This window comes from Isoptericola sp. NPDC056573 (assembly GCF_042793335.1).
In the GTDB taxonomy this organism is placed as follows: Bacteria; Actinomycetota; Actinomycetes; order Actinomycetales; family Cellulomonadaceae; genus Isoptericola.
Map to the genome: position 1 here is coordinate 370103 of NZ_JBHTUY010000005.1, position 57671 is coordinate 427773.

A 57671-nucleotide genomic window follows, 5' to 3' on the forward strand; every position below is an offset into this window, starting at 1 on the left:
GGGTGGGGGGGGCGCTCGTTTGTGGTCCGGGTGGTGTTGTTCCGCCCCCGGGGCTTGCGGTCGGGGGGGGCGGGGGGGGCGGGGGGGGGGGGGGGGGGGGGGGGGGGGGGGGGGGCCCCCCCCCGGGGGGGCCCCCCCCGCGGTGGGTGGGAGGTCAGGCGGGCGACGGCCCGAGCGAGCGGACCAGGCGACCCATCTCGCTGTACGCCTTGTTGCGGTGGGCGACCAGCGCCTTGACCTGCTCGGGCGTGTAGTCCTTGAGGAGGCCCTTGCCGTTCTTCACGCCCCGGCGGTCGCCGGCGACGGCGTCCTGGATGAGCGCGGGCGTGCTGAGCCGCTCGCCGAACGCCTCCTCGAACGTCCGGAAGCCGCCGGCGTACACGTCGAGGCCTGCCTGGTCGGCGATGGCGAACGGGCCGAAGAAGCCCAGGCGGAAGCCGAACGTCGTGCGGACGACGGTGTCGATGTCCTCGGGCGACGCGATGCCCTCCTCGGCGATCGACATCGCCTCCTTGAGCAGCACGTACTGCAGCCGGTTGAGGACGAAGCCGGGCACGTCGGCGACGATCGCGGCCTCCCGGCCGGCCTTCCCGAGCAGCTCCTTGACCACGGGCACGACGGCCTCGTCGGTCCGCTCCCCCAGCACGAGCTCGACGCCCGGGATGAAGGGGGCCGGGTTCGAGAAGTGCACGGTGAGGAACCGCTCCGGGTTCTTCACGGCGGTCGCGAGCACCCGGGCGGGGATCGTCGACGTGTTCGACCCGATGATCGCGTCCTCGCGGGCCGCCGCGGAGATCCGGCCGAGCACGTCGTGCTTGACCTCGACGGACTCGAACACGACCTCCTCGACGAAGTCGACGTCGGCGACGGCGTCCTCGATCGACGGGGCGGTGCTCAGGTTCGCGCGGATCGTCTCCGTCGCCCCGGCGTCGTACAGCCCGGCGTCCTCGAACTCCTGCGCCTCCGCGAGCAGGCGCGCGAACGCCGCCTGGGTCGCCTCGGCGGAGACGTCGGCGATCGTGACGGGCAGGCCCGCGAGCGCGAGCGACTGCGCGATGCCGCCTCCCATGTAGCCGGCACCGATCACGGCGACGCTGCTGATGCTGGTGACCATCGTTGCTTCCTCTCTCGTGGTCCAGTCTGTGGCGGTCACGGCCGAGCGGCCGAATCCGCAGGTCGCGCGGCCGCGGCCTCGTCGAGCACGTCGCGCAGGGCGGCGACGTCGTGGGCGAAACGCCCCAGGAACACGCCGTCGACGGCGCCCGCGAGCGCGGTGAGCGTGCCCGGTCCGGCCGCCCCGCCGTAGACCACGCGGCCCTCGACGCCGAGCGCGTCGAGCCGCTCGCGCAGCGCGTGCGCGACCGTCACGACGTGCTCGGCGGGTGCCGGCCGCGGGGCGCCGATCGCCCAGACGGGCTCGTACCCGACGACGACGTCCCGCGTCGCCGAGCCGCGCAGCGCGCTCTCGAGCTGGTCGGCGGCGACGGCCGCCGCGTCCTGCGGGGCGACCTGGTGCTCCTCGCCCACGCAGAGCAGCGGGGTGAGTCCCGCCTCGGCGAGGCGGGCGACCTTGGCCCGCACGACGTCGTCGTCCTCGTGGAACGCGGCGCGCCGCTCGGCGTGCCCGACGACGGCGAACCGGCAGCCGAGCTCGGCGAGCAGGGCGGCGGTGACCTCGCCGGTCTGGGCGCCCTGCACCCCGGGCGCGACGTCCTGGGCGCCCCAGGCCACCCGCGTGCCCGCCAGCAGGCGGGCGGCCGCGGGCAGCAGCGGGAACGACGGCAGGACGGCGAGCTCGACGTTTCCCGCCGCGGCGGCGTCCGCCACCTCGGCGACCTCGGTCAGCCAGCGCTCCGTGTCGGCGGCCCCGAGATAGGCCTTGAGCGAGACGGCGACGAGCGGGCGGCGCGTCATCCGCAGGACCCGGCGGGCTCCGGGACGGCCCCGGTTCCCGCGCCGGACTCGACCTCGCCGATCGCCGCGACCTTGGGCGCGGACGCCGACGTCGGGTCGAACCGGTAGCCCAGCCACTCGCGCAGCAGCCGGCGGGCGAGCTCGATGCCCACGACGCGCTGCCCGAAGCACAGCACCTGGGCGTCGTTGGACAGCACCGCGCGCTCGACCGAGAACGAGTCGTGGGCGGTGACGGCGCGGACGCCCGGCACCTTGTTGGCGGCGATCGCGACGCCGAGCCCCGTGCCGCACACGAGGAGCGCACGGTCGGCCTTCCCCTCGGCGACCAGGCGCGCGGCGGCCGCACCCACGTAGGGGTACGGGGTGTGCTCGTCGCCGCCGACACCGACGTCGGTCACGGAGACCACACGGTCGTCGGCCTCGAGGTCGGCCTTGAGCAGCTCCTTGTAGTCGAACCCGGCGTCGTCCGAGCCGACGACGACCCGCAGGGCCTGCGGCGTCTCCGGGCTCGTCTCCTGGGCCGTTCCCTGGGCCGTTCCCTGGGCCGTCGTCATCGTGCCGCCACCTCCACGTCGTCGAAGCTGACGCCGAGCGCGTCCCCGACCTCCGCGAGGAGGAGCGCGAGCGACGTCGCCCCCGGGTCGGCGACCCCGAGGCTCTTGTCCCCCAGCACGCGCGAGCGACCGCGGCGTGCCGTGATGTCCTTGGTGCTGGACGCGCCGTCCCGGGCGGCCCGCACGGCCGCCCGCCAGGCGTCGGGCGCCGCCGCACCGTTCCCGTGCGCCGCGGCCAGCGCCGCGACGGCGGGGTCGAGGGCGTCCACGAGCGTCTTGTCGCCCGGCCGGGCCCCGCCCACCGCGCAGACCTCGTCGCGTGCGGCGCGCACGCCGTCGACGACGTGGGCGCCCGTCAGCGTCCCGCCGGCGGGCAGCCGGTCGGCGAGGGCGAGCAGGCCGACGCCCCACAGGGCCCCCGACGTGCCGCCCGCGCGGTCGGCCCACCGGTCCGCGGCACGCCGCAGCACGGACGGGGCGTCCGCCCCGGCGGCCAGCGCCTCGTCGGCCGCCTCGACCGCCGCGTCGACGCCGCGGCACATGCCGCGGCCGTGGTCGCCGTCGCCGGCGACCGCGTCGAGCGCGCCGAGCTCGTCCTCCGCACCGTGCAGGACCTCCTGCGCGCGGTGCAGCGCACGGACCACGAGGCGCGCCGCCGCGGCGCCCTCGTCCGAGGTCGCGACCACGAGCGGCGGCTCCGGCTCGGTGGCGACGTCGGGCGCGGCCGTCACCGGCGCCGCGCGCCAGCCCCCGTGCCGGAAGGCGGGCGTCGTGGCCGGTGCGAGCCACAGCGGCTCGAGCTCGTCGTCGAGCCACGTGACGGTGAGCGAGCACCCCGCCATGTCGAGGCTCGTGACGTACTCGCCGACGAGCGGCGCCACCAGCGTCACGCCGCGCTCCGTGAGCAGGTCGTGCACCCGGTCCCAGAGCACGAAGAGCTCCTCGTACTTGACCGTGCCGAGCCCGTTGAGGACGACGGCGGCGCGGCCGTCCGCGTCGTCGGGCCGGTCCGCGAGCACGCGGTCGACCAGCTCGGCGGCCAGGTCCGCCGCCGGCGGCACCGACTCCTCGCCGATCCCGGGCTCGCCGTGGATCCCGAGCCCCCAGCCGACCGTCCCCTCCGGGAGGCTGAACAGGGGCGCGTCGGCGCCGGGCAGGGTGCAGCCGTCGAAGGCCACGCCGAAGGAGCGGGTGCGCCCGTTGGCCAGCCCCGCGAGGCGGTCGACCTCGGCCAGGTCCGCACCCGACTCCGCGGCGGCGCCCGCGACCTTGAAGACCACGAGGTCCCCGGCGACGCCGCGGCGCTCCTCGGCGCGGTCGGCGGGCGCGGAGGCGACGTCGTCGGTGACGAGGCGCACGGCCACGTCGACGCCCTGCGCGCGCAGCCGGCTCGCCGCGGCGCCGAAGTTGAGGACGTCCCCGGCGTAGTTGCCGAACGACAGCCAGATGCCGGCCCCGGCGTCGGCGGCCCGGCACACGTCGAGCACCTGGCGCGTGGACGGGGAGGCGAAGACCTCGCCGCACACGGCGGCGTCGGCCACGCCCTCGCCCACGAGCCCGGCGAAGGCCGGGTAGTGGCCGGAGCCTCCGCCGACGACGACGGCGACCTTGCCGGGGCGCGTGCCCTCGGCGCGCGCGACGCCGCCGGGCACGCGGCGCAGGGTGCCGGGGTGGGCCTTGACGAGGCCGCTCAGCGCCTCGCGGGCGAAGTCCTCGGGTCGGTTGTGGACGTACGTCATGGGGTCAGCACCTTTGCTCGTGCGGTGACGGGTGGGCGGCGCGGTGCGCCGGACTGGTCTGCTCAGCGCCCCGCGGAGCGCAGCACGCCGCGGATGTACTCGCGGTTGAGGGCCGCGACGCCGAGGCTGTCCGACCCGTAGTGCTCGCAGACGAACACGCCGTCGAAGCCGAGCTCGAGCGCCTGCCGGATCATCACGCGGTAGTTGACGACGCCCTGCACCAGCGGGGTCGGGTGGGTCGCGTAGGCGCCCGTCGCCAGGTCCACGTCGCGCGTGTAGTTCTTGATGTGCCAGAAGTTCGTGTGCGGCAGCACCTTCTCGAACATCGTCGGGATGTCCTCGATCTCCCGGTGCAGCCGCACGAGGTTGCCCAGGTCGGGGTTGAGCCCCACGTTGTCGCGGTCGACGTCCTCGAGGAACCGCACGGCCAGGTCCGGCGTGCCGATGTAGGTGTCCTCGTACATCTCGAGGCTGACCCGCACCCCCACCGCGGCCGCGTGGTCGGCGAGCTCGCGGATGCGCCGGACGGCCAGGTCGCGGTTCTCGACGTCGCCGAGGTCGTCGTGGTGGCCCTCGGCCAGCCAGAACCACAGCGCCTTCTCCTGGGCCGGCGTGAGCGCCTGCATGAACCCGAAGTTCACGACCTCGGCGCCGAGCGCCGGCGCGCGGTCGATGATCGTGTGGCCGAAGCGCAGGTAGTCCTCGCCACGGGCGGCGTCGACGACGCTGCGGCGCGTCGTGGACACGGACGGGACGGCGAGGCCGACCTCCTTGAGGACCACGAGCAGCTCGGCGAACCGGGCGTCGGTCATCTCCCCGATCGACAGCCACGCGTCGGTGGGGTCGACGTCCGCGAACCCGAGGTCGGCGACCTGCTGGAGCTGCCCGCGCCAGGACTCGGCGGGGGCGTCGACGTTGGGGGTGCCGTCGGCCGCGGTGGAGCCGAAGGACAGCATGTTGGCGGCGATGGGCCAGGTGTCCGCAGTGCGCAAGGAGATCTCCGTCGATCGTCGAATCGTGTTTCCTATAGGAAACACGGCGACGCGCCGAGGTGTCAACCGACTCGATCTCACCCGCCGCGCGCCGCGCACCCCGGGGCATCTGCTTGACGGCGGCGTCCGCAGCCCCTAACTTGGATGGAAAGCGCATTCCCGCACGCGTCGCCGCCACCGACGAGACGCACCGACGAAGGAGTCCCGAGTGAGCACCACACCCCCGCGCACGCTGCGCATCGCGATGAACGGCGTCACGGGCCGCATGGGCTACCGCCAGCACCTCGTGCGCTCGATCCTGCCGATCCGCGAGCAGGGCGGCGTCGAGCTGCCCGACGGCTCCCGCGTGCAGGTGGAGCCCGTGCTCGTGGGCCGCAACGAGTCCAAGCTGGCCGAGCTGGCTGCGCAGCACGGGGTCGAGGAGTACACGACCGACCTCGACGGGATCATCGCCGACCCGAGCACGGACATCGTGTTCGACGCCTCGATGACGTCGCTGCGCGCCAAGACGCTCACCAAGGCGATGCAGGCAGGCAAGCACGTCTACACCGAGAAGCCGACCGCCGAGACGCTGGCCGAGGCGGTCGAGCTCGCCCGCCTGCGCGAGGAGACCGGCGTCACCGCCGGCGTCGTGCACGACAAGCTGTACCTGCCGGGCCTGGTCAAGCTGCGCCGCCTCGTGGACGAGGGCTTCTTCGGCCGCATCCTGTCGCTGCGGGGCGAGTTCGGCTACTGGGTGTTCGAGGGCGAGCACCAGGCGGCCCAGCGCCCGTCGTGGAACTACCGCAAGGAGGACGGCGGCGGCATGACCACGGACATGTTCTGCCACTGGAACTACGTCCTCGAGGGCATCCTCGGCGCGGTCAAGACCGTCAACGCCCAGACCACCACGCACATCCCGACCCGCTGGGACGAGCAGGGCAAGGAGTACGCCGCCACCGCCGACGACGCCGCGTACGGCATCTTCGAGATCGAGACGCCGGGCGGCGACCCGGTCGTGGCGCAGATCAACTCCTCCTGGGCCGTGCGCGTCTACCGCGACGAGCTCGTCGAGTTCCAGGTGGACGGCACCCACGGCTCCGCCGTCGCGGGGCTGCGCAAGTGCGTCGCGCAGCAGCGCGCCCACACCCCCAAGCCCGTGTGGAACCCGGACCTGCCCGTCACCGAGCCGTTCCGCGACCAGTGGCTCGAGGTGCCCGCCAACGCCGACCTCGACAACGGCTTCAAGCTGCAGTGGGAGGAGTTCCTGCGCGACGTCGTCGCCGGGCGCCCGCACCGCTTCGACCTGCTGTCCGCCGCGCGCGGCGTGCAGCTCGCCGAGCTGGGCCTGCGGTCGTCGGCCGAGGGCCGCCGCCTCGACGTCCCGGAGATCTCCCTGTGACCGCCCCCACCCTCAACCCCGCGCTCGCCCCGGAGCTGGCGCCCAGCGGCGTCACGGTGCGCCTGCCCCGGTTCGATGCCGCGGGTCGCGCCACCGGTACGGAGGTGCGCGAGCTCAACGCGCCGGGCCCCTGGCACGCCCCGGCCGCGCCGATCACGTCGCGCGTGGCCTTCGCCGCGGCGCACGTGGTGCCGCAGGTCGGCGCCGAGAACGTGCCGGGCGCGCCGGCCGTCGTCGACTGGGACGCGACGCTCGCCTACCGGCACGAGATCTGGCGCTTCGGGCTCGGCGTCGCCGACGCCATGGACACCGCCCAGCGCGGGATGGGCCTGGACTGGGCCGCGACGCAGGAGCTCGTGCGCCGGTCGTCGGCCGAGGCCGCGTCCGTCGGCGCGCGCATCGCGTGCGGCGCGGGCACCGACCAGCTCGACCCCGCGTCGGTCGAGCCCGGCGAGGCGGGCCTCGCCGCCGTGACCGACGCCTACCGCGAGCAGGTGCACGTGGTGCAGGACGCCGGCGCGCAGGTCATCGTCATGGCGTCGCGCGCGCTGGCGAAGGTGGCCCGCTCCCCCGAGGACTACGCCCGCGTCTACGACGCCGTGCTGGCCGAGGCCGACAAGCCCGTCGTCCTGCACTGGCTGGGCACGATGTTCGACCCGGCCCTCGCGGGCTACTGGGGCTCCGACGACGTCGCCTCCGCGACCGCCACGTTCCTCGACCTCATCCGGGCCCACCAGGACAAGGTCGACGGCGTCAAGGTGTCGCTGCTCGACGCGCAGCACGAGATCGGGCTGCGCCGGTCGCTGGCCGGCCTCGACGGCTCGCCCGTGCGCCTGTACACCGGCGACGACTTCAACTACCCGGAGCTGATCACGGGTGACGAGCAGGGCCGCTCCGACGCCCTGCTCGGGATCTTCGCGGCGATCTACCCGGCCGCGTCCACCGCGCTGCAGGCGTTCGACGCCGCGGAGGCCGGCGACCCGGACGGCGCGGCACGCGGGCACGCGATCCTGGCCTCGACCGAGAAGCTGGGCCGGCACATCTTCGCGGCGCCGACCTACTACTACAAGACGGGCGTGGCGTTCCTGTCCTGGCTGAACGGCTTCCAGGCCGGGTTCCAGCTCGTGGGCGGTCTGCAGTCGGGCCGCTCGCTGGCGCACCTGGTGGAGCTGGCCCGCCTCGCCGACGGCTGCGGCATGCTGCTCGACCCGGCGCTGGCCGCCCGCCGCCTGGACGCCCTGCTGGTGACGAACGGGGTCTCCGCATGAGCGCCGCGGGAGCCGACCTGAGCCGCTGCTCGCTCAACACCGCCACGGTCAAGCACGCCACGCTCGCCGAGGCGGTCGACGCCGCGGCCTCGGCCGGTCTCGGCGCCGTCGGCCTGTGGCGCCACCAGGTGCAGGAGCACGGCGCGGACAAGGCGGCACGCATCGTGTCGGACGCCGGCCTGCGCGTCTCGTCGCTGTGCCGCGGCGGGTTCCTCACGGCCGCGGACGAGGCGGGCATCGCCGCTGCCCTCGACGACAACAAGCGCGCCATCGAGGAGACGGCAGGCGTCGGCACCCGCGAGCTGGTGTTCGTCGTCGGCGGCCTGCCCGCCCTCAGCGAGCCCGGCCGCGGCCCGCGGCCCGACGCCGGTCCGGGCGACCGCGACGTCGTCGCCGCCCGCGCCCGCGTGGCGGACCGGATCGCCGAGCTCGCGCCGTTCGCGGCCGAGCACGACGTGCGGATCGTGCTCGAGGCGCTGCACCCGATGTTCGCCGCCGACCGCGCGGTGATCTCCACCCTCGGGCAGGCGCTCGACCTCGCGGCGCCGTTCGCGCCCGAGACCGTGGGCGTCGTCGTCGACACCTACCACGTGTGGTGGGACCCGCGGCTGCGCGAGTCGATCGCGCGGGCCGGGGCGGAGGGCCGGATCGCGGGGTACCAGGTCTGCGACTGGAACCTGCCGCTGGCCGCCGACCCGCTCAACTCCCGCGGCCACGTGGGCGACGGGTACGTCGACTTCCCGACGATCTCGCGCTGGGTCGCCGAGGCGGGCTACACCGGGGACGTCGAGACCGAGATCTTCAACGAGGAGGTCTGGGCCGAGGACCCTCGCGACACCGCCCGCACGGTCGGCGAGCGGTACGCGCGGCACGTGCTGCCGCACCTCTAGGCCCGCCCTCCAGCACACCGGGCCTTGACACCCCGGTGCGGGTCTGTCGCCGACGCCGGCCCGCCGCACGACGCCCCGTCGCCTCCCCGGGCGGCGGGGCGTCGTCGTGCGCGGCGCAGGATCCGCACCGGTCAGGAATGGAGAAGCGCCGCCGGGGAGCCGCTCCCTAGCCTGGGACCCGACGGTGCGGCACGGCGCCGCACCACCAGCCGGGAGGAACGACATGGCCACGTCCGAGGGACTGAGCGCCGACGAGCGCGCCGCCGTGAAGCAGCGCGCCAAGGAGCTGCGCGAGCAGGAGAAGGCCGGCAGGAACCGCGCCGCGGGCGAGAAGGCGGTGCGCGAGGCGATCGAGCCGCTCGAGGGCACCGACCGGGACATCGCCGAGGGGCTGTGCCGGGTCGTCGCCGCGGTCGCACCCGACCTCGTGCCGAAGACGTACTACGGCATGCCCGGCTTCGCGGACGCCGCCGGCAAGATGGTCGTGTTCGTGCAGCCCGCCGCGAAGTTCGGGACGCGCTACGCGACGGTCGGCTTCGACCCCGCGGCACACCTCGACGACGGCGACTTCTGGCCGACCGCCTTCGCGGTGCTGGCCTGGACCCCGGCCTTCGAGGAGCGGCTCACCGCGCTGGTGCGCACCGCGGCGGCCTGACCGGGGAGGCACGGTCGTCCGGGGCCCGACCACTATCTTGCGACGCAAGAGACTGCTATCTTGTGACGCATGGTACCGACCTCGGACGCCGTCCTCACCCAGCTCCGCAAGGGAGTCGTGGAGTACTGCGTCCTGGCCTGCCTGCGGTCGGGGCCGGCGTACGGCCTCGAGCTCGCCGAGCGCCTCGGCGCCACGAGCACCCTGCTGACCAGCGAGGGCACCCTGTACCCGCTGCTCTCCCGGCTGCGCCAGCAGGGCTGGGTCACGACGACGCAGGTCGCGTCCCCGATGGGCCCGCCGCGCCGGTACTACGAGCTCACGACCGAGGGGCAGGCGGCTCTCGAGACGTTCACCGCCACCTGGGCCCGGTTCACGGAAGACGTCCGCACGACCCTGGAGCCCCGATGACCACGACCCCCGCGTTCCCCCCTCTGGTCGAGGCGTACCTCACCGACCTCGAGCGCGCTCTCGCCGCGAGCGAGCCCCGCGAGCGTGCCGAGACGCTCGCCGCGGTGCGCGAGCACGCGGCCGAGTCCCTCGCGCTGCACGGCTCCGACGACGCCGGCGCGCGCCGCGTGCTCGACGAGCTGGGCCCGGTGGACGCCATCGCCGCCGTGTCGACCCCGGCCTCCCGCGCCGCCGCGGCACCCGGGGCGGCGACCACCACGCCCGCCGCCGATGTCTGGCTGGTCGTGCTCGCCGTCGCCTCGCTGGCGCTCTTCGTGGTCCCGCCCGTGGCCGCCGCGGCGGTGGTCTGGGCGCTGTTCCGGCTTCGTTCCGGCGCCGGGAACCGTGGCCTGCAGAGGCTCGCGCTCGTCGTGGGCGCCGTCTCCTTCGTCGGGGCCGTGGCACTCTTCGTGTCGCACGCGCTGGCCGGCTGAGGCCCCCGCCGGACCGCTCCGTCACGTCCAGGCGTTCCCTCCGGCGGAAACCGGTTGCTAGGCTGGGCACAGCACGGCGGGAACCGGTTTCTCACGGTTTCTCGCCGACTGTCCCAGCGACGTGACGGAAGGCGACCATGACCCACTACAGCAACCCGGTCCTCGACGCGGACTGGCCGGACCCCGACGCGGTGCGCGTCGGGGACGACTACTGGCTGATCGCGTCCAGCTTCAACCGTGCCCCCGGGCTGCCCGTGCTGCACTCGCGCGACCTCGTGTCCTGGCGGCACGTGGCGAACGCGCTGCCCGCCCTGCCGCCCGCCGGTCACTACACGCTCCCCCGGCACGGCTCCGGGGTGTGGGCGCCCAGCCTGCGTCACCACGACGGCCTGTTCTGGATCGTCTACCCCGACCCGGACCACGGGATCTTCGTGCTCACCGCGGCCGACCCGCGCGGCCCGTGGTCCGAGCCGTGGTGCCTGCTCCCGGGCCAGGGCCTCATCGACCCGTGCCCCCTGTGGGACGACGACGGCCGCGCCTACCTCGTGCACGGCTGGGCCAAGAGCCGCGCCGGGGTGAAGAACCGCCTGACGGTGGTCGAGGTGGACCCCGGCCTGCGCCGCGCCGTCGGGCCCGCGCGCACCGTGGTCGACGGCGACGAGCTGCCGGGCTTCCGCACGCTGGAGGGCCCCAAGCTGTACCAGCGCGACGGCTGGTACTGGATCTTCGCGCCGGCCGGCGGCGTCGCGACCGGCTACCAGGTCGCCTTCCGCGCGCGGTCGGTGTGGGGCCCGTACGAGCACCGCGTGGTGCTGGCCCAGGGCGACACCCCGGTCAACGGCCCGCACCAGGGCGCATGGGTGGACACCCCGGACAGCGACGACTGGTTCCTGCACTTCCAGGACCGCGACGTCTTCGGCCGCGTGGTGCACCTGCAGCCGATGCGGTGGGACGACGACGGCTGGCCGATGCTGGGCGACGCGGGCTCCCCGGTACTCACGCACCCGACGCCCGTGCCGGGCGCCGAGCCGGGCGAGCCGGTGCGCAGCGACGACTTCGCGTCCCCGGGCCTCGCGCCCCGCTGGCACTGGCAGGCGAACCCCGTCGAGGGTTGGGCCGTGGCCGACGGCGGCGGCACGCTGCACCTGCCCGCCCAGCCCACGCCCCGGGGCAACCTGCGCGACCAGGGCGCCGTCCTGAGCCAGCAGCTGCCGGGGCAGCCGAGCACGTGGGAGACCCGCGTCGGCCTCGCGGGCGAGGCCCCCGGCACCCGGGCCGGCGTCGTCGTCCTGGGCCGCGAGTACGCCTGGGCGGGACTGGTGCGCACGCCGGGCGGGATCGAGGTGACCGTGCGGCGCGGCGGCACCTACGGCGACGAGGAGGTCCTCGCGCAGGAGCCCGTGCCCGCGGGCGCGACGGGCGTCGTGCTGCGCACCGCCGTCGACGCCGAGGGCCGCGTCACCTGGGCCTGGCGGGACGACGCCCTGCCGGGGCACGACGACGCGGAGTGGCACGAGCCCGCGCCGCCGTGGCAGTCGGTCGTCGGCCACTGGATCGGCGCCGAGGTCGGCCTGTTCGCGAGCGCCCCGCTCGGGGCCGACCTGCGGCCGGGCGACGGCGGCACCTTCGGCCCGATGCACGTCACCGTGGCCGGGAAGGACGCCTGATGGCCCGCTCGGGCGGCCCCACCATCGACGAGGTGGCGGCCGCAGCCGGGGTGTCGCGGGCCACGGTCTCGCGGGTGATGAACGGCCGGGCCAGCGTCGCGCGGGACATCGCCGAGCGCGTGCGCGTCGCCGCGAAGGACCTGCGCTACCAGCCCAGCCGGGTGGCGCGCAGCCTGTCGCTGGGCCGCACCAACTCCGTCGCGCTGGTCGTGCCCGACCTGGCGAACCCGATGTTCCAGCAGATCCTGCGCGGCACGATGGCGGCGGCCGCGCCGCACGACTACCGCGTCCTGGTGGCCGACACGGCCGAGAACACCGCCGACGAGGCCGAGGTGGCGCTCGAGGCGCGACAGCGGTGCGACGCGCTGGTGCTCGCCGCCCCGCGCACGTCCGAGGACGCGCTGCTGGAGCTCCTGCCGCGGCTCGAGCCGGTGGTCGTGGTCAACCGGCACGTGCCCGGCCTCACCGTGCCGAGCGTGCGCGTCGACTACGCGGCAGGCGTGCGGAGCATGGTGGACCACCTGGTGGCGCTCGGGCACCGCGAGCTCGCGTACGTCGCCGGCCCCCGATCGAGCGCGTCGAACGGGCTGCGGGCCCGCGCCCTCGACGACGCGCGCGAGCGGCACCCGGGTCTGCGCGTCACGACCGTGCCGTGCGGCCCCACCGTGGACGCCGGGTACCGCGCGGCGGACGCCGTGCTCGCCACCGGCGCGACGGGCGTCGTCGCGTTCAACGACCTGGTCGCGTTCGGCCTCCTCGCGCGGCTCAACGAAGCCGGCGTGGCGGTGCCGGGGGACATCTCGATCGGCGGCTTCGACGACATCGAGCTCGCCCGCTACGCGACGCCGTCGCTGACCACGGCCGCGGTGCCGCAGGCCGATCTCGGCCGCCGTGCCTGGGAGCTGCTGCACGCCCGCGTGCTCGGCACGGAGCGCACCCGACTCGGTGCCGAGGGCATCGCCGTGCACGTGACACCGGGGCTGGTGGTGCGGGGCAGCACGGGGCCCGTGCCGCCCGCGCGCCGGCTCGGCGTGACGTCGGCGGACCTCGCGGGGCGCGCGCACGCCCGTGACGACTCGGTCCGGGCCCGGTGGCGGCCCGTCGACGACGACTGGGTGCTCGGCGTCGGCGACGACCGGCCCCTGGGGCGGTACTCGCGCGGTGACGGGATGCCCGGCGTGCACAGCCCACGGCCCTTCCTGCACCCGGTGCACTCGGCGCAGGGCGTGGCGATGACGACGAAGAGCCCGCTGGACCACCGCCACCACTACGGCGTCTCGATGGCGGTGGCCGACGTGGACGGCACCAGCCACTGGGGCGGGCGCACCTACGTGCGCGACCTGGGGCCGACGCTGCTCGCGAACCACGGCCGCCAGGAGGCCGGGCGCACGGAGGTGACCGACGACGGCGCCACCCTGACCCAGCGGCTGCGCTGGCTGGACGAGCGCGGCGGTGTGCAGCTGACGGAGGAGCGGCGCCTCACCGCCGTCGTGCTGCCGGAAGTCGACGCGTGGGCGCTCGGCTGGCACGGCAGCCTGCGCGCGGGCGACGCCGACGTCGAGATCGGCAGCCCGGCGACCAACGGCCGGCCCGGCGCCGGGTACGGCGGCTGGTTCTGGCGCCTCCCGTCGGGCGACGAGGCGTTCGCGCTGAGCCCCGACCGCGGCGGCGACGTGCACGGCTCGCGCAGCCCGTGGGTGGCCGTCGTGCGGCGCACCGGGCCGGCCTGGACCACCCTCGTGCTGGCCCAGGCGTCCGGGGAGCCCGACCCGTGGTTCGCCCGCGTGGGCGACTACGTGGGGCTGGGTCCGGCGCTCGCCTGGGACGCGGTGCGCACGGTGCCTGCGGGGTCGTCGCTCGAGGTCGACGTCGTGGCGGCCGTCGTCGACCGACGCCTCGACATCACCGGGGCAGGCGACGTCGCGGCCCTCGCGGTCGGGCGCGTGGGGGCCGTCACTGCCTGAGCCGGTCGTCGTATCCGGCCGACACCTCGGTCGGGGCGAGCGGGGCGAGTGTTTCTCCGCGGCGACGCGTTCACGGGCGCCAGGGCGCCCTCCACTTCGGGAGGGATACGTCGCCGCGGAGAAACCCTCGCCCCGCTCTTCGTCGAGCCCCTGGCCACGCGGGTCGACGCCGGACCGGCACGACCTCTGATTGGTTCCGGCCGCTGAACTATTGACGCGGGCGCCCTGCTCGGATAGGTTTGTGAGAAACCGGTTTCTGAGGCGTTTCCGGTCGCAGAGCGCGACGGGCACGGGAAGACCGACACCGACGTCGGCCGCACCACGAGCAGCACGACCAGCACGATCCGCACCGCAGGCACCCCCGGGTACCCCGCCGTCGATGACGGGCCCCCGGCCGCCGCCCCCGCTCGTCCCGACCCGAGGGCCACCCGGCCCGAGTCTCACGAGAGGCGCGACGATGCCCTTGACCGCGGACCATCGACCCACCCCGCACCGCACCCCCACCCCTCGCTCCCACCGCCCGGGGCCGCGAGCCCGCCGGGCCGTGGCGGCACTCGCCGCCCCGGTCCTCGGCCTGACGCTGCTCGCCCCGGTCGCGCACGCGTCGTCCGGCACGGACCCCGAGGCCACCGGCCGAGCGCTGCTGCACCGCATCGGCGCCCCACCCGTGACGTCCGCGGACGGCCCCGTCTGGTCCCCCACCGCGACGGGCTTCGCGTCCGTCCCGACGGACGAGCTCCCGGACGGCACCACCGGCGGCGCGGGCGGGCGGACCGTCACCGCGCGCGACGCCGCGGGCCTCGCGGCGTACGCGGCAGCCGACGAACCGCTGACGATCCTCGTGCAGGGCACCCTCGAGGTGGAGCCGTTCGGCTCGATGATCGACGTCGCGAGCGACAAGACGATCGTCGGCGCGGCGTCGGGCGGCGAGGTCGTCGGCGGCGGGCTGCGGCTGCTCGAGGTCGAGAACGTCATCATCCGCAACCTGACGTTCCGCGACTCCTACGTCGCGGCCGACTGGGACGGCAAGAGCGCGGACAACGACAACGACGGCATCCGCATCGACACGTCGGACCACGTGTGGGTGGACCACAACGAGTTCGCGCGGCTCGGCGACGGCCAGCTCGACATCCGCAAGGACTCCACCGCGGTGACGGCGTCGTGGAACTCCTTCCACGACCACAACAAGACGCTCGGCGTCGGGTGGACGGACAACGTCGTGACCACGCTGACCCTGCACCACAACCGGTTCTCGAACGTGCACCAGCGCAACGGCAGCATCGACAACGTGGCGCTCGGCCACCTGTACAACAACTGGCTGTCCGGGGCGAGCTCGTACGGCACCACGTCGCGCGGCGGCTCCACGCTGCTGGTCGAGTCGAGCGTCTACGAGAACGCCCGCAACCCGCTCATCCTCAGCGGCGACGCGGCCCGTCTGCACCAGCGCGGCAACCTGTTCCGCGGGAACTGGGGCGAGGAGCCGGCCGAGACCGGGCCCACGTTCGAGGCGTCCGACCACTACGCCTACACGGCCGACGACGCCGAGGACGTCGTGCCGCTGCTGAGCCGGTACGCCGGCACCCGGTCCACGCGCGACGACCGGCTCGGCCGGCGGGTCACGGTGGCGCAGGACGGCACCGGCGACTACCTGTCGGTCCAGGCGGCCGTCGGCGCGGCGTCGCGGTCGCCCCGACCGGTCGAGATCGTCGTCGAGCCGGGCACGTACCGCGAGGTGCTCACCGTCTGGCCGGGCGCCGAGGGGCTCACGATCCGCGGCGCGACGGGCGACCCCGCCGACGTCGTCGTGACGTACGACAAGCCCGCGAGCGACTGGGCCACCGCGACCGTCCTCGCCGACGGCGTGACCCTGCGCGACCTCACGCTCGAGAACGCCTACGACGCCGAGGTGAACGGGCCGAGGGAGACCCTCGCCCTGCGGGACGCCGGCGACGGCACCGTGCTCGACGACGTCCCGCTGGTCGGCGGCGGCCGATCCACCGACGACCCACGCCAGTCCTGACACCCTTCGAGGAGCATCCATGAGACTCACGACGACCCGCACCGCCGCGCTGCTCGGCGCCCCGGTGCTGGCCCTGACCCTGCTCGCCCCGGCCGCGCAGGCGGCGCCCGGTCCCGGTCACGACGGCGGCCCGGTCGCCGCCGGGGCCGCCGTCCTGGAGCGCATCGGCGCGCCCACCACGACGACGGCCGACGGCCCCGTCTGGTCGCCCGTCGCGACGGGCTTCGCCTCCACGCCCACCGACGACCTCCCCCACGGCACGACCGGCGGCGCGGGCGGCGACGCCGTCACCGTGCGCGACGCGGCCGCGCTCGCCGAGGCGGCGGCGTCCGACGAACCCCTGACGATCTACGTCAAGGGCACGATCGAGCCGGCCGAGTTCGGCTCGATGATCGACGTGGCGAGCGACAAGACGATCGTCGGGTTCGCGTCGGGCGCGGAGCTGGTCGGCGTCGGGCTGCGGCTCGACCACGTGGAGAACGTCATCGTGCGCAACCTGCGCTTCCGCGACTCCTACGTGCCGGGCGACTGGGACGGCAAGAGCGCGGACAACGACAACGACGGCATCCGCGTCGACACCTCCAGCCACGTGTGGATCGACCACAACGAGCTCACGCGCCTGGGCGACGGCCTGATCGACGTCCGCAAGGACTCCACGGCGGTCACGCTGTCGTGGAACTACCTGCACGACCACAACAAGACGGTGGGCGTGGGCTGGACCGACAACGTGGTCACCGAGATCACGATGCACCACAACCGGTTCTCGAACACCTACCAGCGCAACGCGAGCATCGACAACGTGGCCGCCGGCCACCTGTACAACAACTGGTTCGACGGGCAGGCGCAGTACGGCACCATGTCGCGCGGTGCGTCGCAGCTCGTCGTCGAGTCGAGCGTGTACTCGAACGGCGAGGACGCGATCGTCGCCAAGGACCCGGCGTCGAAGGTCGACTCGCGCGACAACCGGTTCACGACGATCCGCGGTCGCAAGGACGACACCGGTCCGACGTTCGACCCGGCCGCCCGGTACCCGTACACGCCCGACGACGTCGCCGACGTCACCCGCGTCGTCACGCGCGGCGCGGGCACCCTCGGCGCGCAGGAGAAGGTCCGCCGCACGGTCACCGTGGCGCTCGACGGCACCGGCGACTACGCGTCGATCGGCGCCGCGGTGGGCGCGGCGTCGCGGTCGCCGCACCCGGTGGACGTCGTCGTCGAGCCGGGCGTCTACCGCGAGGTGGTGCGGGTCTGGCCCGGCGCCGACGGGACCACCATCCGCGGCGCCACCGGCGACCCGGAGGACGTGGTGCTCACCTACGACCTCGCCGCCGGCCAGGCCAAGTTCTACGGCGGCACGTTCGGGCACACCGGCTCGCCGGTGCTGTCCGTGCTGGCCGACGACGTCACGCTGCGCGACCTCACCGTCGAGAACGCCTACGACGAGGCCGCGAACGGCGGCAGCCAGGCGCTCGCGCTGCGGACGTCGGGCGACCGCACCGTGCTCGACGGCGTCCGGCTGCTCGGCAACCAGGACACGTACCTGGCCGACCCGGGCTCCGGCGCCGCGGCGGCGCGCACGTACGTCACGGACTCGTACATCGAGGGCGACGTCGACTTCGTCTACGGCGGCGGCACCCTCGTCGTCGAGGACTCGGAGATCCGCTCGCTCGACCGCGGGTCCGCGACGAACAACGGGTACGTGGCGGCTCCGGCGACCGTGCCCGGCGGCAAGGGCTTCCTGTTCACCGGCACCCGGTTCACGTCGGACGCCGCGGCGGGCACCGTCTTCCTCGGCCGCCCGTGGCACCCGAGCAGCAACCCGCTCGTCGACCCGTCCGTCGTCGTGCGCGACTCCTGGCTGGGCGCGCACGTCGGGACGCCCGCCTGGTCGGACATGAGCGGCTGGTCGTGGCGCGACGACTTCATGCGGGAGTACCGCAACGCCGGTCCCGGCGCCGCGCCCGCCGGCGCCGTCGTCGACGGCCGTCCGCAGCTGACCGCCGACGAGGCCGCCGCGCACACCCGCGAGGCGTACCTCTCCGGCGACGACGGGTGGACGCCCTGGCGCTGATCCACCCCCGGTGAGCGCGGTCCGCGGCGCGCGGGCGAGGTCGTCCCGCGCCGTGGGTCGCGCTCACCCACGACGTTCGTCACAGCGCGCGCGGGGGCGGCCCCGGGGCAGTAGGGTCGACGACGGTCCAGGCCGCCACCCGCGGCCTTCGGAAGGCCCCCATCCCCCGTGGCCACAGGAGGCTGCATGGTTCCGGACGTGCGCCGGTGACGCCGGTCGAGGCCGTCCCCGTCGGGCGGCTCGACGTCGTCGGGACGTGGACCGTGCGCACCGTCGACGACCTCGCGGACGTGCGCTCCGCGCTCGAGTCGCGCCTCCCGTGCGACTGCCGGGCGGCGCAGCGGGGGCCCGCGCCCGACGTCGGCGGGCTGTCCGGGCGTCAGCGCATGGTGCTGGTCGCGAGCGAGCTGGTGGCGAACGCGCTCGAGCACGCCAGACCACCGGTGGTCGCACGGCTGCTGTGCGACGGCGACGTCGCCGTGGTAGACGTCGTGGACCGCAGCCCGGACGCGCCGCCCGTCGTCCCGCACGACCGCGAGCCGGGCGAGGGCGGCCACGGCCTGCGCCTCGCGAAGACGATCGCCGACGAGGTCGGCTGGTACCGCACGGACCATGGCGAGAAGCACGTGTGGGCGCGGTTCACGACCGCGGACGTGCCCGTCGCCGCCCCGCGGGGCCCGGTGCCGCAGCACCTGGCAGCCCACGGCGCGGCGGCGCGCACGTCGTCCGTCGGGGCCTACCGCGGGGCGTAGCGCTCGGGCGTGAACGCCGCGGCGACGAGCGCACGCAGGTCCTCCAGGTCGCCGCCCACGAGACCGCGGGCGCGGGCCTGCACCAGCAGGTTGCCGATGGCGGTGGCCTCGACGGGCCCGGCCACCACGGGCAGCCCGGCGCGGTCCGCCGTCGCCTGGCACAGCAGGGTGTTCTGCGCGCCGCCGCCCACCACGTGGATGGTCGACACGGTGCGCCCGGCGAGCTTCGCCGCCGTCGTGACGGCGTCCGCGAACGCCTGCGCCAGGCTCTCGACGATGCTGCGCACGTACTCCCCCCGCGTCGCCGGCACGGGCTGGCCGTGCTCGCGGCACCAGTCGGCGATGCGCCCCGGGACGTCGCCCGGCGGCAGGAAGCGCGGGTCGTCGACGTCGAACACCGCGACGGGGGCGGTGACGTGCGCCGCCTCGGCGAGCAGCTCCTGCAGGGTGCTGGAGCGCTGCGCCGCCGTGGACTCCCGCTCCCAGGTGCGGATCGACTCGCTGAGCAGCCACAGCCCCATGACGTTGTGCAGGAACCGCGTGCGGCCGTCGACGCCGCCCTCGTTGGTGAAGCCGGCGAGCCGGGCGTCCTCGGTCAGCACCGGCGCGTCGAGCTCGAGGCCGACCAGCCCCCACGTGCCGCACGAGACGTACGCGACGTCCCGGTCGGTCGCGGGGACGGCGACGACGGCGGAGGCCGTGTCGTGCGAGCCCACGGCCGTCACCTCGAGCGCCCGGCCCACCAGCTGCGCGACGTCGGGCGAAAGCACGCCCAGCGACGCCCCCGGGTCGACCAGGGGCGGCAGGATCCCGGCCGGGACCCCGACCAGCTCGGCGAGGCCCGTGTCCCACTCCCCCGTGCGCGCGTCGAGCAGCCCGGTGGTGGAGGCGTTGGTGCGCTCCGCGACCTCGGCGCCGGTGAGCCAGTGCGCGAGCAGGTCGGGCACCAGCAGCAGCCGGTCGGCCAGGTCGAGCAGCGGCCCCTCCGTGGCGAGCTGGAACACGGTGTTGAACGGGAGGTGCTGGAGCCCGTTGCGCGCGTACAGCGCCGCGGCGTCGACGCGGGCGTGCACGCGCTCCACGCCGGCCGCCGTCCGCGCGTCGCGGTAGTGGTACGGCACGCCGAGCAGGCGCCCGCCGCGCAGCAGCCCGTAGTCCACGGCCCACGAGTCGATCCCGACGCCGAGGATCTCGCCGGGCGCCTCGCGCTCGGCCGCGGCCAGGCCGTCGAGGACCTGGCGGTACAGCTCCAGCAGGTTCCAGTGCAGGCCGTCGGGCGTGCGGACCGGGTCGTTGGGGAACCGCGCCACGTGCTGCAGCCGCAGCCCCTCCCGCCCGCCGAAGCGGCCCAGGATGACGCGCCCGCTGGTGGCGCCCAGGTCGACGGCGGCGAGCGTGCCCGCCGCCGTCGACCCGGGCCCCGCCGGTGCCGCGGGTGTCGCCGTCATCGCAGGAACGCCTGCGCCACGCCGGCGTCGACGGGCACGTGCAGGCCGGTGGTGTGCGAGAAGTCGGACGTGCACAGCGCGTAGACGGCGTTCGCGACGTGCTCGGGCAGCACCTCGCGCTTGAGCAGCGTGCGCTGGGCGTAGAACTTGCCCAGGTCCTGCTCCTCGATGCCGTACGTCTTGGCACGGTTGGCGCCCCAGCCGGAGGCGAAGATCCCCGAGCCGCGCACGACGCCGTCCGGGTTGATGCCGTTGACCTTGATGCCGTGCTCGCCGAGCTCGGCGGCCAGCAGCCGCACCTGGTGCGCCTGGTCGGCCTTGGTGGCCGAGTAGGCGATGTTGTTCGGGCCCGCGAACACGGAGTTCTTCGACGAGATGTAGACGATGTCACCGCCGAGCTTCTGGTCCACGAGGATGCGCGCGGCGTTCTTGGCCACGAGGAACGAGCCCTTGGCCATGACGTCGTGCTGCAGGTCCCAGTCCGCCTCGGTGGTGTCGAACAGCGACTTGCTCAGCGACAGGCCGGCGTTGTTCACGACGATGTCCACGCCGCCGAAGGCGAGGACTGCCTCGGCCAGCGCGGCCTGGACCGCGGCCTCGTCGGCGACGTTCGCCGCCAGGCCGATCGCGACGTCGGTCGAGCCGAGCTCGGCGGCCGCGGCCTGCGCCTTGGCGAGGTCCAGGTCGGCGACGACGACGCACGCGCCCTCCGCGGCGAGGCGGGTCGCGATGGCCTTGCCGATGCCCGACGCGGCGCCGGTGACGAACGCGATGCGCGTCGCGAGCGGCTTGGGCTTCGGCTTGCGCTGGAGCTTCGCCTCCTCGAGCGCCCAGTACTCGATGCGGAACTTCTCCGACTCGTCGATCGGGGCGTAGGTCGAGAGGGCCTCCGCGCCGCGCATGACGTTGACGGCGTTGACGTAGAACTCCCCCGCGACGCGCGCGGTCTGCTTGTCGGCGCCGTAGGAGAACATGCCGACGCCGGGCACCAGCACGATCGCCGGGTCCGCGCCGCGCATCGCGGGCGGCTCCTCGCCGCGGGCTCGCGCCTCGGCGGCGCCACGCTCGTAGTACGCGGTGTAGTCGGCGCGGTACGCCTCGTGCAGCTCGGGCAGGCGCTCCACGATCTCCTCGACCGTGGCGGTGGCCGGCAGGTCCACGACCAGCGGCTTCACCTTGGTGCGCAGGAAGTGGTCGGGGCAGCTCGTGCCCAGCTCCGCCAGGCGCGCGTGCTCGGTGCTCGCCAGGAAGTCGAGCACGACGTCCGCGTCGGTGAAGTGTCCCACCTGCGGCCTGTCGTGCGACGCGACGGCGCGCAGGTGCGGGGCGAGCGCGGCGGCCTTGGCGCGCCGCGCGTCGTCGGGCAGGGCGCCGTAGCCGTCGAGCGCCGGGCCGAAGGGCTCCGGCGCGCCGTGCTCCGCGATGTACGCCGCCGCGGTCTCGATGATCCACAGCGAGTTCGCCTCGGACTCCTCGGCCGTGTCCCCCCAGGCCGTGATGCCGTGCCCGCCGAGCACCGTGCCGATCGCGTCGGGGTGCGCCGCCTTGATCTCGGCGATGTCGAGGCCGAGCTGGAAGCCGGGACGGCGCCACGGCACCCACACGACCTTGCCCCCGAAGATCTTCTGCGTCAGCTCGGGGCCGTCGGCCGCGGTCGCGATCGCGATGCCCGCGTCCGGGTGCAGGTGGTCCACGTGCGCGGCGTCGACCAGGCCGTGCATGGCCGTGTCGATGCTGGGGGCGGCGCCGCCCTTGCCGTGCAGGCAGTAGTCGAACGCGGCGACCATCTCGTCCTCGCGCTCCACGCCCGGGTACACCTCGGTGAGGGCGCGCAGGCGGTCGAGCCGCAGGACGGCGAGGCCCTTCGCGGTGAGGGTGCCGAGGTCGCCGCCGGAGCCCTTGACCCACAGCAGCTCGACGTCCTGCCCGGTGACCGGGTCCTTCTCGATCCCCTTGGCGGACGTGTTGCCGCCGGCGTAGTTCGTGTTGCGCGGGTCGGCGCCCAGGCGGTTCGACCGCGCGACGAGGGCCTCCACGGTCGGGTTGACGGTCTGCTTCGTCATCGGTGCTCCGGTGGTCGGTCCGTCGGCCGACGGACGGGGGGTGGGTGCGGTGAGGGGTACGGGGGTCAGCGCTCGTGCGCGGTGCCGACGAGGGCGTCCGTGGTGAGCCAGGCGGCGATCCGCGCGAGGCTGCCTGCGAAGCCGGGCTCGGCGGGCCGGTTGAGGTGGCCGTGGGTCGTGCCGTCCTCGCGGCTCACGAAGACGTCCACCCCGGCGGCCGCGAGCTCCGCGGCGTAGGCCTCGCCGCCCGAGCGCAGGGCGTCGAGGTCGGAGTTGACGATCAGCGTGGGCGGCAGGCCGCGCAGGTCCTGGCCGCCCGGGAAGGCGTACGGCGACGTCGCCGGGCCGTCGTGACCCAGGTAGTTGCCGTTCATCGCGCGCACGGCGGCGGGCGGGAAGTTCTTCTCCGGCGGCAGCGCCGCGATCTTGGCGGCCAGCTCGGCGCTGGGCGCGGGCAGGACCTGGTGCGTCACCGGGTAGGCGAGCACGACGCTGCGCGGCGTCGGGACCACGCCGTCGTGCCCGACCACGCCGCCGAGGGTGCTGAGCGGGACCGCGCCGTCGCGCAGCCGCAGGGACGCCCCCGCGGCGAGGTCGCCGCCGGCGCTCGCGCCGCCCAGCGACCACCGCCCGGCGGGGACGCCGAGGTCGGACGCCCCGCCCCCCGCGGCCCACGCGAACGCGGACGCGACCTCCTCGGACGGCACCGGGAACCGGACGCCGTCCGTGCCGGGCGTCGCGCCCGCGTCGCGGTAATCGATCGCCGACACCAGGCGGTACTCCACGCTCACGACGGCGATCCCCGCCGCGGCGAGCGCGCGCGCGACGCCGTCGGCCTCGGGCATGTCGAGGTCGCCGTGCGCGAACGCGCCGCCGTGCGCCCACACCAGGCCCGCGACGGGCGCGCCCGCCGGCCGGTAGACCCGCACGCGCAGGTCGCCGTGCGGCCCCGCGAGCACGCGGTCGTCGACCGCGGCGTCCTGGTCCGGCGGAGCGTCCGCCGTGATGCCCGCCGCCGTCGTCGTCATGCTCAGGCGCCCCAGCCGGCCTGCTGGCCGCCGACGCGCTCGGCCGCGATCTGCCCCAGGTAGCCGGACGCCGCGAACGCCTTCATGGGCTCGGGGTCGAGGCCCTGCTCGGCGCGCAGGTCGGCGAGGAGGCCGCGCACGTCGGTGTTGTAGGCGTCCATGAGCGTGCCGTTGGCGCCGAGCACGTCGCCGGAGCGCTGCGCGGCGTCGAGGGCCTCGGCGTCGACGAGCAGCGCCTTGGCCGTGGCCTCCTGCACGTTCATCACGGAGCGGATCTGGCCGGGGATCTTCTCCTCGATGTTGTGGCACTGGTCGAGCATGAAGTTCACCCCCGACTCCGGGCGCAGCGCGTCCGCCTGCACGATCTCGTGCATGATCCGGAAGAGCTGGAACGGGTCCGCGGCGCCGGCCATGAGGTCGTCGTCGGCGTAGAAGCGCGAGTTGAAGTCGAACGCCCCGAGCCGGCCCTGGCGCAGCAGCTGCGCCACGATGAACTCGATGTTGGTGCCGGGCGCGTGGTGGCCCGTGTCGAGCACGACGTTCGCCTTCTCGCCGAGCGCGAGGCAGTGCAGCAGGGACGTGCCCCAGTCCGGCACGTCCGTGTGGTAGAACGCCGGCTCGAAGAACTTGTACTCGAGCACCATGCGGTGGTCGTCGTCGAGCTCGGCGTAGATCTCGGCGAGCGACTCGGCGAGCCGGTCCTGGCGGGCGCGGATCGAGTCCTGGCCGGGGTAGTTGGTGCCGTCGGGCAGCCAGACCTTCAGCTCCTTGGACCCCGTGGCGCGCATGACGTCGATGCACTGCACGTGGTGGGCGATCGCCTTGGCGCGCACCGCCGGGTCGGAGTGCGTCAGGGAGCCGAGCTTGTAGTCGTCGTCCTGGAACAGGTTCGAGTTGATCATCCCGATGGTCACGCCGTGCTCCTTGGCGTGCCGGGCCAGGTCGGAGAAGTCGTCGACCAGGTCCCACGGGACGTGCAGCGACACGCGCGGCGCGATGCCCGTGTAGCGGTGCACCTGGGCGGCGTCCGCGATCTTCTCGTACGGGTCGCGGGGGGTCCCGGGCGTGCCGAAGACCTTGAACCGGGTACCCGAGTTGCCGAACGCCCACGAGGGCAGCTCGATGGTCTGCTCGCCGAGGGCCTTGCGCAGCCGTGCGTCGAGCACGGGCGTCGTCGCCGTCATGTCTCCTCCTCGTCCGCGCTCCCTCGCGCGGTGCTGGTGCGGCCGGCGGGGCGACCGCGCTTTGAATCGTTTCATAGCCTAGGGGCGTGACGGGGCGGCGTCAACCGTCCGTCCAGTGACTTGTCAGGCCCAGCGCGCGGTATCTCCCGCGCACGGCCTGACAACTCGGGGCGCCGGGGAGCTGTCAGGACCAGCGAGCGCCATACCCCGCGGAGGTCCCGACAGGTCGCGGACAGTCAGTCGGCGCGGCGGGCGGCATCGAGCTGCGACTCGAGGTGGAACACCTCCTCCAGCTGCACGAACCCCTCGTCGGGGCGCCCCTCGGCGGGCTCGAAGAAGTCCTTCATGGCGGCCTGCCAGCGCTCGTTCACCTCGCGGGCGGCCATGTCCCGCTGCGCGCGCTCGTAGTCGTCGGTGCGCAGGACGCCGACGAGCAGCCCGTCGGCCCCGAGGAACAGGCGGTAGTCGTGCCATCCGGTCTCGGCGAGGGCCTCGAGCATCTCGGGCCAGACGGCGGCGTGGGCGGCCTTGTACTCCTCGAGCCGGTCGCGCCGCACGCGGGACACGAAACAGACGTGCGTCGTTGCGCCGTCATCGATGAAACGGTTCATACCATGAACCTAGCAAGCCGAGACCACGCCGGGCCACGCGCCCAGGTACCTCTACGCTGGAGCCCAGGCGCGACGACGCGTCCCGATCCGAGGAGCAGCCCATGACGACGACCGCCCCCCGCCGCCGCGCGTCCATCAGCGACGTCGCGCGCCAGGCCAAGGTGTCGGTCGGCACGGTCTCGAACGTGCTCAACCGCCCGGACCGCGTCTCGCCGGCCACCCGCGAACGGGTGCTCGCCGCCATCGACGACCTCGCGTTCGTGCCCAACGGCTCCGCCCGCCAGCTCCGCGCCGGCACCATCACGACCGCGGGCGCCATCGTGCTCGACGTGTCCAACCCCTTCTTCACCGACGTGGCGCGCGGCATCGAGGACCGCCTCGAGGAGGCGGACTACACCCTCATGCTCGCCAGCTCCGACGAGAAGCCGGAGCGCGAGGCCCGCTACCTGCGCCTCTTCGAGGAGCACGGCGTGCAGGGCGTCATGGTCGTGCCGGCCACGCAGGACCTCGAGCACCTGGAGACCCTGCGCGCCCGGGGGCTGCGCGTGGTGCTGCTCGACCGCCCGTCCCCGGTCGACACGCTGTCGTCGGTGGCCGTCGACGACCGCGCGGGCGCCGCCGCCGCCGCGCGCCACCTCGTCGACCTCGGGCACGAGCGGATCGCCTTCCTCAACGGCCCGCACACCATCCGCCAGTGCGCCGACCGCAGCGCCGGCCTGCACGACGCGCTCGTGGAGCTGGGCCTCGACCCGGCCGAGGCGCTGGTCGAGATCCCGATCGCCACCCTCAACGCCGACGGCGGGCAGGCCGGCACCGAGCAGGTGCTCGCGCTCGCCGAGCGCCCGACGGCCACCATGTGCGTCAACGACCTCACCGCCCTCGGCGCCCTGCGCACGCTGCGCGCCGCCGACGTCCCCGTGCCGTCCGGCATGGCGGTGGTGGGGTACGACGACGTCACGTTCGCCGGCGAGCTGGCCACGCCGCTCACCTCGGTGCGCCAGCCGACCCACCAGCTCGGCCACCGCGCGGCGGACCTGCTGCTGGACCCGGACGACACGGTCGAGCAGGTGACGTTCCAGCCCGAGCTCGTCGTCCGCGAGTCCACGACCGGCGTCGGCTGACCCCACCGCCCGTCCGCCGACCGTGCACCCGCGCTCCGGGCGCGCCGGTCCACCGAGACCGGTAGGTGCCGGCCATCCGGACTTCGAACACCTCTAAACGGGCAAACATGTCCTATCCGTCATAATCCGGTTTATCGGCGCCGGATGAGTGCGAGTTGCTTCGATGCAAGAGCTCGCACCTCCGAGCGAAGCCCGCATCTGCGCAGGTCAGGGGGCCTGTCGTCCCGGCATAACACCACGGGGATCCCTGTTCTTGCCGCCTCGCCGCAAGTCAGCCTAGGTTTCATGCATCTGATACATGAGGCCTCGGTGTGCGACCAGTAGCTCAAGCAGTCCGTGGTCGTATAGCGGCTACGCCGCGACGGATGTGCGAGTCGAACCACGTAGCGGCGATGGCGGCAGCATCCTCATGATCGGCGTGGCCGAGCTCGGGCATAGCGGGCGCATTCGCCATAAAGGGTACGAGCCTGCTTGACGAAAGGTCTGAATGTGGGCACATTGGCCGGGTTTGTCGACCGCGAGTTGACGGACTTTTTCGTTGACCGCAATGTCGTGATCAGTGGCCTGCGCGCCTTGTGGCATGAATCCGAAATTCTTCCCCAGATAGGGCTCAGCGAGATGCGCGACGTGGGCTGCTTCTACCACGGCACCGAGCTCTGGGTGAGCCGTGGCGCAGCAGGAATCATGGTAGATGGGGACCTCAACCACGGCTTCGAGGCAGTGACCTGGTACCGGTCGCTCGTTCCCGACCATCTCGTCGTCACCGTCTCTGACCCCGCGTACACCTACTCGGCCGAGGTTCCGCCCGGGACCACCGCCGACGGCCTCCGCACCCTTGTCGCCAACAGTGGAGGCGCCACCGTTGACTTCTAGGGTGTGTTTCCCTCGTGGCGGTGATGCGCCCTAGTAGGAGGGCGTCAGAACAGACGGCGGTCTCAACCCACCGATTTTGGGCCGCGTCAGAATCGGGTTCTCGATGTTCCAAAACCCCAGTGGGCCAGTATTGGGCACGCCATCACGAGAGTTACCTGGCGGCGCGCGCGTTCCGAGGCTGCCGAGCCCGTCAGCCGGCATGGAGCCCGGGCGTGGCGAGAAGAGCGAAGGCGTCGTCAAAGAGGTCGGTCAGGTCGGCGTGACCGTCACTGTCGGTCCAATGTGACATGACAAGGTCGAAGATCCTGAGGGCGGCACCCGCGGTGAGGCGGAGCGCCATGTTGTCCTGGGCGACACCCTGCCGAGCCGCGAGCTCGGCAGACAGGGCCACCTCCAGGTCGTACTGGAGACGCAGGTGCCGGCCCTGCAGCGCCGGGCTGGCGGAGATGAGGCGTGCAAGTGCCGCGAATTTTCCGGGATCGACGATCACAAAGGGCACGGCTGCTTCGAGAGCGCCGCGCAGCGCCGTCAGAGGCGACTCGTTGGCGGGGCGGGCTCGCAGCGCGTCCAGGATGAGGTCACAGAGGTCGCTGAGAACCTCGATGACCACGTCTTCCTTGGAGTTGAAGTAACGGAAGAAGGTGCGGCGCGAGCAGCCCGCCGCGCGGGCAATCTGGTCGATCGTGGTGCCCTCGAACCCGTCGGCTGCCAGCAGCCGCAACGCGACCACACCCAGCTCCTCGCGGACGGCCAGGCGTTTGCGTTCGGCCATGCTAGGCGGCTTGCTTTCGCACATCACCCGAACCCTAGCAGGGTGCCAGGACTGCGCCTCCCGAGCGCTTTTGACACCCAGTGTCATCAGAGACATAGTGTGCTTCATGGAGAAGTGGACAGCAGCCGACATGCCCGATCAGACCGGTCGCACCGTCGTGGTCACCGGCGCCAACCGCGGCCTCGGCCTGGAGATGGTGCGCGTCCTGGCCGAGCGTGGAGCGCACGTGGTCATGACGGCGCGCGACCTCGAGAAGGGCCGCGCTGCCGCGGCGCGAGTGTCCGGCTCGGTCGAGGCGCGCGTCCTGGACCTCGCCGACCTTGACTCGATCGCTCGATTCGCCGCCGGGATCGAGCGGGCTGACGTGCTCATCAACAACGCGGCCGCGATCATGACGCCGCGCGACACCACCGAGCAGGGATTTGAGCTCCAGCTCGGCACCAACCACCTAGGCCCCTTCGCACTGACAGCCCAGCTGTACCCGGTCCTGCGCGAGGGCAAATCACCCCGGATCGTCACCGCCAGCTCGGCCATCTACAAGCAGGGCAAGATCGACTTTGACGACCTGGGATCCACGCGCTCGTACTCGCCGTCAAGCGCCTACGCCCGGTCCAAGCTCGCGAGCACCCTGTTCGCCCTGGAACTGGACCGTCGCCTGCAAGTGTCCGGAAGTCCGGTGCTGAGCGTGCTGTCCCACCCCGGCTACACCGCCTCGAACCCGGGCCAGGCCAAGAGCCTCCTGCTGCGGCTCGGCGATCGCCTGATGGCCCAGAACGTCACGATGGGCGCCCTGGGCGCGCTCTACGCCGCTACCAACCCTGGCGTCCAGGGCGGCGAGTTCTACGGCCCCGTCGGAATGGGCGGAACGCGCGGCTTTCCCATGCCGGTGAAGGTAAACGGTGCCGCCACAGACCCCGCTCTGGCCCGCCGCATGTGGGAGGTTTCCGAAAAGCTCACCGCCGTACCCTTCCCCGTCTGATGGCACAGGTCTGACCCCAGCGCAGAACCGACCGATTCTGAAGTGCACCAGAAACGGGTTCTGGAGGTTTCGAAACCACCCCTGCCGCTGGGCCGGATCACGCGCAGAGCGGGCACGACGAGGTGTCGTGCCCGCTCGGGTTCGCGGTTGTTGGGGCGTTCAGGAGGCGCGGCTCCCGATGCCGCCGTTGGGCGCGATGTCGGCGATGAGTGCGAGGTCGTCGTCGGTGAGCTGGAGGTCGGCGGCCGCGACGTTCTGTGCGACCCGGCCGGCGTTGCGGGAGCCGGGGATGGGGACGAGGTTGTCTCGCTGTGCCAGGAGCCAGGCGAGGGCGAGCTGGGAGAGGCTGGCGCCCTTGGTCTCGGCGAGCGCGGTCAGCCGGCGGACGATGTCGACGTTGGCGTCGAAGTTCTCCGGGGCCCACCAGCCGATGCGCTGGCGGAAGTCGTTCGGGCCGTACTCGCTGCGGGGCTTGACGGCGCCGGAGAGGAAGCCGCGGGCGAGGGGTGAGTAGGCGACGAACCCGATGCCGAGCTCGTCGAGCACGGGGAACAGGGGCTCGGTGTCGCGGGCGAAGATCGAGTACTCGTTCTGCAGGACTGAGATCGGGTGCACGGCGTGCGCGCGGCGGATCGTGTCCTCGTCCGCGTTCGACAGGCCGAGGTACTTCACCTTGCCGGCCTGGACGTACTCGGCCATGACGCCGACGACGTCCTCGATGGGCACGCTCGGGTCCGGGGTGTGCTGGTAGAGCACGTCGATCGCGTCGACGTTGAGGTTGCGCAGGCTGTTGTCCACCACGTTGCGGACGTGGTCGACCTCGGAGTTGGGCTGGAACGTCTGCGTGAAGCCGAACTTGGTCGCGATGACGACCTCGTCGCGGATCGGTGCGAGCGCGTGGCCGAGGAGCTTCTCGCCCTCGCCCCACCCGTACATCTCGGCGGTGTCGAAGAAGGTGACGCCGAGGTCGTGGGCGCGGCGGATCGCCGCGACGGACTCGGTGTCATCGGTCGGGCCGTAGCCGACCGCGGTGCCCATCGAGCCGTAGCCGAGCTCGGAGACGGTCAGGCCCTGGGTGCCGAGGGTGCGTGTCTGCATGGTGATGGTGTCCTTCCTAGACGACACTCGTCACTATACGCCTCATCTGTCAGCCTCTGACAGGTTCGGCGGCGGATGTAAACTGTGACGTATGACGAACAGTGCCAAGACGGGCCCGAGCCTGCGGGAGATCAGCCGTGAGGCCGTGCGTGGGCGCATCACGGAGGTGGCGCTCGACCTGTTCGCCGAGCACGGGTTCGAGCAGGTGACGGTCGAGCAGATCGCGGCGGCCGCGGGCATGTCCGCGCGCAGCTTCCACCGCTACTTCCCCGCCAAGGAGGACGTCGTCATCGGCGACCCCGCCCGCTGGGGCGAGTACGTCCGCGACACGCTGGCCGATCGCCCGGCCGACGAGCCCGTCTGGGACTCGCTGCACGCTTCCTTCGAGGCCCTCCTCGCACTCTCCCCCGATCGCGAGGACAGCGAGCGAGGCAAGCTGGCCATGCGCGTTCTCGGCAGCACCGCGTCACTGCGGGCCCGCAACCTCGAGAAGCACCTCCTCTGGGCGCAGATGCTCACGCCGATCATCGCCGGACGCCTCGACGGAGACGACGTCGCCCTCCGGGCCGAGATCATCGTGCAGGCAGCCCTCGCGGCATTCGACGTCGCCCTGACCACCTGGAGCACTCCCCAGGACTACGGCACGGCGGTCGACCTGCTCCACCGCGCGTTCGCCACGCTCACGCCTGTCAGGTAGCACCCCCCTGTCGGGTACCTACAAGGTCGTCGGCCGGTGCAAAACTGACCGATTTTGACGCGGCGGCGCTGCGCCCTCGCTGGGACGGCGACACGCCGCTCAAAAACCACCTTCAAAACCCCCGCCGGTTCATAACCTCCGGCGGGGGTTTTCGCTACGGTCGCGCCATGGCGATCACCTTCGGCTATGCGCGGGTCTCGACGTCGACGCAGAACCTCGACGCACAGCGCGACGCGCTCATCGCCGCCGGCGTCGACGCGCGACACCTACGGGTCGAGACCGCGTCCGGCCGGCGCGACGACCGCCCGGTCCTCGCCGCACTGCTGACCGAGGTCGACGCCGGCGACACCGTCGTCGTGGCCAAGCTCGACCGCCTCGGTCGAAGCGTGTCCCACCTGGTGCACGTGGTCGACGAGCTGGAGCGCCGCGACGTCGCCCTCCGGTCCCTGTCCGAGCAGATCGACACCAGCACGTCGGCGGGCCGGTTCATGGTGCACATGCTGGCCGCGCTGGCCCAGATGGAGGCCGACCTGATTCGCGAACGCACCCTCGACGGCCTGGCGGCCGCGCGTTCACGCGGACGGGTCGGCGGGCGCCCCACGGTCATGAGCCCGGATCGCATCGCGGCAGCCCAAATGTCGCTTGCCGGCGGGCAATCGATGGCTGCAGTGGCGAGGGCGCTGGGCGTGTCGGTCTCGACTGTGCGTCGACACATGGCGAACCTTCAGCGCGGGCCGATGGATGGCAAGGCTGTGGGTCAGTAGATCTCGCCGTTCGGCCGTCGTGTTTCGATTTTTGCGTTTAGACTAGTTGGCATGTCGAACCTGCTGGATCGGACCGTGATGCCCGCGGAGGACACATCCGCCCTGTCCGAGCTGACTGACGCTCTGGCTGTTCGTCACGCGCCAGCAACTCTGATCTCACCCGATGGCACGCGGGTTGACCTTCCCCCCGAGCTCTTTGACCTCCTGCGCGAAGCAGTCGCGGCGATGGCCGCCGGCAAGGCTGTAACGATTGCGCCACACGACACGGTGATGACGACCCAGGAGGCCGCCGACTACCTCGGGGTCTCGCGGCCCACGGTGGTGAAGCTTCTCGAGCAGGGCATGGTCCCCTTCACGAAGCCGAACCGGCACCGCCGGGTACGTCTGGCCGATCTCGTGGAGTATCAGGAGCGCACGGCAAGGCAGCGTCGCCAGCTACTCGACGACATGACGCGCGAGGCCACGGCGCAGGGCGTCGACGGCGAGGGCTTCGAGGTCACACGCTGACATGGCGTTCACCGTCGTTCTCGATGCCTGTGTCCTGGTCCCGCACCCGCTCTTCGACACGCTATTGAGGCTCGCCGGGGCGGGGATGTTCGAGGCTCGGTGGAGCGGACAGATCCTCGAAGAGGTCGAGCGCACGCTGATCAACAAGCGGGGACTCCCTGCCGAAAAGGCGCGGGCGCGACTCGTGCAGATGGAGCGAGCGTTCCCGCTCGCGTTGGTCGAGGGCCACGAACCGCTCGTCGACGCAATGACGAACGACCCCAAGGATCGCCACGTCCTCGCCGCGGCGGTTCGCTGCGGAGCGGGGACCATCGTGACCGCGAATCTGAAGGACTTCCCCGCGCCTGCCCTGAACGTCCATGGCGTCGAGGCAGTGCATCCGGATGAGTTCCTCCTGGACCAACTGGACCTGAACGCGCAGACGGTGGCGCGGTGCCTTCAGGAGCAGATCGCGTCCTATTCACACCCGCCCGCGACCCTCCGGACCCTCGCCGATGGGTTGCGCCACACCGTTCCGGGTTTCGCAACAGAGGTCGGGCGGCTGGCCGCCGAGGCAGACACTCCGCTTCCACTCGTGGCCGTCGATCGCACGGCCGTGCTCCAAACGATCGGAGGCTATGACCGGACTGGACCACTGAGCGCCGTCGCCTGGTGGTGGAAGCTCCTGGATGACCCCGTGCGGGAGCGCCACCGCCTAATCGACGCCGTAGTTGAGCCGAGTCGGTGGGGCGACTTCACCAGTGCTGCCGCGCAGCTTGAGGGGTACAACATGACCACCGCATGGGGTGTTGACCACGAGACAATCGCAGCACCGGTCCACGTCGTGTTCGTGCCGCTCCAGGTAGCAACGAGCAGCCAGGTCGTCGGCAGGATCGACGTGAACGGCATGAAGCAGGTGACGGCAGTTCCATGTGACGACGGCCTCTGGCGAGTCGTGTCGGTGGGCGCCGTTCGGCCGGGCTTCGTAGCAACCCAGGCGGCATGGCCTCCCTAGCTCGAGCCCTACCTCGCCTACACGACCCGCTGGCACTCGGAAGACCTGCTGAGGGAGACGATGGCGGCTGCGTCGGCGCCGTCCTGAGCGAGCGACAGCTTAGGGGTGGACGTTATTGGCCGCGGGGCCCGACGCTGCGCCCCATGACAAGCACCTACGCAGTTGAATGCCCCAGGACCTGCGGCGGCGAGGGCAAGATCCTCTACCTCCTCGACCCCCCAGGCCGCCGACCCATGCGGACCGCGCAGGGCGTGATCATGGTGGGAGACGGCACGTCACAGAGCGCGATGTACCGCTGTCTCCGATGTTCCCACACGGTCCCTCAGAACCTGCCGACCGCTTCATGAATGCCCGTGGGCCCGCCCGGAGACGCTGGGCGGGCCCGCGGGCGGTGACAGGTCGAAACCTGTCACTGCTGTGCCCGGCGGCTGCTCCCTAGGCGGCGGGGACCTGGGCGCAGAACTCGACGCTCGGAGGCGGGTCGGACGTCCCGACGCTGGGGGTGAGCATCAGGCCCAGCAGGACGAAGGGCGTGCTGGCCTCGAGCCAGGATCTCGGTCTGCGACTGTCCTGGGGCTGCTTCTTCTTGGCAGGCTTCACGGGGAACTCTCCCATCCGGGATCGAACGGAGGGCCCGCCCCGCATCTCCCACCCCTCATGGGAGGGGTGGGCTAGCCTGTTGTGCGTCTGGAAAACACACTCGGGCACGCGACGGGCCTCGTTGCTGCTCGGGACGAAGGCCGGTTCCAGGGGCGGCAACCCCTGTGGCCGGCCTTCACCATTCCCAGGGACCTGACCGACCGGGTCTCCTCCCGTGTTCCGGGAGTGAACCCCATCGGCTGGCCTCCCCGAGGACGGTTGGACACCTAAGCACTCCTGAGGTTACGGCGCTGTGATTCACCCGACCAGGTCGGTGTCGGCGGGTCGGGAAGTTGTCACCCGGCGTTCACGGCAGCCACCGCGCCGCCTCCCTAGCCCTCCCGCGTGATTCCCGTCGCGGCCGCGACGATCTCGTTCACCACGACGTCGTGGTCGGTGGTGTCGGCGAGGCGCTTGGTGAGGTGTCCCGTTGCCTGCGCGAGAACCGCCGGGGAGGCATCTCGGATCGCCTTGGCGATGTGCCGCAGGCCCGCGAGGGCGCCTTCGACGTGCTCAAGGTCGTATCCGGTCAGAGTGACGTCGATCGCGGCCTGGATGATCGGCCGGGCCTCGGGGACGAGGGCTCGGCGGAGCTGGGTGCGCTGGCCGGCCTTCACGAGGTCTGCGGGGTCGGTTCCGGGCTCGAGTGCGGCCGCGCGCACGGTCGCCGCTTCATCGGTGGTCAGGAGGTTCCACAGGCGGCAGATGGCGCCCTGGCCGGCGGTGTCGGCGTCGGTGGCGTTGATGAGCCGGCCCACCGCATCGGGGTCGATGTCTCGCAGCTGCTGCAGGTGGCCGGCGGTGACCGCGGTGCCGCACAGGCCGAGGGGCACGAGGTCGTTGCCGGCCCGGCGCACCGCCTCGGCGTCGAGGGCGCCCTCGACGAGCACGGGGATGCCGCCCCGGGCGATCCGGGCCGCGGCGTCTGCGTCGAGCCCGTACAGGGCGCGGGACTTGTCGTAGGCCGGCGTGCTGGTGGTGTTGAGGTACTTCGGCGGCGCGTCGGGATCGTCGTCGGTGGTGGGGTTGCGTCGGGCAGTGAACCCGATGATGCGGTCGCTCGTGTCGCGGATGGGCAGGACCAGGCGGTCGCGGAAGGCGTCGCCCACTCCCCCGTTCTTGGCCTCGAGGGCGAGGCCGGCGTCCAGGAGCTCGGTGTCGGTGAAGCCGCGCCGGCGCAGCGTGGGCACGAGCCGGGCCCAGCCGGCGGGCGCCTGGCCGGCGACCGTGCCACGCAGGCCGCGGGAGGCGAGGTATCCGGTGACCCACTCCCCCGGCTGGGTGGCGTGCCAGCGCCAGTAGTCCCAGGCGGCGGCGTTCACGGCGATGATGCGCTCTGCGGTGGTGGTCATGGTCTCCTCCTCCCCCTGCCTGTGCGTCACGCGGCCGCGACGCGGTTGATCTGGTCGGGTCGGAAGCCGCTCCAGTGATCCTGCCCGGTGCCGTCCTCGACGACGACCACGGGGGCCTCGGAGTACCCGAGCTCCTCGGAGACGTACTCGCGTGCGGCGGGGTTCTCGGCCAGCTCGACGACGTCGACGCGCACGCCCTTGGCCTCGAGCTTGTCCTTGGTCATCTTGCAGCGGATGCACGCCGGCCCGGTGCTGTAGACGGTGACGCTGAGCATGACGCCCTCCTCGCTCACTCGGTGGGATCGTTCCTGATAGCGGAGCCAGGGCCGCCGCGAGCGGCCGGCGTTTCAACCCGCAGGGCGGCGGGGGGAAGAAGTTCTCGGTCGAGACAAGGAGCGCAGCGACGCGGCCGCGAAGTTCTGGCGGAGCCGGTGGGTCACGCGGTGTTCGTGGCCCACTTGCACGCCGGGCACGGCGGCCATGATGGAGCGGTAGGAACGAGCCTCACTGGTGCGGGCGCAGCCCGCGCACCTCGCCGCCCCGCGGGGCGCCTGCCAGGCGTCACCTCGAGGTCGTGGCCTGCTGCGCGCAGCGCAGCCGGGGTGACGCAGGCGAAACGGTGGCAAGCGCTTCCCCGTTGAATCGATACATGACAGACTCGGGCCATGCGACGACGCACGACACCGGAGTCCACCCCGACCCCCCGCCCCTGGAACGCCGACCTCGACGGCCTCGGTTTCGGCGGTGACTACAACCCCGAGCAGTGGCCGCAGGACGTGCGCCTCGAGGACCTCGAGCTCATGCGCGAGGCGGGCGTCACCATCCTCAGCGTGGCGATCTTCTCCTGGGCGACGATCGAGCCGCGCGAGGGCGAGCTCGACTGGGCCTGGCTCGACGAGACGATGGACCGGCTGCACGCCGCCGGCATCCGGGTCGCGCTCGCGACCGCCACCGCGTCGCCGCCGCCGTGGCTCACCCGCAAGCACCCCGAGATCCTTCCCCGCACCGCCGACGGCACCGTGCTTCAGCAGGGCGGCCGCCAGGCCTACGCCGTCACCCACCCCGTCCACCGCGACTACGCGCTGCGCATGACGACCCGCATCGCCGAGCGCTACCGCGACCACCCGGCGCTCGCCATCTGGCACGTGGACAACGAGATCGGCTGCCACGTGTCGCGCGACTACTCCGACTCCGCCGCGGCGGCGTTCCGGGACTGGCTGCGCGCGCGCTACGGCACGGTCGACACCCTCAACGAGGCGTGGGGCACGGCCTTCTGGTCGCAGCGCTACGGGTCGTTCGACGACGTGCTGCCGCCGCTGGTCGCGCCGACGTTCGCCAACCCGACGCAGCAGCTCGACTTCCACCGGTTCTCCTCCGACGCGCTGCTCGACTACTACCTCGACCTGCGGGACACCCTGCGCGAGATCACGCCGGACGTGCCCGTCACGACCAACCTCATGGCGACGGCGCACTGCCGGGGCATGGACTACTTCCGGTGGGGGCCGGAGCTCGACGTCGTCGCGAACGACCACTACACGTACCCCGCGGACCCCGAGCGGCACGTGGACCTCGCGTTCTCCGCCGACCTCACGCGCGGCGTCGCGGGCGGCGCGCCGTGGATCCTCATGGAGCACTCCACGTCGGCCGTGAACTGGCAGCCGCGCAATACGCCCAAGACGCCGGGCGAGATGCTGCGCAACTCCCTGCAGCACGTGGCCCGCGGCGCGGACGCGGTGATGTTCTTCCAGTGGCGCCAGTCGCGTGCCGGCGCCGAGAAGTACCACTCGGCGATGGTGCCCCACGCCGGCCGGGACTCCGACGTGTGGCGCGACGTCGTGACGCTGGGCCGCGCGCTGCGGGCACTGGGCGAGGTGCGCGGCTCGCGGGTGCGGTCGCGCGCGGCCGTCGTCGTGGACTACCCGTCGTGGTGGGGGTCGGAGCTCGACTCGCACCCCACGCAGGACCTGCGCTACCTGGACCAGGTGCAGGCCTGGTACCGGGCGCTGTGGCGGCTCGGCGTCACGACCGACCTCGTGCCGCCGGGCGCCGACCTCGACGGCTACGACCTGGTCGTGCTGCCCACCACGTACGTCGTCACCGACGCCGACGCCGCGAACGTCGCCGCGGCTGCCGCGCGCGGGGCGACCGTCGTGGTCACCTACTTCTCCGGCATCGTCGACGAGCACGACCACGTGCGCCTCGGCGGCTACCCGGGCGCGTTCCGCGACCTGCTCGGCGTGCGCACCGAGGAGTTCCACCCGCTGCAGGAGCCCGACTCGGTCCGCGTGGTCGGCAAGGCGGTGGGCGGCGAGGCCACGGCCGACCTGTGGACCGAGAAGACGCACGTCGCCGACGGCACGGAGGTGGTCGCGTCGTACGACGACGGCGCCCTCGCCGGGTGGGCGGCGGTCACCCGCCGCGAGGTCGGGGCCGGGCGGGCGTGGTACGTCGCGACGCGGCTCGACGACGCGGGCCTGGGTGCGCTCGCCGAGCGGCTCGTGGCCGAGGCGGGCGTGGGTCCGGACGTCGTCGCGCCGGCGGGCGTGGAGGTCGTGCGCCGGTGGGCCGACGACGGCACGACCGACGACGCGACGTCGTGGCTCTTCGCGATCAACCACACGGACGCGGACGCCACGCTCGGCACCCCGGACGCCCCGGTGACGGGCACGGAGCTGCTGAGCGGCGACACGGTCGAGGGCAGCCTCGCCGTGCCCGCGGGCGCGGTGCGCGTGGTGCGGCTCGGCCGATGACGGTCCTGCACCCGCGACGGCCTGGGGACGGGCCGGTGGGGCCGTACGCGTTCGTGTTCTGGAACGACGACCTGGACGACGACGCGGTGCTCGCGCAGCTCCGGGAGATCGCGGGCGCGGGGTTCGTCGGTGTCACCCTCAGCGCGCGCGTGGGGCTGAGCCGGCGGGTGGGGTACCTGACGGACGAGTTCCTGCGGCTGGTGCGCGTCGCGGTCGACGAGTGCGCGCGGGTGGGGCTCGCGGTGATGCTGTACGACGAGGCGTCGTACCCGTCCGGCTCGGCGAACGGCGCCGTCGTGGCGCGCGACCCGGCGTTCGCCGCCCGGTGCCTGGTGCCGGTGACCCGTGACGTCGAGGTGCCGGTCGGCGCGCCCGGCGACGAGCCAGCGGACGCCGGGTACTGGCGTCCCGCGCTGGGCCGCGACCTCGACGTGCGGCTGCTCGCCGTCGTCGCGCGGCGCGTGGACGACGCGGGCGGCGTCGTCGGCGACGACGCCGTGCTGCTCCCGGTGCGCGCGCCGGGGCTGGTGCGCCTGGACCTGCCGCCGGGCCCGTGGCGGGTCACGGCGGTGTTCGACGCCGCCAGCGGCGGCACGATCCGCGGGGCGCACGCGGAGCAGGACGACGGCTCCGCGCTCGCTCCCCCGGCAGCGGACCTGCTGAGCCCGGACGCCGTCGCGGCGTTCCTGGAGCTGACGCACGACGCCTACGCCGCCGCGCTCGGGGAGCACCTCGGCACGACGGTGGTCGCGATGTTCACCGACGAGCCGTTCCTGCTGGGCCGCGGCCACCGGCGGTTCGCCCGCCCGTACACGCCGGGGCTGGAGACCGAGGTGGCGGCGAGGCTCGACGACGGCTCGGGCGTCGAGGTGGCCGAGGTGCTGCGCCGGCTGCCGGAGCTGTGGGACGGCGACGGCACCCGCCCGGGCGGCACGGACCCGGACGCCACCGGGTTCGTGCGCGACTGGGACGACGCCGTGCGGGCGCGGCTGCACCGCGTCTACTACGACGCTCAGGCGGCATGGTGCGCCGCGCACGGCCTCGCGCTGACGGGGCACCCGGCCGAGCCGGACGACCTGGCCACCGCCGCGCGCCTGCACTGGCCCGGGCAGGACACCGTGTGGCGCTGGGTGCTGCCGCGCGCATCGGGTGGGGACGGCACCGCCCTCGAGGGCCCGGAGAGCACGGCGCCGAAGGTGGCCGCGAGCGCCGCACGGGCCCGCGGCGGGGTGCCGGCGGTGACGGAGGTGCTCGGCGCGTACGGCTGGCGGCTGAGCCTCGACGAGGCGCGCTGGCTGCTGGACTGGTACCTGTCGCGCGGCGTGACGACGCCCGTGCTGCACGCGTTCTTCTCCTCCGTGCGCGGCGGGCGCGCGTTCGAGAGCGAGCCCGACCTGGGTCGGTGGAACTCGTGGTGGCCGCACCTGCCGCCGTTCGTCGGGTACGTGCGGCGCATCGCGGAGCTGCTCGACGCCGCACCCCCGGTGTGGCCGGTCGGCCTGCTGAGCCGCCCCGACGCCGCGCCGTCCGGCCCGGTGGTGCGCGCGCTGCTGGAGGCGCAGGTCGACTTCGGGTACGTCGACCGCGACGACGAGAGCGCGCACGCCGGGTACACCGTCCTGCTCGACGCCGACGACGGCGTCCCGGACGTCGCCGCCCTCAAGGAGCGGCTGCGCGCGGCCGACGCCCCCGTCGTGGACGCGGAGCCGGCGGCCCCGGACCTGCGCGCCGTCGTCCTCGGCGGGCCCTCGCACGACCGGCCGGCGGGGTACGTCGTCTTCCACGAGGGCGAGGCCCCGGTCCGCACCTGGCTCCGCCTGCCGTCCGTCCCCGACGACGCGTGCTGGTGGGACCCGTTCGCCGACACCCGGCACCCCGTGGAGCGCGACGACCACGGCCGCGTGCTGCTCGAGCTGGAACGCCGCCGCACGCTGGCCCTCGTCCCCTCGGCCGGGCACCCCGTCCCTCCGGCCGGTGCGGCGTCGGGACGCCGCGTCGAGGTCACCGGCTGGCGCGGCACGGTCGAGCGCGTGCTCGGCGACCCGGACACGGTCGCGGACGACCCGTCCGCCGTCGTGCCCGCGCACGTGGAGCTCGGCGACTGGACCCGGGTGCCCGGTCTGCGCCGGCTCTCCGGGTCCGTGCGCTACACCGCAGTGGTGGACGTGCCGGACGGCGCGGACGCCGCGCGGCTGGACCTCGGCGTCGTGGGCGAGGCCGCCACCGTGCGCGTGGACGGCGTCGTCGTCGGGCACGCGATGTCCGCGCCGTACGTCGTGGACCTCGGTGTCCTCGCCCCGGGCACCCGCACCCTCGACGTGCTGGTGAGCAACAGCGCCGCGAACTACTACGAGGGAGACCGGCGCCCGTCGGGCCTCCTCGGACCGGTCACGCTGACCTGGTGACCTCCCGCTCGCACAATTCTCTGGCGGCGTGGGGCGGCGGTGCGTAGGGTGCAGCGCGATGGGAACTCTGTGAGCACACCGACGCCGACGCGTCGAGCAGGTCGGACGACACTGCTCCGCGTCGGCGTTCGCACGCCCGCCGTCCTCCACGGTCGCCGACGCCGGCGACGGAAGGAGTCCCGCCCGTGGACCCGTCACAGCTCACCCTCACCGACATCACCCTGCGCTACGCCGACCGCGTGGTGCTCGACCGCCTGTCCCTGACCGTCTCGCCCGGCGAGCGCGTCGGGGTGGTCGGCGACAACGGCTCCGGCAAGAGCACGCTGCTCGCCGTCGTCGCCGGCGTGCTCGAGCCGCAGAACGGGACGCGCGTCGTGCGCGCCCCGGGCGGCCTCGGACACCTGCCCCAGACGCTCGAACTTCCGCCCGCGAGCACCGTGGGCCAGGCGATCGACCACGTGCTGGCGGACGTGCGCGCGCTCGCGGCGGCGGTCGCCGCGCTCGAGGACCGGCTCGGGTCGCTCGACGGCGCCGCGCTGGACGAGGCGCTGCGCCGGTACGCGGAGCTCACCGCCCGCTTCGACGCCCGCGACGGGCGCGGGGCCGACCGCCGCGTCGACGTCGCGCTGCACCGCCTCGGGCTGCCCGCGCTGGACCGTGGCCGGCTGCTGGGCACCCTGTCCGGCGGCGAGCGTTCCCGTCTCGCGCTGGCGGCCACGCTCGCGGCCGACCCGGAGCTGCTCCTGCTCGACGAGCCGACCAACGACCTCGACGACGACGCCCTCGACTGGCTCACGGACCGGCTGCGGTCGCACGACGGCACCGTCGTCGCCGTCACCCACGACCGCGCGTTCCTGGCCGACCTCACGACGACGCTCGTCGAGGTCGACGCCGGGCGCGCCCGCCGCTACGGCGCCGGGTGGGCGGGCTACCTCGCGGCGAAGGAGGCCGAGCGCGAGCAGCTGCGGCTCGCGTACGAGCGGTGGCAGGCCGACGTCGCGCGCCAGCGGCGCCTGCTCGACAGCAACGTCGAGGCGATGGAGCAGATCCCGCGCAAGCTCCCCATGGCGTCGTTCGGCTCCGGCGCGTTCCGGTCCCGGGCGCGCACCCACGGCGCCACCGGCCGCGTCCGCAACGCCAAGGAGCGGCTGCGGCGGCTGTCCGACGATCCCGCCGAGCGGTCCGCCGACCGCGCGGAGTTCCGGACGGACGTCGCCACCGCGTCCCCGGACGCGGGCCACGACGACGCCTCGGCGGTCGAGCTCGTCGGCGTCGAGGTGCGCGGCCGGCTCTCGGTCCCCCGCCTCACGGTGGCGGCAGGCGAGCACGTGCTCGTGACCGGCCCGAACGGCGCGGGCAAGAGCACCCTGCTGGGGGTGGTCGCGGGAGAGGTCGCGCCGGACGCCGGGGTGGCGCGCGCCGTGGGCGTCGTCGGGCACCTGCGGCAGACGGTCGCGTCCGCCTCGGACGACGGCCGCACGGTGCTGCACGCATTCGCGGCCGGGCGCCCCGGCGACCTGGAGGAGCACGCGGAGGCGCTGCTCGCGTCGGGCCTGTTCCGCCCCGACGACCTGCCCCGTCCGGTGCGGGAGCTGTCCCAGGGGCAGCGCTCGCGGCTCGAGCTCGCCCGGGTGGTCACCACCACGACGGACGTGCTGCTCGTGGACGAGCCGACCAACCACCTCTCCCCCGCGCTCGTCGAGGAGCTGGAGCGGGCCTTCGCGGACTTCGACGGCACCCTCGTGCTCGTCTCCCACGACCGGACGATGCGCGAGCGCTTCCGCGGCCGGCGGATCGTGCTCGACGGCGGCGCGATCGTCGCGGACACGTCCGCCACCACGCCGAGGTAGTTCAGATCCTGCCGAGGTAGTTCGTGACACGGTGTCACGAACTACCTCGGCAGGATCTGGACTACTTCGGCGCGATGCGCGCCACCTCGCGACGCGGGCTCACGGGGTCACAGGGCCCGCCAGCGCAGCTCGAGGGTGCGGGCCTGCGGGCGGAGCATCGCCGTGGGCCAGACGTCGGGCCCGCAGGCGCGCGAGCCCAAGCCGTGCTGCGCGGCGTCCACGTAGAGGTGGTGCCGCTCGGGCACGGGGAGCTCGTGCGGGTGCGCCGCCCTGGAGAGCTCGTGGGCCGAGTGCCGGGCGAGCGTGAACCCGGGCAGACGGCCGCGCGCGTCGCGACCGAGCGTCAGGCGCAACCACGGGCTGCCGCCGCGCGTCAGCTCCACGTCGCGCACCTCGGACCGGTGGCCGGACTCCTGCGGACGCGCGTACCGCACCGACAGGTCGTCGATCCCGGCGCGGTGACGCCCCACCACGACCGACGAGCGCACGTCCGGGTACGAGTCGTGCGGGCCCAGCCCGAACCACCCGGCACCGTCGACGTCGGCCGGCAGCCCCACGTGCACGCCGATGCGCGGCCACACGTCGTCCCACCGGTCGTCGGGCGTCATGACGACGCGCAGCACGGCCTCGACGACGCCGTCCGCCGCCCGCTCGGCGGTCCACGTCTCCTCGACGTCGACCGTCCGGCGGCTCTGGGCCGCCGACACGCGCCGCAGCACCCGCAGCCGGTCGGCCGACTCCTCCACGGCGACCGTGCGGTGCGTGAGCCGGTCCAGGCCCTGCCGGCGCCAGCGGTCGGCCGCCGACGGCGCGGGCGTGCCGCGCCACGGGAGGGTGGTGGGGTCGTCGGCGTCGTAGCTGCCCATCGCGGCGCCCCGGTCGTTGTCCGTGGGCGCGCGCCACAGCTCGACGCGCGGCGCGGACACGTCCGCCCCGGCCAAGGCCACCAGCTCCGGGCCACGGAACGCGACGGGCGCCTCCGCGAGCGCCACGGCCGGACGACGGCGCTCCCGGACGGCGGCCGGCGCCGGCAGCGCCCACTGGTCACGCGCGACGACGTGCCCGGCGGCGGCCCACGCCGCACCGTCACGCAGAGCCAGCTCGACGGTGAGGTACGCCTCGGCGCCGGGGCTCGCCTCCGGCAGCGACGCCGGGTCGAGCAGCCCGACGACGGCCCGCTCCCCCGCCGCGACGGGCGCACCGTCGCCGTCCGCCACCGGGGCCTCGCCGGAGGCGACCACCTCGCCGTCGTGCTCCACGCGCCAGCGCAGCACGAGGTCGGCGGTGTCCGCGGTGTGCCGGCGGTTCCAGATCTCCACCACCCCGGACGCCGGGCCCGCGGACGGCCGCACGACGACCGGCCGCTCGACGTGCCAGAACTCCGTCAGGCCCGGGCTGGGGGTGTCGTCGGACAGCACCATGCCGTCCATGACGAAGTTGCCGTCGTGCACGACCTCGCCGAAGTCGCCGCCGTACGCGAAGAACTCGACGCCGTCGGGGGTGGTGGTGCGCAGGCCGTGGTCGCGCCACTCCCAGACGAACCCGCCGTGCAGCCGCGGGTGGGTGTCGACGAGCTCGCGGTACTGGTCGAGGGCACCGGGGCCGTTGCCCATCGCGTGCGCGTACTCGCACAGCAGGAACGGCTTGGACCGCTGCCGGGCCGAGTCGGCGATGCTGCACCCGAGCACGGGCGAGAGGTCGTCGTCGCTCCCGATGGACGCCGTCTCGGGCACGGTCGAGTACATCCGCGAGTAGACGTCGGTGTACTCGCCGGCGTAGTCGCCCTCGTAGTGCACGGGCCGCGACGGGTCGCGGTGGTGCACCCACTCCGCCATCGCGGCGAGGTTGCTCCCGGTGCCGGACTCGTTGCCGAGCGACCAGAGCACGACGCTGGGGTGGTTCTTGTCGCGCTCGACGGTGCGCCGCACCCGGTCGAGGTAGGCGTCGCGCCAGGCCGGGTCGTCGCTGGGGTTGCCCACCCAGCCGCCGGCCTCGAAGCCGTGCGTCTCCAGGTCGGTCTCGAGGATCACCCACAGCCCCAGCTCGTCGGCGAGGTCGAGGACGCGCGGGTGCGGCGGGTAGTGGCTGGTGCGGATCGCATTGACGTTGTGCTGCTTCATCCGGGCCAGGTCGGCGCGGGCGTGCTCCTCGTCGAAGACGCGGCCGCGGTCGGGGTGCGTCTCGTGCCGGTTCATCCCGGAGAACACCACGCGTCGCCCGTTGACGAGGAACAGGTCGCCGACGATCTCGACGCGCCGGAAGCCGACCCGCAGTGCGACGGTCTCGCCCGACGACGCCACGGTCGCGTCGTAGAGGCGTGGCACCTCGGCCGACCACGGCTCGACGGCGCCGACGGCGACGGGCGCGACGTCCTCGGGCGCCGCCCACGCGACGTCGACCCCGAGCTCCGGCACCCGCAGCCGCACCGGGAACGCGGCCGCGTCCGCCCGCACCTCCGGCACGAGGAGGCCCTCGCCGGACGCGGGGTCGTAGTCCGCGTCCAGCCACACGTCGTCGAGCGCCCCGACGGGCCGGTGCAGCAGCGTGACGTCGCGGAAGATGCCGGGCAGCCACCACTGGTCCTGGTCCTCGAGGTAGCTCGCGGCGGACCACTGCACCACCCGCACCGCGACCGTGTTGGCGCCGGGGCGCACGGCGTCGGTGACGTCGTACTCGTGCGCCAGCCGGCTGCCGGACGCCGAGCCCACCTCCTCGCCGTTCACCCACACCGTGAAGAACGACTCGACGCCGTCGAACCGCAGCAGCACGCGGCCGCCCTCGGTCCACGACGCCGGGACGTCGACCTCGCGGCGGTAGTCGCCGGTCGGGTTCTCGTCCGGCACGTGCGGCGGGTCCACCGGGAACGGGAACTGCACGTTGGTGTAGATCGGGCGGCCGCGCGCGCCGTCGCCCTCCAGCACCCAGTGCGCGGGCACGGGGAGCTCGCCCCAGCCCGCGTCGGGCGACGTCGCGTAGCCCGGCTGCGCGAAGGCGTCGGGGGCCTCGCCGTCGGGCAGGACGCCGACGTCCAGGACACCCTGTGCGCCCGGGGAGCCGGGGACGCACGGCAGGAGGCGGAAGCCCCACGTGCCATCGAGGGAGAGGCGCGGCGCGTCCCCGGCGGGCGCGGACCGCGGCGGCTCGACGCGTCCCGACCAGGGTGCCGTGGACTCGTGCGGGAGCGGGGAGAGCGGGGTCATGCGGCCCATCATGCTTTGACAGCACCTTCCGTCAGGCCGCCGCGCCAGAACCGCTGCAGCACGATCATGGCGACGGCGAGCGGGATCACCGAGAGCAGGACGCCCCCGGTGGTGAGCTCGTAGAACTCGGGCAGCCGGTCGGTCTGGCTGTTCCAGTTGTTGAGCCCGAGGGTGATCGGGTACAGGTCCTGGTCGCTGAGCATCACGAGCGGCAGGAAGTAGTTGTTCCAGATGCCGACGATCTGGAACAGGAACACCGTCACGAGGGCGGGCGTCATGATCCGCAGCCCCAGGGTGTGGAAGATGCGCAGCTCCCCCGCGCCGTCGATCCGGGCGGCCTCCACGAGGGAGGTGTCCACGGTGGCGTCCGCGTAGATGCGGCACAGGAAGAACCCGAACGGCGACACCAGCGACGGGATCAGCACGCTCCAGTACGTGTTGGCGAGCCCGAGCTGGCTGAACAGCAGGAACAGCGGCAGGGCGGTGGCCGTGCCGGGCACGAGGACGCCGCCGAGCACGAGCCCGAAGATGAGGTTGCGGCCCCTGAACCGGTACTTGGCCAGGGCGTACCCGCCCGCCGCCGCCAGGTAGGTGGCGATCAGGCCACCCACCCCGGCGTACAGCACGGAGTTGGCGAACCAGCGGAGGAAGACGCCGCCGCCGTAGGTGAGCACGGCGGCGAGGTTGTCGAACAGCGCGAACGTGTTCCCGAACCAGAAGCCGTTGGTGCCGAACAGGTCGTCCGTCGTCTTCGACGCCGCGACGACCACCCAGTACACGGGCACCAGGAAGTAGATCGCGACGACGGCGAGGACGGCGGTGACGAGGATCGTCGTCGCCGGGCGCCGGCCGCGGCGACCGGGGGTCGCCGGGGGGACGTCCGGGGTGTCGGTACGGCGCGGCGCGGTGGAGACGGCGGCGGTCATCGCGAGCTCCTGTTCGTCAGCCGGAGGAAGAGGAAGGACAGCGCGAACGCCACGAGCGCGATGAGCACGGACTGGGCGGCGGCGACGTTGTAGTCGTTGTAGGCGAAGGCGGTCGTGTACGCGGACAGGTTCGGCGTGTACTGCGAGTCGATCGCGGGCGACACGGTCATGAGGAGCTGCGGCTCGGCGAAGAGCTGCAGCGTGCCGATGATGGAGAAGACGGTGGTGAGCACCAGCGCCGGGCGGATCAGCGGCAGCTGGATGCTCCACGCAGTGCGCCAGGGACCGGCGCCGTCCACGCGCGCCGCCTCGTACATCTCCGGCGGGATCGCCTTGAGCTGGGCCACGATGATGAGCATGTTGTAGCCCGCGTACGTCCAGGTCACGATGTTCGCGATCGACCACAGCACCGTCCCCGCGCCGAGGAAGTCGGGCGTGAACCCGAACAGCGTCTCGGTGAGGTCGATGATCGGGCTGAGGCCGGGCACGTAGAGGAACGACCAGAGGATGGTCGCGATGACGCCCGGGATGCCGTACGGCATGAAGTACGTGGCGCGGAAGAAGCCGGGCCAGCGCGCCGACGCCGACTCGAGCAGCAGCGCCAGGACCGTCGCCGCGACGATCATCACCGGCACCTGCACGACGCCGAACAGCAGCATCCGCCAGATCGACGCGACGAAGTTCCCGTCCTCCAGGGCGATCCGGTAGTTCTCGAACCAGGCGAACCCGGTGGTGACGCCCTGCTCGCCGAAGAGCCCCGCGCGGGTGACGGTGGTGAAGCTCTGCCCGATCGCCACGATGATCGGCAGCACGAACGTCAGGAGGAACAGCAGGAGGAACGGCCCCACCAGGATCCAGGGCGCGCGCCCGACGGCGGTGCTCGCCTTCTTCGCGGTCATCGCTCCGCCCTCCGGATCGTCAGGCCCTTCTGTCGGAACACCTCGATGGTCCGCTCCTCGGCGGCGACCACGGCGTCCACGAGCGTGCCGCCCGTGGCCTTGCCCCGGAACCCGTCGCCGAGGATGTTGAACGTCTGCTGCGTGATGGGCCACCACTGCCAGTCGGGGTTCTGGTCCTGCGTGGCCGGCTGGAAGACCTCGGTGTTGTAGCGCTGCCCGCCGAAGAACTCGCTGGGTTCCTCGCGCGCCGCGCCGATGTAGTCGCGCGCCGGCGACCACCCGATCCCGGAGTGCTCGATCATCGCGTCGATGCCCTCCGGGTCGGTGTTCATCCAGACGGCGAACTCCATCGCCTCCTTCGGGTGCTTGCTGTTCGCCAGCACGGCCGACGTCGAGCCGCCGATGAACGACGACCCGTAGCCGTGGCCCCAGCGCGGCGCCGGCGCCACGCGCCACTTCCCCTCCGCGCCGCTCACGCTCTGCAGCAGCGCATCGCCCCAGCTCGCGCTCACGAGCGACGCGATCTGGTCGTGCGCCGCGGCGGCGTACCAGCCGGGGGTGTACGGGTTGGCGGCCGTGGTCACCAGGCCGTCGTCGATGACCTGGTCGAAGAAGCGCGCGACGTCGAGCGTCACCTCGCCGGCCATGTCGATGACCCAGCCGTCCTCGGCGCTGCGCAGCCACGTGGCGCCGGCCTGCATGGCGTGCGCCGCGAACACCGACGTGTCGTCGAGCGGGAAGGAGTCGATGTAGGCGCCGATCTCGCGGAACGCGGGGGCCACCTCGGCCCACTGGGTCCACGTGGTGGGGACGTCGGCGCCCACCTGCTCGTACAGGTCGGGCCGGTAGTACATCCCCACGGGGCCGGAGTCCTGCGGGATGCCGTAGACGCCGCCGGCGAAGCTCACCTGGCTCCACAGCGTCTCGTCGAACTTGTCCGCGTGCTCGGAGACGCCGTACCGCTCCAGGTCCACCAGCCCGTTGACCAGCATGAACTCCGGCACGGTGCGCATCTCCACCTGCGCCAGGTCGGGCCCGCCCCCGGCCGCGAGGGCCGAGTACATCTTCTGGTACCCGCCGTCGTTGCCGCCCGGGATCCAGGACACCTGGACCTGGACGTCCGGGTGCTGGGCGTTCCAGACGTCGGCGACCTTCTGCAGGTCCTTGAGCCACGCCCAGTACGTGAGCGTGACCTTCTCCCCCGTCGCGGCCGGCACCACCGGCTGGGCGTTGACCGACGTCGTGCCGGGCGTCGCGCACCCGGCGAGCACCGCCGACGCTCCCCCGGCGAGCCCCCAACCGAGGAGCTCCCGTCTCGTGAACTGTCGCATCCGTCCCCACTTCGTCGTGACGTCGGCGGGGCAGGTGCCCCGGGCTCGTGTGAGCGTGGTCACGTTAACAGCGGGTCGGACGCCCGGGTCAAACCCGTCTCAGGGCGTGTCCCGGAGCCACGCCCCGCGTGTCAGACGGCGGTGGGGACGTCCTTGACGGGCGGCCAGGGGGTGCCCGTGCCGGCCATGGACGCGTGGAACGGGTCGCCCTCGACGATCTCGCCGGCGCGGACGGTGGCGTCCGTGAACGCGGACTTGTAGATCGCCGCCGCGAGCTCGAGGGTGGCGCGGGTGTCCGCGACCGTGACGGGCGGAGTCCGCCCCTCGGCCAGCGCCAGGTACGTGGGCACGAGCTGCGCCAGGTGGCCGCTCGCGCCGCCGTCGACGGACGTCCCCGACGACGCCGCGTCGGCGGCCCACGCCTCGGCGACGTCCTCCCGCCCCGCCACGGGGGTGACGGTCCAGCTCGTGTCGTCGTAGCCGTACAGGTGCTCCAGCTCGACGGTCGCGGCCTCCGTGTCGAAGCGCAGGCGCGACGTCTGGCGCGGCGAGACCGCGGAGTTCGTGATCGTCGCCATCGTGCCGCCCGCGAACCGCACCAGTGCCGTCGAGACGTCCTCGGTGTCGGTGTGCCGCGCGAGCCTGCCGGCCATCGCCCGCACCTCGGTCCACGGGCCGAGCACGGCCAGCAGCAGGTCGAACTGGTGGATGCCGTGGCCCATCGTGGTGCCACCGCCCTCGGTGTCGAACCGGCCCCGCCACGGCACCTCGAAGTACTCCGGCGTGCGGAACCAGAGCGTGTCGCACTGCGCGACGTACGCCGCACCGAGTGTCCCGTCGTCGAGCAGCCGGCGCAGCCGCTGGATCCCCGCGCCGAACCGGTGCTGCACGATCTGGGTGAACCGCCCCGGCAGACCGGCGTCGATCGCCTGCCGCTCCGCCGCCGCCAGGGCGTCGGCCTCCGCCAGCGACAGGACCGCCGGCTTCTCCACGACGACGTGTGCTCCGGCCCGCAGCGCCGCCAGCGCCGCCTGCAGGTGCACCGACGGCGGCGTGCAGATGTGCACGACGTCGACCTCGCCGGCGTCGAGCAGCGCCTGCAGGTCGGTGCCGTGGTGCGGCACGCCGTGCTCGGCCGCGAACGCGGCGGCGCGGCCCGCGTCGACGTCGACGACGTGCGTGACCTCCGCGCCGTCGGGCCCGCCGTGCGCGGCCAGCGCGCGGACGGCGTCGACGTGCGCGCCGGCGATCGCGCCGGCGCCGAGGATGGTGACCTTCATGGCTGCTTCTCTCTGCCGAGGTGGTTCCCGGCCGGCCGAGGTAGTCCCGTTCTCGCCGAGGTAGTTCATGACAAGGTGCCATGAACTACCTCGGCGATAACGGAACTACCTCGGCAGGAGTGGGACTACCTCAGCGACGGGACGGGGACCTGCGACCAGTCGGTGTCGGAGGCCAGGTAGAACCCCGGGTACGACGGCTGGTTGTAGGTGGTCTGCTGCCGGGCCACCTCGGCCCGGTACTGCGGGTCGTGCAGCAGGGTGTACATCTTCGTGGTGCTCACCTCGGTGGACGTGTAGATCCGCAGCGCGGACGAGTCCGCGGTGCGCACCAGCACCTCCTCGCGCCAGTCGCCCAGCACGTCGGCGACGAGCGACGGGTTGCCCTTGGTGTCGTTGTTCGTCAGCGTGCCGTCCAGCGTGCGGCGCACGGTGCCGTCGCCGTCCACGATCCGCGGGGTCTCCTCGCGCGAGCCGGTGACGATCTGGGTGGTGCCGTCGGCGGCCCAGCGGACGGTCTGGTTGGTGCCCGGCGTGGTGGCGCGCAGCTGCTCCCCCGTGGCGCTGAGCAGCCCGGACGCGTCGGTGCCGTCGGGCATCGACGCCCAGACCTCGATGCCGGGGGTGGGGTCGACGTCGCCGGTCAGGCAACGTCCCGTGTCCCTGCCGGAGAACGCGCCGAACAGCGCCTCGCCCGTGGCCGCGTCGCGCAGCACCGAGCCGTAGGGCACGCCCGCCCCGCCCTCGTGGCACGTCCAGATCTCCAGGCCCGGGCGGGCCGGGTCGATGTCGGTGACGTGCATCGCGTCGCCGTGCCCGAGGTTCGCCGTCGCCCCCGGGTTCGACGAGCCCTCGGGGAGCGTGTCGGACGACGAGTACAGCAGCGTGCCGTCGTCGTCGAGCGTCGCCGCCCCGTAGACGATCTCCTGCTTGCCGTCGCCGTCCACGTCCGCCGCGGACAGGGAGTGGAAGCCCTGGCCCCACAGCTGCGTCAGCTCGTTGTCGGGGTCCGGCTGCACGCCCTTGTTGTCGCTGTCCAGGAACGGGTTGTTCATCGGCTTGAACCCGGAGTCGGCGGTCCAGCGCGTGCTGATCCGCTTGCCGTCCCAGTCGTAGGCCACGATCGCGGCGCGCGTGTAGTAGCCGCGGGCGAAGATCGCCGACGGGTGCTCGCCGTCCAGGTACGCGACGCCGGACAGGAACCGGTCGACCCGGTTGCCGGGCTCGATCCGTGTCCACTCGTAGTCGCCCCAGCGCAGGCCGTCGTCGGTGCGGCCGGGCTCGTAGTCCACGGTGTCCAGGGGCTTGCCGGAGCGGCCGTCGAAGACGGTGAGGTACTCGGGACCGCTGACGACGAAGCCGTCGAACGTGCGCAGGTCGTTGCGGTCGGAGCGGGCGGGCGCCCACTCGTCGACGTAGTAGTCGACCAGCTCGCGCGCGTCGGCCTCGGACAGCGGGTAGTCGTACCGCGGCTCGATGCCGAGCGCCGCCTCGATCGTCGCGGGCCACTGGCCGCTCGCCACCTCGGGCTCGTCGGTCCAGCCCTGGAACAGCTCCACGAGGTGGTCCGCGTAGTCCGCCGCGCTCCAGCGGTAGTCGTCATCGTTCGTGACGCCGGCCTTGCGGTCGGCCTTCGAGATCGGCACGTACCGCTCGTTCGCGGGCTTCCCGTGGCGGTAGGTCGTGACCTTGGTACCCGGAGCGGTCTTCATCATGACCTCGGCGGTCCCGTCGCCGTCGAAGTCGTACACCGGGAACTGCGTGTAGTGCGCGCCCGAACGGACGTTCACGCCCATGTCGATCCGCCACAGCTGCGTGCCGTCCAGCTCGTACGCGTCGAAGTACGTGTTGCCCGTGTACCCCTTCTGCGACACGTCCTTGGCGCGCGACGGGTACCACTTCACGACGATCTCCAGCGCGCCGTCCCCGTCCAGGTCGGCCACCGACGCGTCGTTGGCCGAGTACGTGATCGGCTCTCCCAGCGGCGTCAGGTCGTCGGCCGGCTTGTTCAGCGGGACGTCGAGGAAGTCGTCCGACCACGCGGTCACCGCCGCGCTGCGCGTGCCCACCCGCTCCCGGCCGTGCTTGTCCTGCGTCACCGGCGCGACGGCGTAGCGCGAGGTCGCGCTGCCGCCCGCGCCCTTCGCGTCGACGTAGTTCGTGGAGTCCGTGACCGTGGCGACCCGCTTCCCGTCGCGGAAGACCGCGAAGGCCGGCCCGGCCATGCCCGTGTCCGTGTGCCCGGTGACCTCGTCACCCAGCAGCCGCCAGGACAGGAAGACTCCTTCGCTGGTCGAGGCGGCGACGAGCCCCCGGTCGAGGTGCTCCAGCTGGACGCCGGTCGGCCGGGGGTGGCCCCTGTCGTGCGCCGGTGTCGCGGCGGCGGAGACGCCGCCGACGGCGAGCACCCCCGCCGTCAGCGCGGCGACGGCACCCGCGGTGGTTCTGGTCGTTCGCATGGGTCGTTCCTCTCTGCATCGTTGCAACTCGGGATCGGACACCACCGGCCCGCCGTCGGGAACCGTGCGGTCCCCGACGGCGGCCGGAAGATCGTCAGGCCGGGCGGCCGCCGCGTCGGGTCTCGACGCCCACCACCGCGAGGGCGAGCAGGCCGCCCACCACCAGCACGAGCGGCGGCAGCATCCAGACGAAGACGACGCACAGCCCCGCCGCCACGGCGAGCAGCACCGACCCCGTGAGGTCGTCCTGGGTGCGTCGCGCGCCCGCCGCCAGCGCCTCGCGCGCGGTCAGTCCGGGGCCGTCACCGGAGACGGCGGGCTCCGACCAGGCGCCCGCCGCCCGGGCCAGCACGACGACGACGGCAGCCGCGGCGACCGCGACCACCACCGCGACGACGCTCGCGCCGGGCAGCACGTCCGCCCGCGCGAGCTGCCAGTCCAGGGCGAGCAGCAGGGCGACCGCGACGGCGGCGAGGCCGAGCGGCCACAGGGCCCGCACGGCCGCCCACCAGTCGCGGGCGAACCGGGCCACGCCGATGTCGTGGCCGGTCACCTGGCGGCGGACGTGCGCCACGCCCGCCGCCAGGGACGGCACCGCGGTGACCAGCAGCAGGCTGCCGAGCGCGACGAGCACGCCGGCCAGCACCACCTCGGCGAAGAGGCCGAGGGCGGCACCCGTCTTGGTCTCGCCGCCGCTCGTGGGGCGCTTCGCGCGCCCCCGACGCTCGCGACCTGAACCTGCCGCCATGTCCACCCCTTCCGTCGCCGTCCTCGTGCCGTGCCCCATCGTCAGCCCTTGAGGCCTTGGGTGGCGACGCCGTCGACGATGTAGCGCTGGAAGAGGATGAAGAAGATCATCACGGGCAGCAGGGCCAGGACGGCCATGGCCATCTGGGCGCCGTAGTCGGACACGCTGGTCTGGTCGACGTACAGGCGCAGCGCGATGGGCAGCGGGTACAGGTCGGGCTTCTTGAGGTAGAGCAGCGGGCCGAGGAAGTCGTTCCAGGACCAGATGAACGCGAAGATCGAGCTGGTGATGATGGCGGGTCGCATCAGGGGCAGCATGATCGAGCCGAAGATGCGCCCGTGGCCGGCGCCGTCGATGCGGGCGGCCTCGTCCAGCTCGCGGGGCAGGTTGCGCATGAACTGGACCATGAGGAACACGAAGAACGCTTCCCCGGCGAGGAACTTCGGTGCCAGCAGCGGGATGAACGTGTTCACCATGCCGAGCTCGTTGAACATGATGTATTGCGGGATGATCACGACGTGGAACGGCAGCAGCAGCGTGCCGATCATGATCGCGAAGAAGATGCCCCGGCCGGGGAAGTCGATCCGCGCGAACGCGTACGCCGCCACGGTCGAGGACAGGACCACCCCGACCACCGACGCGACCGCGAGGATCATGGAGTTGCCGAAGAAGGTCCAGAACCCGACCCCGCCGATCCCGGACAACGCCGTGGCGAAGTTGGACAGCGACAGGTTGTCCGACCACAGGCTGATGTTCCCGATGATCTCGTTGCTGGGCTTGAACGAGGACATCAGCATCCACGCCGCGGGATACAGCACCACGATCGTGCACACGACCATGAAGGCGTGGAACCCGACCGACCGGACACCCCGACGACGCTTCGCGGCCTTGCGCAGGGACGTGTCGACCGGCCCGGCCGGGCGGGACGACCCGCCCCCGGTGGCGATTCCTGTGGCGGCCGCCTGGTTCGACAGCGGCGGTGTCGTGATGTGCGCGCTCATCGGTTGTCTCCGGAGTAGTGGACCCAGGCGTTCGAGGTCTTGAACAAGATCGCGGTGATCACGCCGACCACGACGACCAGGACCCAGGCCATGGCCGAGGCGTACCCCATGTCGAACTGCGCGAAGCCCTTGATGTACAGGTACAGCGTGTAGAACAGGGTCGAGTCCGCCGGACCGCCCGTGCCGCCGGAGATGATGAACGCCGACCCGAACACCTGGAACGCGCCGATGGTCTCCAGCAGCAGGTTGAAGAACAGCACCGGGGACAGCATCGGGATCGTGATCCGCCAGAACTTGCGGACCGGGCCCGCACCATCCACCGCGGCCGCCTCGTACAGCTCGGCCGGGATCTGCTTCAGGCCCGCGAGGAAGATGACCATCGGGGCGCCGAACGTCCACACCGCGAGCAGCACGAACATCGGCATCGTCTTGGACGGGTCACCCACCCAACCCCCGGCCGGCAGCCCGAACAGCTGCTGGATCCGGTCCACGATGCCGTCATCGATGAACATCGCCTTCCACACGATCGCGATCGACACGCTCGCGCCGATCAGCGAGGGGGCGTAGAAGATCGACCGGTACGCGCCCTGGCCCCGGTGCTTCATGTTCAGCACCATCGCCACCAACAGAGCGGCAGCGAGCTTGATCGGCGTGCCGACCAGCACATAGATCGCGGTCACCTTCGCCGAGGTCCAGAACCTGGGGTCTTCGAACAGCTTCACGAAGTTGTCGATCCCGACCCACGACGGCGGCCGGAACAAGTCATAGTCCGTGAACGCCAGATACAACGACGCCACCATCGGGAACGCCGTCAGCACCACGAAACCCACCAACCACGGCGACAAGAACGCGAACCCCGCACCAGCCTCACGCCGGCGCTTGGCCCGCCCCCGCTCGGGGGACGCGTTCTGCGCCCCCCGAGCGGTGTCGAGCGTGGTGGTGCCCGAGGTCACCGCAGTCACGACTGCTTCACCGCGCCGTCGGCGAAGGAGAACCACTGCGTGACGAACTCGTCGACCGTGATGTTCCCGTACCCGAGCTCCTCACCGAGGCGCTTGAACTCCGCCTCGATCTCGCCGAAGCCCTCGACGGGCACGGGCGCGGCCTCGGTGACGACGTCCGCCACCTGCTCCTCGTACTGCACGACCTGCTCGTCCACCGAGCCCGGCTCGACGTCCATCGCGTCGATCTGCGCCTGGACGGCGGGGACGCCCTTCGAGGTGCCGAAGATCTTGCCGACCTCCGGCTCGTTGATGAGGAAGTCGATGAGCGCCGCGGCGGCCTCCGGCTGCTGGGTCTGCGCGGACGCGGAGAGCAGCATCGACGGCTTCCAGAACTGGGCCGGGCCGTTCTCGCCCGACGGGATCGGCAGCATCTGGATGTCCTCGCCCGACTCGGCCACGTAGCCGGCCAGGAAGTTGTCCCAGGTGGACTCGGAGGCGACCTCGTTGACGTGGAAACCGCCGAGGGGCTCGAGCTGCTTGTTCTTCTTGATCGGGTAGATCGCCTCGGCGTCGCGCAGACCCTGGCCCAGGTTCAGCCACTCGGTCATCTGCGCCTCGTCGAAGTTCAGCTTGCCGTCCTCGCTGAAGGGCTCGACACCCTGCTGGATGAGCCACTGCAGGAAGAACCAGAACGTCGCGGTGAAGTCGCCTCCGCCGTAGAGAGCCGGGTCCTCGCCGGCGCCCGCGTCCGTGACCTTCTGGATCCACGCGCTGTAGTCGTCCCAGGTGTACCCCTCGGCGAGCGGCTCGACGCCCACCTTCTTGAGCAGGTCGGCGTTGTAGAACGTGGCGAGCGTGTTGGTGCTCGTCGGGACGCCGTACTGCGCCCCGTCGATCTGACCGGAGGAGAGCAGCGAGTCGTCCACACCCTCGGTGTCGAGGTTCACGCCCACCTGGCCGCCCAGGTCGAGGAGCTGCCCCGTGGCGCCGTACTGGCGCAGGTAGGACAGATCCATCTGGATGACGTCGGGCAGCGCGCCGCCCGCGGCCTCCGTGGCGCGAGAGGTCCAGTAGCCGTCCCAGTCCTGGAACTGGGTCTGCACGGTGATGTTGGGGTGCTCCTCCTCGAAGAGGTCCACCGCCTTCTCGTACATCTCCGCGCGGGCCGGCTCGCCCCACCAGGCGAGCGAGATGGTGATGTCCTCGTCGGTGCTCACCTTCTCCGCGGAGCCCGGCTCCGCAGGGTCGGCGCCGCCTCCGCAGGCGGTGAGGGTGAGGGCGACGGCGACCGCCGCCGCGGCCGCGCCGGCGGCCTTCCGCGTGATCCTCATGTGAGCCTCCTCGCTCGTCGATCGTCCACGATCGTCGGCGGCGAGGACGCCCCGTTGACCCCTCGCACGGCTGCCGACTGAATCGATAAAACAGGATTCGGTAAGCGTTGTCCAGCCCCGAGGTGCTCCGAGTCACATCACGATCTCGCAACGAGCCCGGACGTGTTCCCGCGGCGACGGTCCGCCACCCGTCGACGGAAGGGGCCGCCGATCCGGGGACGTGTGATCGCTCACATCCGGCGGGCAGCCTACGTCGCGGCACCGGCGTCGGACGAACCCGCAGGCGACGGGCGTCCATCCGCACGCGAGGCGGCAGCGGCTCCCCCGGACCCCTGCCGCCTCGTGCGGGTGTCGCGCGTCAGACCTCCGCGAGCTGGGGCACCTGGGCCAGCACCGCGTCGACGAGCCCGGCGTCCGTGCCGGCCTCCTCGGGCAGCAGGCCCGGGAGCGCGAGCAGCGCCCGCGCGACGGCGGACGGCGACGCGGCCGCCGCATCGCCGTCCCCGGCGTCGGCCACCACGTCGGCGAGCTCCTGCGCCCGCGGGTCGTCGACCAGCCGGCCCGCGGCCGCCTCCCGGCGTACCACCTCGCTCCACGCCGCGAGCGCGAACGCCGCGCCCGCCGGGACCGCGCCCGCCGCCAGCCGGTCCGCGACGATGCCGCCCCACCGGAACGGGATCTTCTGGGTGCCGTCCATCGACACCTGCACCGTGGTGTGGCCCGTGGCCGGGTTGGCGAACCGCTCCAGCAGCGACTCCGCGTACGCGCGCAGGTCGGCGCCGTCGGGCGGGGTGAGCGTCGGCAGCGCGTCGTCGAGCATGAACCCGCGGGCGCGCTCGCGCAGCGCGGGGTCGGTCACGGCCTCCGCGAGCGTCGCGTGACCTGCCAGCCGGCCCGCGTACGCGAGCAGCGAGTGCGTGCCGTTGAGCAGCCGCAGCTTGGCCTGCTCCCACGGTGCGACGTCGTCGGTGAACGTCGCGCCCGCCTGCTCCCAGGCGGGACGCGGCCCGGCGAACCGGTCCTCGATCACCCACTGGCGGAACGGCTCGCCGACGACGAGACCCTCGTCGCGCGCACCGAGCTCGCGCTCCACCGCGTCGCGCTGCGCGGGCGTCGTCGCGGGCACGATCCGGTCCACCATCGAGCAGGGGAACGCGACGTCCGCCGCCAGCCACGACCGCAGCGCGGCGCCCTGCTCGCCCGGCAGCGCCGCGTCCACCGCCTCGGTCACGAGCCGCTCCAGGACGTGCCCGTTGTCGACCATGTTGTCGCAGGTCAGCACGGTGACCGGGCGCCGCTCCCCCGCGGCCTGCGCGGCCCGCCACCGGGCCGCGAGCCCGCGCACGAGCAGGCCGACCGCCGTCGCGCCCGGGACGCTGGCGTCACCGGCGGCGAGGGCATCCAGGTCCGGGCGCACCCGCTCGACGTCGAGCCCGCCGTCCGCGCCGCGGGCGTAGCCCTTCTCGGTGACGGTGAGCGTCACGACGTGCGTCGTGGGCGCCGCGATCGTCTCCAGCACCCGCGCGGTCTCCTCGGCCGGCCAGGCGACGTCGAGCACCGCCCCGACCAGGTCCAGCCGGGTCTCGTGCGTGCCCGCGGTGAGGACCGAGTAGGCGCCCCCCTGTGGCCGCAGCTGGTCGCGCACGGAGGCCGACCGCTGCGTGACGCCGAG

The 57671-nt window shown here is 73.1% G+C and carries 47 protein-coding genes (1 of these 47 cut by a window edge); 21 read left to right on the forward strand and 26 right to left on the reverse strand.

The features are described from left to right. Positions 1-154 precede the first annotated feature (154 nt). From ACFQ8E_RS11620 to ACFQ8E_RS11640, 5 genes are all read right to left on the reverse strand, one after another. Positions 155-1114 carry a 3-hydroxyacyl-CoA dehydrogenase family protein gene (locus ACFQ8E_RS11620; protein WP_430550698.1) on the reverse strand — a complete coding sequence of 320 codons (960 nt, stop codon included), beginning with the start codon at positions 1112-1114 and terminating at the stop codon, positions 155-157. Between the two features lie 35 nt (positions 1115-1149). Continuing rightward, on the reverse strand, positions 1150-1914 hold the full coding sequence (locus ACFQ8E_RS11625) for a triose-phosphate isomerase family protein (protein ID WP_430550699.1): 765 nt from the start codon (positions 1912-1914) through the stop codon (positions 1150-1152). Then, positions 1911-2468 (reverse strand): ribose-5-phosphate isomerase, encoded by a 558-nt coding sequence (locus ACFQ8E_RS11630; RefSeq protein ID WP_430550700.1) that lies wholly within the window; start codon positions 2466-2468, stop codon positions 1911-1913. Before ACFQ8E_RS11630 ends, ACFQ8E_RS11625 begins: the two co-directional genes overlap by 4 nt. Beyond that, the gene (locus ACFQ8E_RS11635; protein WP_430550701.1) at positions 2465-4207 is read right to left on the reverse strand and encodes a dihydroxyacetone kinase family protein; all 1743 of its coding nucleotides are present in this window, start codon (positions 4205-4207) and stop codon (positions 2465-2467) included. Before ACFQ8E_RS11635 ends, ACFQ8E_RS11630 begins: the two co-directional genes overlap by 4 nt. A 62-nt stretch (positions 4208-4269) precedes the next feature. Next, entirely contained in the window at positions 4270-5199 is a 930-nt protein-coding gene (locus tag ACFQ8E_RS11640) for a sugar phosphate isomerase/epimerase family protein (RefSeq protein WP_430550702.1), read from the reverse strand. 244 nt (positions 5200-5443) lie between these two features. Here ACFQ8E_RS11640 and ACFQ8E_RS11645 point away from each other — a divergent pair, with 244 nt between their 5' ends. The 11 genes from ACFQ8E_RS11645 to ACFQ8E_RS11695 all read left to right on the forward strand — a co-directional run bounded on the left by ACFQ8E_RS11645 (position 5444) and on the right by ACFQ8E_RS11695 (position 18748). Next, positions 5444-6580: a Gfo/Idh/MocA family protein gene (locus ACFQ8E_RS11645; RefSeq protein WP_430550775.1), complete on the forward strand. Its 1137-nt coding sequence runs from the start codon at positions 5444-5446 to the stop codon at positions 6578-6580. A gap of 56 nt (positions 6581-6636) precedes the next feature. Beyond that, entirely contained in the window at positions 6637-7848 is a 1212-nt protein-coding gene (locus ACFQ8E_RS11650; protein WP_430550776.1) for a dihydrodipicolinate synthase family protein, read from the forward strand. Continuing rightward, a complete protein-coding gene (locus ACFQ8E_RS11655; protein ID WP_430550703.1) occupies positions 7845-8738 on the forward strand; it encodes a sugar phosphate isomerase/epimerase family protein in 894 nt (297 codons plus the stop codon). The genes ACFQ8E_RS11650 and ACFQ8E_RS11655 overlap by 4 nt, the downstream gene beginning before the upstream one ends. Before the next feature lie 223 nt (positions 8739-8961). Further along, positions 8962-9393, forward strand: a complete 432-nt coding sequence (locus tag ACFQ8E_RS11660; RefSeq protein WP_430550704.1) for a hypothetical protein — start codon at positions 8962-8964, stop codon at positions 9391-9393. A gap of 69 nt (positions 9394-9462) precedes the next feature. Beyond that, the gene (locus ACFQ8E_RS11665; protein ID WP_430550705.1) at positions 9463-9801 is read left to right on the forward strand and encodes a PadR family transcriptional regulator; all 339 of its coding nucleotides are present in this window, start codon (positions 9463-9465) and stop codon (positions 9799-9801) included. Beyond that, positions 9798-10274, forward strand: coding sequence for an HAAS signaling domain-containing protein (locus tag ACFQ8E_RS11670; protein WP_430550706.1), 477 nt, complete (start codon positions 9798-9800; stop codon positions 10272-10274). Before ACFQ8E_RS11665 ends, ACFQ8E_RS11670 begins: the two co-directional genes overlap by 4 nt. A 137-nt stretch (positions 10275-10411) precedes the next feature. After that, positions 10412-11941: a family 43 glycosylhydrolase gene (locus tag ACFQ8E_RS11675; protein WP_430550707.1), complete on the forward strand. Its 1530-nt coding sequence runs from the start codon at positions 10412-10414 to the stop codon at positions 11939-11941. Continuing rightward, positions 11941-13905 carry a DUF6807 family protein gene (locus tag ACFQ8E_RS11680; protein ID WP_430550708.1) on the forward strand — a complete coding sequence of 655 codons (1965 nt, stop codon included), beginning with the start codon at positions 11941-11943 and terminating at the stop codon, positions 13903-13905. The genes ACFQ8E_RS11675 and ACFQ8E_RS11680 overlap by 1 nt, the downstream gene beginning before the upstream one ends. A 544-nt stretch (positions 13906-14449) precedes the next feature. After that, entirely contained in the window at positions 14450-15925 is a 1476-nt protein-coding gene (locus ACFQ8E_RS11685; RefSeq protein WP_430550709.1) for a pectinesterase family protein, read from the forward strand. Between the two features lie 19 nt (positions 15926-15944). Then, positions 15945-17996 carry a pectinesterase family protein gene (locus tag ACFQ8E_RS11690; RefSeq protein WP_430550710.1) on the forward strand — a complete coding sequence of 684 codons (2052 nt, stop codon included), beginning with the start codon at positions 15945-15947 and terminating at the stop codon, positions 17994-17996. Between the two features lie 206 nt (positions 17997-18202). Next, positions 18203-18748, forward strand: coding sequence for an ATP-binding protein (locus ACFQ8E_RS11695; protein ID WP_430550711.1), 546 nt, complete (start codon positions 18203-18205; stop codon positions 18746-18748). Here the strand turns inward: ACFQ8E_RS11695 and ACFQ8E_RS11700 are convergent. The 5 genes from ACFQ8E_RS11700 to ACFQ8E_RS11720 form a co-directional block, all read right to left on the reverse strand. Further along, complete coding sequence (locus ACFQ8E_RS11700) at positions 18733-20196, reverse strand: rhamnulokinase family protein (protein WP_430550712.1); 1464 nt, start codon at positions 20194-20196, stop codon at positions 18733-18735. The two genes, ACFQ8E_RS11695 and ACFQ8E_RS11700, sit on opposite strands and share 16 nt — an antisense overlap. After that, complete coding sequence (locus tag ACFQ8E_RS11705) at positions 20193-22259, reverse strand: bifunctional aldolase/short-chain dehydrogenase (protein ID WP_430550713.1); 2067 nt, start codon at positions 22257-22259, stop codon at positions 20193-20195. Before ACFQ8E_RS11705 ends, ACFQ8E_RS11700 begins: the two co-directional genes overlap by 4 nt. A gap of 65 nt (positions 22260-22324) precedes the next feature. Beyond that, entirely contained in the window at positions 22325-23287 is a 963-nt protein-coding gene (locus tag ACFQ8E_RS11710; protein ID WP_430550714.1) for an alpha/beta hydrolase fold domain-containing protein, read from the reverse strand. Positions 23288-23289: 2 nt separating this feature from the next. Then, the gene (gene rhaI, locus ACFQ8E_RS11715; RefSeq protein ID WP_430550715.1) at positions 23290-24471 is read right to left on the reverse strand and encodes an L-rhamnose isomerase; all 1182 of its coding nucleotides are present in this window, start codon (positions 24469-24471) and stop codon (positions 23290-23292) included. A 236-nt stretch (positions 24472-24707) separates the two neighbouring features. Continuing rightward, positions 24708-25082, reverse strand: coding sequence for an L-rhamnose mutarotase (locus ACFQ8E_RS11720; protein ID WP_429736157.1), 375 nt, complete (start codon positions 25080-25082; stop codon positions 24708-24710). 101 nt (positions 25083-25183) lie between these two features. Between ACFQ8E_RS11720 and ACFQ8E_RS11725 the strand changes: the two genes are divergently transcribed. Both ACFQ8E_RS11725 and ACFQ8E_RS11730 read left to right on the forward strand, forming a co-directional pair. Beyond that, positions 25184-26203 carry a LacI family DNA-binding transcriptional regulator gene (locus tag ACFQ8E_RS11725; RefSeq protein ID WP_430550716.1) on the forward strand — a complete coding sequence of 340 codons (1020 nt, stop codon included), beginning with the start codon at positions 25184-25186 and terminating at the stop codon, positions 26201-26203. Positions 26204-26674: 471 nt separating this feature from the next. After that, on the forward strand, positions 26675-27076 hold the full coding sequence (locus tag ACFQ8E_RS11730) for a hypothetical protein (protein WP_430550717.1): 402 nt from the start codon (positions 26675-26677) through the stop codon (positions 27074-27076). A 190-nt stretch (positions 27077-27266) separates the two neighbouring features. On the opposite strand, the gene ACFQ8E_RS11735 is transcribed toward ACFQ8E_RS11730, so the two are convergent. Further along, positions 27267-27848, reverse strand: coding sequence for a TetR family transcriptional regulator (locus ACFQ8E_RS11735; RefSeq protein ID WP_430550718.1), 582 nt, complete (start codon positions 27846-27848; stop codon positions 27267-27269). 106 nt (positions 27849-27954) lie between these two features. On the opposite strand from ACFQ8E_RS11735, the gene ACFQ8E_RS11740 reads away from it, so the two are divergent. Then, positions 27955-28827 carry an oxidoreductase gene (locus ACFQ8E_RS11740; protein WP_430550719.1) on the forward strand — a complete coding sequence of 291 codons (873 nt, stop codon included), beginning with the start codon at positions 27955-27957 and terminating at the stop codon, positions 28825-28827. Positions 28828-28986: 159 nt separating this feature from the next. On the opposite strand, the gene ACFQ8E_RS11745 is transcribed toward ACFQ8E_RS11740, so the two are convergent. Further along, a complete protein-coding gene (locus ACFQ8E_RS11745) occupies positions 28987-29925 on the reverse strand; it encodes an aldo/keto reductase (RefSeq protein WP_430550720.1) in 939 nt (312 codons plus the stop codon). 91 nt (positions 29926-30016) lie between these two features. Here ACFQ8E_RS11745 and ACFQ8E_RS11750 point away from each other — a divergent pair, with 91 nt between their 5' ends. From ACFQ8E_RS11750 to ACFQ8E_RS11765, 4 genes are all read left to right on the forward strand, one after another. Further along, positions 30017-30622 (forward strand): TetR/AcrR family transcriptional regulator, encoded by a 606-nt coding sequence (locus ACFQ8E_RS11750; RefSeq protein ID WP_430550721.1) that lies wholly within the window; start codon positions 30017-30019, stop codon positions 30620-30622. A gap of 167 nt (positions 30623-30789) precedes the next feature. Continuing rightward, positions 30790-31386: a recombinase family protein gene (locus tag ACFQ8E_RS11755; protein ID WP_430550722.1), complete on the forward strand. Its 597-nt coding sequence runs from the start codon at positions 30790-30792 to the stop codon at positions 31384-31386. A gap of 51 nt (positions 31387-31437) precedes the next feature. Next, a complete protein-coding gene (locus ACFQ8E_RS11760; RefSeq protein WP_430550723.1) occupies positions 31438-31893 on the forward strand; it encodes a helix-turn-helix domain-containing protein in 456 nt (151 codons plus the stop codon). A gap of 1 nt (position 31894) precedes the next feature. Then, positions 31895-32887: a putative toxin-antitoxin system toxin component, PIN family gene (locus ACFQ8E_RS11765; protein ID WP_430550724.1), complete on the forward strand. Its 993-nt coding sequence runs from the start codon at positions 31895-31897 to the stop codon at positions 32885-32887. Positions 32888-33322: 435 nt separating this feature from the next. On the opposite strand, the gene ACFQ8E_RS11770 is transcribed toward ACFQ8E_RS11765, so the two are convergent. The 3 genes from ACFQ8E_RS11770 to ACFQ8E_RS11780 all read right to left on the reverse strand — a co-directional run bounded on the left by ACFQ8E_RS11770 (position 33323) and on the right by ACFQ8E_RS11780 (position 35153). After that, entirely contained in the window at positions 33323-33487 is a 165-nt protein-coding gene (locus tag ACFQ8E_RS11770) for a hypothetical protein (protein WP_430550725.1), read from the reverse strand. Between the two features lie 371 nt (positions 33488-33858). Then, positions 33859-34878, reverse strand: coding sequence for a toprim domain-containing protein (locus ACFQ8E_RS11775; protein WP_430550726.1), 1020 nt, complete (start codon positions 34876-34878; stop codon positions 33859-33861). Between the two features lie 26 nt (positions 34879-34904). Then, positions 34905-35153 (reverse strand): glutaredoxin domain-containing protein, encoded by a 249-nt coding sequence (locus ACFQ8E_RS11780; RefSeq protein WP_430550727.1) that lies wholly within the window; start codon positions 35151-35153, stop codon positions 34905-34907. 390 nt (positions 35154-35543) lie between these two features. Here ACFQ8E_RS11780 and ACFQ8E_RS11785 point away from each other — a divergent pair, with 390 nt between their 5' ends. From ACFQ8E_RS11785 to abc-f, 3 genes are all read left to right on the forward strand, one after another. Continuing rightward, positions 35544-37628, forward strand: coding sequence for a beta-galactosidase (locus ACFQ8E_RS11785; RefSeq protein WP_430550728.1), 2085 nt, complete (start codon positions 35544-35546; stop codon positions 37626-37628). After that, on the forward strand, positions 37625-40033 hold the full coding sequence (locus tag ACFQ8E_RS11790) for a hypothetical protein (protein WP_430550729.1): 2409 nt from the start codon (positions 37625-37627) through the stop codon (positions 40031-40033). Before ACFQ8E_RS11785 ends, ACFQ8E_RS11790 begins: the two co-directional genes overlap by 4 nt. Before the next feature lie 185 nt (positions 40034-40218). Beyond that, positions 40219-41883: a ribosomal protection-like ABC-F family protein gene (gene abc-f / locus ACFQ8E_RS11795; RefSeq protein WP_430550730.1), complete on the forward strand. Its 1665-nt coding sequence runs from the start codon at positions 40219-40221 to the stop codon at positions 41881-41883. Between the two features lie 107 nt (positions 41884-41990). Here abc-f and ACFQ8E_RS11800 read toward each other — a convergent pair whose 3' ends face one another. From ACFQ8E_RS11800 to ACFQ8E_RS11850, 11 genes are all read right to left on the reverse strand, one after another. Beyond that, positions 41991-45083: a glycoside hydrolase family 2 TIM barrel-domain containing protein gene (locus ACFQ8E_RS11800; protein WP_430550731.1), complete on the reverse strand. Its 3093-nt coding sequence runs from the start codon at positions 45081-45083 to the stop codon at positions 41991-41993. A gap of 8 nt (positions 45084-45091) precedes the next feature. Next, complete coding sequence (locus ACFQ8E_RS11805; RefSeq protein WP_430550732.1) at positions 45092-46009, reverse strand: carbohydrate ABC transporter permease; 918 nt, start codon at positions 46007-46009, stop codon at positions 45092-45094. Next, entirely contained in the window at positions 46006-46908 is a 903-nt protein-coding gene (locus ACFQ8E_RS11810) for a carbohydrate ABC transporter permease (protein ID WP_430548093.1), read from the reverse strand. The genes ACFQ8E_RS11805 and ACFQ8E_RS11810 overlap by 4 nt, the downstream gene beginning before the upstream one ends. Next, positions 46905-48239, reverse strand: a complete 1335-nt coding sequence (locus tag ACFQ8E_RS11815; RefSeq protein ID WP_430550733.1) for an extracellular solute-binding protein — start codon at positions 48237-48239, stop codon at positions 46905-46907. Before ACFQ8E_RS11815 ends, ACFQ8E_RS11810 begins: the two co-directional genes overlap by 4 nt. Positions 48240-48370: 131 nt before the next feature. Next, the gene (locus ACFQ8E_RS11820; RefSeq protein WP_430550734.1) at positions 48371-49519 is read right to left on the reverse strand and encodes a Gfo/Idh/MocA family protein; all 1149 of its coding nucleotides are present in this window, start codon (positions 49517-49519) and stop codon (positions 48371-48373) included. 125 nt (positions 49520-49644) lie between these two features. Next, positions 49645-51975, reverse strand: a complete 2331-nt coding sequence (locus ACFQ8E_RS11825) for a rhamnogalacturonan lyase (protein ID WP_430550735.1) — start codon at positions 51973-51975, stop codon at positions 49645-49647. Positions 51976-52069: 94 nt separating this feature from the next. Further along, positions 52070-52723 carry a hypothetical protein gene (locus tag ACFQ8E_RS11830; RefSeq protein WP_430550736.1) on the reverse strand — a complete coding sequence of 218 codons (654 nt, stop codon included), beginning with the start codon at positions 52721-52723 and terminating at the stop codon, positions 52070-52072. A gap of 41 nt (positions 52724-52764) precedes the next feature. Beyond that, positions 52765-53724, reverse strand: a complete 960-nt coding sequence (locus ACFQ8E_RS11835) for a carbohydrate ABC transporter permease (RefSeq protein ID WP_430550737.1) — start codon at positions 53722-53724, stop codon at positions 52765-52767. Then, on the reverse strand, positions 53721-54569 hold the full coding sequence (locus ACFQ8E_RS11840; protein WP_430550777.1) for a carbohydrate ABC transporter permease: 849 nt from the start codon (positions 54567-54569) through the stop codon (positions 53721-53723). The genes ACFQ8E_RS11835 and ACFQ8E_RS11840 overlap by 4 nt, the downstream gene beginning before the upstream one ends. A gap of 113 nt (positions 54570-54682) precedes the next feature. Next, positions 54683-55999: an ABC transporter substrate-binding protein gene (locus ACFQ8E_RS11845; RefSeq protein ID WP_430550738.1), complete on the reverse strand. Its 1317-nt coding sequence runs from the start codon at positions 55997-55999 to the stop codon at positions 54683-54685. Between the two features lie 358 nt (positions 56000-56357). After that, on the reverse strand, positions 56358-57671 hold the 3' portion of the coding sequence (locus tag ACFQ8E_RS11850) for a mannitol dehydrogenase family protein (RefSeq protein WP_430550739.1). It continues 168 nt past the right edge of the window; the window shows 1314 of its 1482 coding nt (coding positions 169-1482); its start codon lies off the right edge, out of view — the gene reads right to left on this strand; it ends in the stop codon at positions 56358-56360.

Excerpts from the sequence above, each read along its gene's own strand:
- ACFQ8E_RS11630 (WP_430550700.1), bottom strand. The coding sequence starts at position 2,468 with ATGACGACGGCCCAGGGAACGGCCCAGGGAACGGCCCAGGAGACGAGC.
- ACFQ8E_RS11820 (WP_430550734.1), bottom strand. The coding sequence starts at position 49,519 with ATGAAGGTCACCATCCTCGGCGCCGGCGCGATCGCCGGCGCGCACGTC.
- ACFQ8E_RS11710 (WP_430550714.1), bottom strand. The coding sequence starts at position 23,287 with ATGACGACGACGGCGGCGGGCATCACGGCGGACGCTCCGCCGGACCAG.
- ACFQ8E_RS11635 (WP_430550701.1), bottom strand. The coding sequence starts at position 4,207 with ATGACGTACGTCCACAACCGACCCGAGGACTTCGCCCGCGAGGCGCTG.
- ACFQ8E_RS11740 (WP_430550719.1), top strand. The coding sequence starts at position 27,955 with ATGGAGAAGTGGACAGCAGCCGACATGCCCGATCAGACCGGTCGCACC.
- ACFQ8E_RS11755 (WP_430550722.1), top strand. The coding sequence starts at position 30,790 with ATGGCGATCACCTTCGGCTATGCGCGGGTCTCGACGTCGACGCAGAAC.
- ACFQ8E_RS11775 (WP_430550726.1), bottom strand. The coding sequence starts at position 34,878 with ATGACCACCACCGCAGAGCGCATCATCGCCGTGAACGCCGCCGCCTGG.
- ACFQ8E_RS11785 (WP_430550728.1), top strand. The coding sequence starts at position 35,544 with ATGCGACGACGCACGACACCGGAGTCCACCCCGACCCCCCGCCCCTGG.
- ACFQ8E_RS11705 (WP_430550713.1), bottom strand. The coding sequence starts at position 22,259 with ATGACGAAGCAGACCGTCAACCCGACCGTGGAGGCCCTCGTCGCGCGG.
- ACFQ8E_RS11745 (WP_430550720.1), bottom strand. The coding sequence starts at position 29,925 with ATGCAGACACGCACCCTCGGCACCCAGGGCCTGACCGTCTCCGAGCTC.
- ACFQ8E_RS11830 (WP_430550736.1), bottom strand. The coding sequence starts at position 52,723 with ATGGCGGCAGGTTCAGGTCGCGAGCGTCGGGGGCGCGCGAAGCGCCCC.
- ACFQ8E_RS11670 (WP_430550706.1), top strand. The coding sequence starts at position 9,798 with ATGACCACGACCCCCGCGTTCCCCCCTCTGGTCGAGGCGTACCTCACC.
- ACFQ8E_RS11675 (WP_430550707.1), top strand. The coding sequence starts at position 10,412 with ATGACCCACTACAGCAACCCGGTCCTCGACGCGGACTGGCCGGACCCC.
- ACFQ8E_RS11845 (WP_430550738.1), bottom strand. The coding sequence starts at position 55,999 with ATGAGGATCACGCGGAAGGCCGCCGGCGCGGCCGCGGCGGCGGTCGCC.
- ACFQ8E_RS11780 (WP_430550727.1), bottom strand. The coding sequence starts at position 35,153 with ATGCTCAGCGTCACCGTCTACAGCACCGGGCCGGCGTGCATCCGCTGC.
- ACFQ8E_RS11700 (WP_430550712.1), bottom strand. The coding sequence starts at position 20,196 with ATGACGGCGACACCCGCGGCACCGGCGGGGCCCGGGTCGACGGCGGCG.
- ACFQ8E_RS11810 (WP_430548093.1), bottom strand. The coding sequence starts at position 46,908 with ATGACCGCGAAGAAGGCGAGCACCGCCGTCGGGCGCGCGCCCTGGATC.
- ACFQ8E_RS11760 (WP_430550723.1), top strand. The coding sequence starts at position 31,438 with ATGTCGAACCTGCTGGATCGGACCGTGATGCCCGCGGAGGACACATCC.
- ACFQ8E_RS11805 (WP_430550732.1), bottom strand. The coding sequence starts at position 46,009 with ATGACCGCCGCCGTCTCCACCGCGCCGCGCCGTACCGACACCCCGGAC.
- ACFQ8E_RS11815 (WP_430550733.1), bottom strand. The coding sequence starts at position 48,239 with ATGCGACAGTTCACGAGACGGGAGCTCCTCGGTTGGGGGCTCGCCGGG.
- ACFQ8E_RS11655 (WP_430550703.1), top strand. The coding sequence starts at position 7,845 with ATGAGCGCCGCGGGAGCCGACCTGAGCCGCTGCTCGCTCAACACCGCC.
- ACFQ8E_RS11765 (WP_430550724.1), top strand. The coding sequence starts at position 31,895 with ATGGCGTTCACCGTCGTTCTCGATGCCTGTGTCCTGGTCCCGCACCCG.
- ACFQ8E_RS11620 (WP_430550698.1), bottom strand. The coding sequence starts at position 1,114 with ATGGTCACCAGCATCAGCAGCGTCGCCGTGATCGGTGCCGGCTACATG.
- ACFQ8E_RS11790 (WP_430550729.1), top strand. The coding sequence starts at position 37,625 with ATGACGGTCCTGCACCCGCGACGGCCTGGGGACGGGCCGGTGGGGCCG.
- ACFQ8E_RS11835 (WP_430550737.1), bottom strand. The coding sequence starts at position 53,724 with ATGAGCGCGCACATCACGACACCGCCGCTGTCGAACCAGGCGGCCGCC.
- ACFQ8E_RS11680 (WP_430550708.1), top strand. The coding sequence starts at position 11,941 with ATGGCCCGCTCGGGCGGCCCCACCATCGACGAGGTGGCGGCCGCAGCC.
- ACFQ8E_RS11660 (WP_430550704.1), top strand. The coding sequence starts at position 8,962 with ATGGCCACGTCCGAGGGACTGAGCGCCGACGAGCGCGCCGCCGTGAAG.
- ACFQ8E_RS11625 (WP_430550699.1), bottom strand. The coding sequence starts at position 1,914 with ATGACGCGCCGCCCGCTCGTCGCCGTCTCGCTCAAGGCCTATCTCGGG.
- ACFQ8E_RS11735 (WP_430550718.1), bottom strand. The coding sequence starts at position 27,848 with ATGGCCGAACGCAAACGCCTGGCCGTCCGCGAGGAGCTGGGTGTGGTC.
- ACFQ8E_RS11825 (WP_430550735.1), bottom strand. The coding sequence starts at position 51,975 with ATGCGAACGACCAGAACCACCGCGGGTGCCGTCGCCGCGCTGACGGCG.
- ACFQ8E_RS11645 (WP_430550775.1), top strand. The coding sequence starts at position 5,444 with ATGAACGGCGTCACGGGCCGCATGGGCTACCGCCAGCACCTCGTGCGC.
- ACFQ8E_RS11800 (WP_430550731.1), bottom strand. The coding sequence starts at position 45,083 with ATGACCCCGCTCTCCCCGCTCCCGCACGAGTCCACGGCACCCTGGTCG.
- ACFQ8E_RS11665 (WP_430550705.1), top strand. The coding sequence starts at position 9,463 with ATGGTACCGACCTCGGACGCCGTCCTCACCCAGCTCCGCAAGGGAGTC.
- ACFQ8E_RS11750 (WP_430550721.1), top strand. The coding sequence starts at position 30,017 with ATGACGAACAGTGCCAAGACGGGCCCGAGCCTGCGGGAGATCAGCCGT.
- ACFQ8E_RS11690 (WP_430550710.1), top strand. The coding sequence starts at position 15,945 with ATGAGACTCACGACGACCCGCACCGCCGCGCTGCTCGGCGCCCCGGTG.
- ACFQ8E_RS11720 (WP_429736157.1), bottom strand. The coding sequence starts at position 25,082 with ATGAACCGTTTCATCGATGACGGCGCAACGACGCACGTCTGTTTCGTG.
- ACFQ8E_RS11725 (WP_430550716.1), top strand. The coding sequence starts at position 25,184 with ATGACGACGACCGCCCCCCGCCGCCGCGCGTCCATCAGCGACGTCGCG.
- rhaI (WP_430550715.1), bottom strand. The coding sequence starts at position 24,471 with ATGACGGCGACGACGCCCGTGCTCGACGCACGGCTGCGCAAGGCCCTC.